Origin of the sequence: Aureimonas sp. AU4, assembly GCF_001463765.1 — a bacterium.
Lineage (GTDB): Bacteria > Pseudomonadota > Alphaproteobacteria > Rhizobiales > Rhizobiaceae > Aureimonas.
Genome location: NZ_BBWK01000049.1, coordinates 1 through 48,101 on the forward strand (window position 1 = coordinate 1; position 48,101 = coordinate 48,101).

General features: G+C 71.0%; 41 protein-coding genes. 18 read left to right on the forward strand and 23 right to left on the reverse strand.

Going from position 1 to position 48,101, the window contains the following annotated elements:
- The 10 genes from AUL35_RS14710 to AUL35_RS14755 form a co-directional block, all read right to left on the reverse strand.
- Positions 1 to 2,458, reverse strand: a 2,458-nt coding sequence (locus tag AUL35_RS14710) for a molybdopterin-dependent oxidoreductase (protein ID WP_156418014.1), incomplete at its 3' end; no start/stop codon positions are given.
- Positions 2,451 to 3,299: a sulfurtransferase gene (locus AUL35_RS14715; RefSeq protein ID WP_062016059.1), complete on the reverse strand. Its 849-nt coding sequence runs from the start codon at positions 3,297 to 3,299 to the stop codon at positions 2,451 to 2,453. The genes AUL35_RS14710 and AUL35_RS14715, both read right to left, overlap by 8 nt.
- A 219-nt stretch (positions 3,300 to 3,518) precedes the next feature.
- On the reverse strand, positions 3,519 to 5,669 hold the full coding sequence (locus AUL35_RS14720) for a beta-galactosidase (RefSeq protein WP_082666349.1): 2,151 nt from the start codon (positions 5,667 to 5,669) through the stop codon (positions 3,519 to 3,521).
- A gap of 90 nt (positions 5,670 to 5,759) precedes the next feature.
- On the reverse strand, positions 5,760 to 6,629 hold the full coding sequence (locus tag AUL35_RS14725; protein WP_062016061.1) for a 2-hydroxy-3-oxopropionate reductase: 870 nt from the start codon (positions 6,627 to 6,629) through the stop codon (positions 5,760 to 5,762).
- On the reverse strand, positions 6,626 to 7,417 hold the full coding sequence (gene hyi / locus AUL35_RS14730) for a hydroxypyruvate isomerase (RefSeq protein WP_062016063.1): 792 nt from the start codon (positions 7,415 to 7,417) through the stop codon (positions 6,626 to 6,628). Before hyi ends, AUL35_RS14725 begins: the two co-directional genes overlap by 4 nt.
- Before the next feature lie 14 nt (positions 7,418 to 7,431).
- Positions 7,432 to 9,174, reverse strand: coding sequence for an ABC transporter ATP-binding protein (locus AUL35_RS14735; RefSeq protein WP_062016065.1), 1,743 nt, complete (start codon positions 9,172 to 9,174; stop codon positions 7,432 to 7,434).
- 5 nt (positions 9,175 to 9,179) lie between these two features.
- Complete coding sequence (locus tag AUL35_RS14740; protein WP_244493787.1) at positions 9,180 to 10,271, reverse strand: ABC transporter permease; 1,092 nt, start codon at positions 10,269 to 10,271, stop codon at positions 9,180 to 9,182.
- Positions 10,272 to 10,354: 83 nt separating this feature from the next.
- Positions 10,355 to 11,341, reverse strand: a complete 987-nt coding sequence (locus tag AUL35_RS14745) for an ABC transporter permease (protein WP_062016068.1) — start codon at positions 11,339 to 11,341, stop codon at positions 10,355 to 10,357.
- Between the two features lie 12 nt (positions 11,342 to 11,353).
- On the reverse strand, positions 11,354 to 13,465 hold the full coding sequence (locus AUL35_RS14750; protein WP_062016070.1) for an alpha-amylase family protein: 2,112 nt from the start codon (positions 13,463 to 13,465) through the stop codon (positions 11,354 to 11,356).
- 95 nt (positions 13,466 to 13,560) lie between these two features.
- Entirely contained in the window at positions 13,561 to 15,486 is a 1,926-nt protein-coding gene (locus AUL35_RS14755) for an ABC transporter substrate-binding protein (RefSeq protein ID WP_062016071.1), read from the reverse strand.
- A gap of 136 nt (positions 15,487 to 15,622) precedes the next feature.
- Between AUL35_RS14755 and AUL35_RS14760 the strand changes: the two genes are divergently transcribed.
- The 4 genes from AUL35_RS14760 (at position 15,623) to AUL35_RS14775 (ending at position 20,283) form a co-directional block, all read left to right on the forward strand.
- Positions 15,623 to 16,633 (forward strand): LacI family DNA-binding transcriptional regulator, encoded by a 1,011-nt coding sequence (locus tag AUL35_RS14760; protein WP_062016073.1) that lies wholly within the window; start codon positions 15,623 to 15,625, stop codon positions 16,631 to 16,633.
- Between the two features lie 257 nt (positions 16,634 to 16,890).
- Positions 16,891 to 17,649 carry an ABC transporter substrate-binding protein gene (locus tag AUL35_RS14765; protein WP_062016075.1) on the forward strand — a complete coding sequence of 253 codons (759 nt, stop codon included), beginning with the start codon at positions 16,891 to 16,893 and terminating at the stop codon, positions 17,647 to 17,649.
- Between the two features lie 58 nt (positions 17,650 to 17,707).
- Positions 17,708 to 18,964, forward strand: coding sequence for an FAD-binding oxidoreductase (locus AUL35_RS14770; RefSeq protein ID WP_062016076.1), 1,257 nt, complete (start codon positions 17,708 to 17,710; stop codon positions 18,962 to 18,964).
- A gap of 74 nt (positions 18,965 to 19,038) precedes the next feature.
- On the forward strand, positions 19,039 to 20,283 hold the full coding sequence (locus tag AUL35_RS14775) for a serine hydrolase (RefSeq protein WP_082666351.1): 1,245 nt from the start codon (positions 19,039 to 19,041) through the stop codon (positions 20,281 to 20,283).
- Between the two features lie 17 nt (positions 20,284 to 20,300).
- Here AUL35_RS14775 and AUL35_RS14780 read toward each other — a convergent pair whose 3' ends face one another.
- Positions 20,301 to 21,143, reverse strand: coding sequence for a helix-turn-helix transcriptional regulator (locus AUL35_RS14780; protein ID WP_062016078.1), 843 nt, complete (start codon positions 21,141 to 21,143; stop codon positions 20,301 to 20,303).
- A gap of 97 nt (positions 21,144 to 21,240) precedes the next feature.
- On the opposite strand from AUL35_RS14780, the gene AUL35_RS14785 reads away from it, so the two are divergent.
- The gene (locus AUL35_RS14785) at positions 21,241 to 22,146 is read left to right on the forward strand and encodes an SDR family oxidoreductase (protein ID WP_062016080.1); all 906 of its coding nucleotides are present in this window, start codon (positions 21,241 to 21,243) and stop codon (positions 22,144 to 22,146) included.
- Positions 22,147 to 22,161: 15 nt separating this feature from the next.
- On the opposite strand, the gene AUL35_RS14790 is transcribed toward AUL35_RS14785, so the two are convergent.
- Both AUL35_RS14790 and AUL35_RS14795 read right to left on the reverse strand, forming a co-directional pair.
- Positions 22,162 to 24,477, reverse strand: coding sequence for a Tex family protein (locus AUL35_RS14790; RefSeq protein WP_062016082.1), 2,316 nt, complete (start codon positions 24,475 to 24,477; stop codon positions 22,162 to 22,164).
- A gap of 82 nt (positions 24,478 to 24,559) precedes the next feature.
- A complete protein-coding gene (locus AUL35_RS14795) occupies positions 24,560 to 25,510 on the reverse strand; it encodes an NAD-dependent epimerase/dehydratase family protein (RefSeq protein WP_062016084.1) in 951 nt (316 codons plus the stop codon).
- 92 nt (positions 25,511 to 25,602) lie between these two features.
- Here AUL35_RS14795 and AUL35_RS14800 point away from each other — a divergent pair, with 92 nt between their 5' ends.
- A complete protein-coding gene (locus tag AUL35_RS14800; protein ID WP_062016086.1) occupies positions 25,603 to 26,487 on the forward strand; it encodes a LysR family transcriptional regulator in 885 nt (294 codons plus the stop codon).
- On the opposite strand, the gene AUL35_RS14805 is transcribed toward AUL35_RS14800, so the two are convergent.
- The 3 genes from AUL35_RS14805 to AUL35_RS14815 form a co-directional block, all read right to left on the reverse strand.
- Positions 26,471 to 26,884: a curlin gene (locus tag AUL35_RS14805; RefSeq protein ID WP_062016088.1), complete on the reverse strand. Its 414-nt coding sequence runs from the start codon at positions 26,882 to 26,884 to the stop codon at positions 26,471 to 26,473. The two genes, AUL35_RS14800 and AUL35_RS14805, sit on opposite strands and share 17 nt — an antisense overlap.
- Before the next feature lie 84 nt (positions 26,885 to 26,968).
- Positions 26,969 to 27,349 (reverse strand): curli-like amyloid fiber formation chaperone CsgH, encoded by a 381-nt coding sequence (csgH, locus tag AUL35_RS14810; RefSeq protein WP_062016090.1) that lies wholly within the window; start codon positions 27,347 to 27,349, stop codon positions 26,969 to 26,971.
- 34 nt (positions 27,350 to 27,383) lie between these two features.
- Positions 27,384 to 27,818 carry a curlin gene (locus AUL35_RS14815; protein WP_062016092.1) on the reverse strand — a complete coding sequence of 145 codons (435 nt, stop codon included), beginning with the start codon at positions 27,816 to 27,818 and terminating at the stop codon, positions 27,384 to 27,386.
- 174 nt (positions 27,819 to 27,992) lie between these two features.
- On the opposite strand from AUL35_RS14815, the gene AUL35_RS14820 reads away from it, so the two are divergent.
- On the forward strand, positions 27,993 to 28,184 hold the full coding sequence (locus AUL35_RS14820; RefSeq protein WP_062016094.1) for a hypothetical protein: 192 nt from the start codon (positions 27,993 to 27,995) through the stop codon (positions 28,182 to 28,184).
- 50 nt (positions 28,185 to 28,234) lie between these two features.
- On the opposite strand, the gene AUL35_RS14825 is transcribed toward AUL35_RS14820, so the two are convergent.
- The 3 genes from AUL35_RS14825 to AUL35_RS14835 are packed head-to-tail and all read right to left on the reverse strand — an operon-like array spanning position 28,235 to position 31,329.
- Positions 28,235 to 28,963, reverse strand: a complete 729-nt coding sequence (locus tag AUL35_RS14825) for an SDR family oxidoreductase (RefSeq protein WP_062016096.1) — start codon at positions 28,961 to 28,963, stop codon at positions 28,235 to 28,237.
- The gene (locus tag AUL35_RS14830; protein WP_062016098.1) at positions 28,960 to 30,408 is read right to left on the reverse strand and encodes an ROK family protein; all 1,449 of its coding nucleotides are present in this window, start codon (positions 30,406 to 30,408) and stop codon (positions 28,960 to 28,962) included. The genes AUL35_RS14825 and AUL35_RS14830 overlap by 4 nt, the downstream gene beginning before the upstream one ends.
- Before the next feature lie 6 nt (positions 30,409 to 30,414).
- Positions 30,415 to 31,329 (reverse strand): tagatose-bisphosphate aldolase, encoded by a 915-nt coding sequence (locus AUL35_RS14835; protein ID WP_062016100.1) that lies wholly within the window; start codon positions 31,327 to 31,329, stop codon positions 30,415 to 30,417.
- A gap of 150 nt (positions 31,330 to 31,479) precedes the next feature.
- On the opposite strand from AUL35_RS14835, the gene AUL35_RS14840 reads away from it, so the two are divergent.
- The 6 genes from AUL35_RS14840 to uxuA all read left to right on the forward strand — a co-directional run bounded on the left by AUL35_RS14840 (position 31,480) and on the right by uxuA (position 37,534).
- Positions 31,480 to 32,376 carry a sugar-binding transcriptional regulator gene (locus AUL35_RS14840; RefSeq protein ID WP_062016102.1) on the forward strand — a complete coding sequence of 299 codons (897 nt, stop codon included), beginning with the start codon at positions 31,480 to 31,482 and terminating at the stop codon, positions 32,374 to 32,376.
- A gap of 184 nt (positions 32,377 to 32,560) precedes the next feature.
- Positions 32,561 to 33,565 (forward strand): ABC transporter substrate-binding protein, encoded by a 1,005-nt coding sequence (locus tag AUL35_RS14845; protein WP_062016103.1) that lies wholly within the window; start codon positions 32,561 to 32,563, stop codon positions 33,563 to 33,565.
- A gap of 102 nt (positions 33,566 to 33,667) precedes the next feature.
- Positions 33,668 to 34,741, forward strand: a complete 1,074-nt coding sequence (locus AUL35_RS14850; protein ID WP_062016105.1) for a ribose ABC transporter — start codon at positions 33,668 to 33,670, stop codon at positions 34,739 to 34,741.
- Positions 34,734 to 35,522 (forward strand): ATP-binding cassette domain-containing protein, encoded by a 789-nt coding sequence (locus AUL35_RS14855; RefSeq protein ID WP_062016107.1) that lies wholly within the window; start codon positions 34,734 to 34,736, stop codon positions 35,520 to 35,522. Before AUL35_RS14850 ends, AUL35_RS14855 begins: the two co-directional genes overlap by 8 nt.
- A gap of 26 nt (positions 35,523 to 35,548) precedes the next feature.
- On the forward strand, positions 35,549 to 36,322 hold the full coding sequence (locus AUL35_RS14860) for an SDR family NAD(P)-dependent oxidoreductase (RefSeq protein WP_062016109.1): 774 nt from the start codon (positions 35,549 to 35,551) through the stop codon (positions 36,320 to 36,322).
- A 27-nt stretch (positions 36,323 to 36,349) separates the two neighbouring features.
- Positions 36,350 to 37,534 (forward strand): mannonate dehydratase, encoded by a 1,185-nt coding sequence (gene uxuA, locus AUL35_RS14865; RefSeq protein WP_062016110.1) that lies wholly within the window; start codon positions 36,350 to 36,352, stop codon positions 37,532 to 37,534.
- Between the two features lie 7 nt (positions 37,535 to 37,541).
- On the opposite strand, the gene AUL35_RS14870 is transcribed toward uxuA, so the two are convergent.
- Positions 37,542 to 38,756, reverse strand: a complete 1,215-nt coding sequence (locus AUL35_RS14870; protein WP_062016112.1) for a multidrug effflux MFS transporter — start codon at positions 38,754 to 38,756, stop codon at positions 37,542 to 37,544.
- Positions 38,757 to 39,101: 345 nt separating this feature from the next.
- Between AUL35_RS14870 and AUL35_RS14875 the strand changes: the two genes are divergently transcribed.
- Positions 39,102 to 41,510 carry an EAL domain-containing protein gene (locus AUL35_RS14875; RefSeq protein WP_062016114.1) on the forward strand — a complete coding sequence of 803 codons (2,409 nt, stop codon included), beginning with the start codon at positions 39,102 to 39,104 and terminating at the stop codon, positions 41,508 to 41,510.
- Positions 41,511 to 41,592: 82 nt separating this feature from the next.
- Positions 41,593 to 41,871, forward strand: a complete 279-nt coding sequence (locus tag AUL35_RS14880; protein ID WP_062016116.1) for a hypothetical protein — start codon at positions 41,593 to 41,595, stop codon at positions 41,869 to 41,871.
- Between the two features lie 18 nt (positions 41,872 to 41,889).
- Here AUL35_RS14880 and AUL35_RS14885 read toward each other — a convergent pair whose 3' ends face one another.
- The gene (locus AUL35_RS14885) at positions 41,890 to 42,381 is read right to left on the reverse strand and encodes a hypothetical protein (RefSeq protein ID WP_156418012.1); all 492 of its coding nucleotides are present in this window, start codon (positions 42,379 to 42,381) and stop codon (positions 41,890 to 41,892) included.
- 389 nt (positions 42,382 to 42,770) lie between these two features.
- On the opposite strand from AUL35_RS14885, the gene paoA reads away from it, so the two are divergent.
- From paoA to paoC, 3 genes are read left to right on the forward strand one after another with little or no spacing between them, the layout of a single operon-like run.
- Positions 42,771 to 43,418, forward strand: coding sequence for an aldehyde dehydrogenase iron-sulfur subunit PaoA (paoA, locus tag AUL35_RS14890; RefSeq protein ID WP_082666350.1), 648 nt, complete (start codon positions 42,771 to 42,773; stop codon positions 43,416 to 43,418).
- A complete protein-coding gene (locus AUL35_RS14895) occupies positions 43,415 to 44,365 on the forward strand; it encodes a xanthine dehydrogenase family protein subunit M (protein WP_062016120.1) in 951 nt (316 codons plus the stop codon). Before paoA ends, AUL35_RS14895 begins: the two co-directional genes overlap by 4 nt.
- A 4-nt stretch (positions 44,366 to 44,369) precedes the next feature.
- Positions 44,370 to 46,589: an aldehyde oxidoreductase molybdenum-binding subunit PaoC gene (gene paoC, locus AUL35_RS14900; protein WP_062016122.1), complete on the forward strand. Its 2,220-nt coding sequence runs from the start codon at positions 44,370 to 44,372 to the stop codon at positions 46,587 to 46,589.
- 42 nt (positions 46,590 to 46,631) lie between these two features.
- Here paoC and AUL35_RS14905 read toward each other — a convergent pair whose 3' ends face one another.
- Positions 46,632 to 47,021 carry a four-helix bundle copper-binding protein gene (locus AUL35_RS14905; protein WP_062016123.1) on the reverse strand — a complete coding sequence of 130 codons (390 nt, stop codon included), beginning with the start codon at positions 47,019 to 47,021 and terminating at the stop codon, positions 46,632 to 46,634.
- Positions 47,022 to 47,130: 109 nt separating this feature from the next.
- Positions 47,131 to 48,101, reverse strand: a 971-nt coding sequence (locus AUL35_RS21680; RefSeq protein WP_156418013.1) for a DUF2778 domain-containing protein, incomplete at its 5' end; no start/stop codon positions are given.

Consider the following 48,101-nt stretch of genomic DNA (forward strand, 5'->3'; position numbering starts at 1 on the left):
CCCTAGCGCCCTCCACCGCGTCCTGCCGCTCCGTCACGGTGAACCCGAGGTCCTGGAAGTCGCGCGCGGCCGCGTCGAGATCGTGGACGAGAAGGATCAGGTGGTCGAAGGCGATGCTCATGTGCCTGCGCTCCGTTTTCGTCTCGCCAAGACCCACGATCGACGGAGGCTCGTGAATGCGGAGCGGCGGGGCCGGGCCGCGCAGGGGTTCGATCTCGACGAGGCAGGACTGGGCCGAGCACCCCTGGCCGAGCTCGGACGTGCCGATGTCGCGCGTCAGGACGTTGGGGTTCGAGTTGCGATCGCCGCGCCCGTCCGGATCGAAGGTCGCCCCCGTCGGAAGAAGGGCGACGCCGGGCCGCACATCCTCGCTCAGCGCGGCGACGGCCAGGCAGGCGCCGCGATCGTTGAACAAGCGCACGAGGTCGCCCTCGCCGATGCCCCGCGCCCGGGCGTCGGCCGGATGCATCGCGACGCGCTCGCGCCCGTCGGTCTTCTGCTGCGCGCTGACCGCGCTCCAGTCCATCTGCCCATGGAGGCGGCGGGCGGGCTGGGGCGTCAGGAGATGGATCGGGTAGGTTCGGGCGAGCGGACTTCCCAGCCATTCCTCGGGATCGAGCCAGGCGGGGTGGCTCGGCAACCCCGCCGACGCGAAGTCGGCGACGGCGGGGCTGCCGATCTCGATCCGGCCGGTGCGCGTCGCCAGCCTGTTGGCCACCGGGTCGGCGCGGAACGCGGCAAAGGGAACGCGGTCGCCCTCCCGGGGGCGATCCACCTCGAGGAAGCCTGTCTCCCAGAAGGTCTCGAAGCTCGGCGGCGTCATCCCGCGTGCCTTCAGACGCGACGCGATCTGAGCCCACGCGTGATGCAGCCACTCGCGCTCCGTGCGCCCGCCCGTGAAGGCGTCCCGGCTGCCGAGACGCTCGGCGAGACCGGCGAAGATGGCGAAGTCGTTGCGTGCCTCGCCTGCCGGCTCCACAAGCTTGTGCATCGCCAGGATGAAAGGGTCGCGGGACGAGCCGCCGATATCCTCGCGCTCGGCCGCGACGGTGGCGGGAAACACGATGTCGGCATGCCGAGCGGTCGCGGTCCAGAACCCCTCGTTGACGATCACGGTCTCGGGCCGGCGGAAGGCCTTGCGCAGCCGGTTAAGGTCCTGGTGATGGTGAAACGGGTTGCCGCCGGCCCAGTAGACGAGGCGGATGTCGGGATAGGTGATCTCGCGGCCGTCGAAGCGCACCGTGTCGCCCGGGTTCAGGAGAAGGTCGGCGACGCGCGCCACCGGAATGGCGATCCCGACCGGATTCGGCCCGACCGGCAGGCCGAAAAGAGGCGTCTCGAAGCGCGGGTTGCCCATGCTGTTGGACGAGCCGTAGCCGAACACGAAGCCGCCGCCGGGCAACCCGATCTGGCCGAGCATCGCCGCGAGCGCCACGATCGCCCAGTAGGGCTGCTCGCCGTGGCGCGCGCGCTGGAGGCTCCAGCTGGCGGTAAGGAGCACCCGCCGGCCCGGCAGCGACAAGGCCAGCTGCCGGATGTCAGCGGCCTCGAGGCCGGTGATCGCCGCGGCCCATTCCGCGGTCTTGGGAACCCCGTCGCTTTCGCCGAGCAGATAGGCCCGGTACGTCCCGAAGCCGTGGCAATGCGAGGCGAGGAAGGCTTCGTCGTGGAGGCCCGCCGCAAGGATCGTCTGCGACAGGGCCAGGATCAGCGCGGTATCCGTGTTCGGACGCGGCGCGAGCCATTCGCAAGGATGCTCCGAGGGAACGTCGCCCCGGAACGGCGTCACGGCGACGAGCCGCACGCGCTGCGCCAGGGCCGCCATGAAGGCGGGATAGGCGTGGCGACCGAAGCCGCCGGACACGACCTCCCAATTTCGCTGCGGCAGGCCGCCGAAGGCCAGCATGACGTCGCAGTGGTCGCGGATTGTCTCCGCCGTCATCGCTCCGTCGCCGATGGGATCGGGAACGCCGAGGATCCGGGGAAGGAACGCCATGGCGGCGCCGTAGCTGTAGTTCGTGACCTGATCGGTGAAGCCGCCGATCGCGCCGAAGAACCGCCGCACGAGGGTCCGGGCATGGTGAAGCCGTCCAGCGCTCGACCACCCGTAGGAGCCGGCAAAGAGGGCGGCGTTTCCATGCCTCTCGCGCACGCGCCCGATCTCGCCGGCAGCCAGGTCCAGCGCCTCGTCCCACGGCACCTCCCGGTACTCGTCGCTCCCGCGTCCCGCGCCGCCGTCGCCGGCGAGCCACCCCCGGCGGACGGCGGGCCGCGCGATGCGCAAGGGGGAGCGCAGCATCTCCGGCCAGACCGAAATCAGCTCGCTCGGCGCGGGATCGTGCTCGAAGGGCAGGACGCCGACCAGCCGGCCGTTCTCGACCTGCGCGCGAAAGGCGCCCCAATGCGACAGCGAGCGCAGCACCCGCTCCCCGCCGCCGGCCTTGGCGGGATCAGTCATGACCGAGCGTCCGGCGCGGCAGGTCCTCTCGGCGACCCCACTCGTTCCAGGAGCCGTCGTAGATCCGCCATTCCCGCCTGCCTGCGCGCGCGAGCTGAAAGGCCAGAACGGCCGCCGTGACGCCGGAGCCGCATGTGGCGATGATCGGCCGGTCGGGATCGATCCCGGCGGCTCGAAAGAGCCGCTCCGTCTCGGCCGGCGCCTTGAACCGGAAGCCGGGAGCGTTTTCCAGCATGGCGGTCCACGGCAGGTTCACCGCCCCCGGCATGTGGCCGCTGCGCAGTCCGGGATAACCCGAAGGGAGCACGCCGCTGAAGCGGTCGGTGGTGCGCGCATCGACGACCTGCGCCTTGCCGTTCGCCAGGGCGTCGCGAACATCCTGCCACGTCGCGATGTCGTCCGGGGGCGCGGCGGCCTCGAAGGTCCGGCTCTCGAAGGAGCGCGCACCGCCCGTCTCGAGAGGCCGCCCTTCCGCGATCCAGCGACGAAGGCCACCGTCGAGGATCGAGACGGACTCATGACCGAAGCGCCTGAACATCCACCAGACGCGCGCCGACACGTAGCTGCGATCGTAGATCACGACATGGGTGTCCCGGCCGATCCCGAGCGCGCCTGCCACTGTCGCGAAATGCTCCGGCGTCGGCATCATGTTGGGGATGAGGACATCGCGATCGGACGCCGCCTCGAGATCGAAGGGACGAGCGCCGGGTATATGGGCATCGCGATAGGCCGCGATGCCGGACTGCCCCGTCTCCGGGGCGAACCACGAGCAGTCGAGGCAGACGGTGGCACGGTCTGCGAGACGGTCGGCGAGCCAGTCCGGATCAACCAGGAACGACATGGGCACCTCAAAGATATATCATATATCCAAGCGCGTTCGGGCGTTCCTGTCAAAGGTTTCGTTTCGAATCCCTTCCCGGCTCCTTCCGGCGGCGGATATCCCGCAACCTCGTTTTCAACCCGGCCTGAGCCGGGGAAGCGGATCGTCCAGCCGGTTCGGCGATCCGCTCCCTAAACTGTGATGCCGCCCGGACCGACGCGCCTCGCCGGGCGATCCGCGTCAGCGCTGGAGTTGCAGGACGAGCGCGTCCCTCGCGCCGACGCGCACCCGCAGCTGCGCGTCCTCCTCCCCACCCGGCCCGAATGTCGCCGGGGAAGCCACCTCGTCTCCGGGGGGCCATGCAACCGTGACCCGGTGTGCGTCCACTCCCGCCACGCGTAGGTCGGCCGACTGCTCCGCGCGCGTCGAGTTCACGATCCACAGGAAGTGGCGACCGTCCGCTCCCTGATGCAGCCGGACCTGCAGGGCCGCATTCGAGGAGGCGACCTGAGGCCGTCGGCCGGCCTCGCCGAGGATCGAGGCGAAGTAGGCGCGATGGCTCTCGCCACCCTGCCGGAAGTAGCCGATGCCCGGATGGGTGCCGACCAGAAGCGTGCGGCCCCGGCCGAAGCGGTTCTCGACGGCGGCGATCCGGCCGTCGTCGAAATGCCCCCGCACCGTGCCGGTGGTCGGCCGGTAGCTCTGGAGGAAGCCGCCGCCCTGGAGCGCGCGCCCGTCGATCTCGAGACGGATGCGGTCGCCGATGTCGGGCATGAACTCGACCTCGTCCTCCACCGCGCCGAAGACCGCGTCGAGGCCGTTATGCGGCTGGCGGGTTCCCACCTTGCCGCGATCGCCGAAATAGCCGGGCGTGGCCTCCGAGACGAGCGTGCCGCCCCGCTCCACCCAGCGCGCGAGGCACCCGGCATGCTCGGCCGTCAGCATGATCGGATAAGGGGCATAAACGACGTCGTGGTCGTCCAGATGGTCGATATGCAGCCAGTCGGCCTGGATGTTGTTGTCGAAGAAGCCGCGATAGGCGCCCCACATCGCCTCCCGGTAGGTGTCGGGGCAGTGGTCGTGGTTGAGGAGATAGTCCCAGGCCTGCGCCTCGGGGACCACGAGAAGGCCGACGTCGCCCCGCACCGGCTTTGCCTCGAACAGCGCCTTGCGTTCCGGCGCGTTGGCCCACTTCGCCAGGCTCGAGGCCATGTCGGAGCGCGGCGTGCGCGAGCCGTCCATGCCGTAGGAGCCGAAGGCGCCGAAGAGCGGTCCGTCGAGCAGCGGGCGGTAGCGCAGGTTGAGGACGCCCGTGGCGCCGGCCGCGAACGAGGTCATCGTGAGGAGGCGGATGTCCTCGGGCTCCATCACCCGGCCGTCCTCCTTGTCGCGCCCCATCACCTGCGGCTGCATCCAGAGCGGGCCGCCGGGACGCTCGGCGTGCCACCAGGGCTTGCCGCGACTGGCGGCGCGCGTGAGGTCGGGGCCGAAGAAGTTCTGCCACGGCTTGAAGCCGCGGCGGCTCGGCACCCAGGTCAGGCCGTAGAGCTCGACCTTGGAGGCCGCGAGCCAGTCGTCGGACCCGTTGGCCGCCATGTTGGGGATGGCGCCGCCCACGCCGTGCGCCGCGATCAGGCAGTCCGCGTCGACGGCCCGGATCGTGTCGATCTTGAACTGCATCTGCCCGTAGTAGGTCTCGCGCTTGAAGGCGAGCCAGTCGAGGTTCTGCGGATAGGCCGCCACCTCCACGGGCGGCTCGACATCCTCCCATTCCGCGTAGGAGTAGCGGTACCAGGCCTCGGCCAGCGTATCGAGCGAGCCGTATTTGGCTTCCAGCCAGAGGCGGAAGTCGGCCTTCATGGCGGGCGAATGGTCGACGTCCGAGGCGTAGTTGACCTCGTTCCAGACGTCGTACCCCAGAAGCCCAGGATGACCCTTGTAGCGGGTGGCGAGCGCATGGAGGAAGGCGCCCACCCGTTCGCGCACCTCCGGGTCGTTCATCGACAGGGCGCCCGCCCCGCCGCCGTTGTTGGCGAACCCCCCGGTCGCGGCGCTGACGCCCATGTTGGACGAGAGCGGACGCCCGTCGGCGCGGATCTGGCGGGCATGGGCGAAGCGCCGGTAGGCCCAGTCGGGCACCGCGTGGCTGATCTCGGCAATGATCGTGCGGATGCCGTGCCGGGCGGCCAAATCCATCTGCCGGTCGTAGTCGTCCCAGTCGTAGACGCCCGGCCGGCGCTCGATCGCGCTCCACATGAACCAGTGCCGGAAGACGTTCAGCCCGTCGGCGGCGGCCGTCGCGTAATCGCGCTCCCAGTCCTCGCGTGGCGGGTTGGACTTGCGGAAGTAGACGGCACCGAAGGGCACCTGGGGCAGCGTGTCGAGGGGCATGGAACGGGTCCTTCGGGACAGTCGGAAGCGTTCGGGCGGCGCGTGGCGGCGCCCGTCGTGGGGAGATCGGAGGGGAAGGCGCCGGTGGCGCTAGCTGGCGGCCAGCGCCTGGAGCGTGCGGATCAGGGCGGAATGGTCCTTGTCGCCGTCGCCGCGCTCGACCGCCTCGGTCATGAGCTGCGCGGTGGAGGCGGTGTTGGGCAGGACGATATCGAGCGCGCGGGCGCCGTCCATGGCGAGCCCCATGTCCTTGCGATGGAGCCGGATACGGAAGCCGGGGTCGAAGGTCTCGCGGATCATGCGCTCGCCGTGCAGTTCGAGAACGCGCGAGGCGGCGAAGCCCCCCATCAGCGCCTCGCGCACCTTGGCGGGATCGGCCCCGGCCGCGCGCGCGAAGGTCAGTGCCTCGGCGACGGCTGCGATGTTGAGCCCGACGATGATCTGGTTGGCGACCTTGGCGGTCTGGCCGTCGCCCACGCCGCCGACATGGGTGATGGTCTTGCCCATCTGCTCGAACAGGGGACGGGCCCGCGCGAAACCCGCCTCGCTACCGCCCGCCATGATCGTGAGCGCGGCGTTCCGAGCGCCCACCTCGCCGCCCGACACGGGCGCGTCGACATAGACGCCGCCTCCCGCCTCGATCCGCTCGGCGAAGCCCTTGGTCGCGATCGGCGAGATCGAGCTCATGTCGACGACGAGCGCGCCCGGCCGCAGCGCGGAGGCGACGCCGTTCCCGCCGAACAGCACCGTCTCGACGTCGGGCGTGTCGGGCAGCATCAGGATCACCGCCTCGGCGTCCCTGGCCGCATCGGCGGCGCTGTCGGCGGCCCTCCCCCCGGCCTCCACAAGGAAGCGCGAGGCCTCCTTGACGCGGTGGAGCGAAAGCTCGTGTCCGGCCGCCAGGAGATGGCCCGCCATCGGGCGTCCCATGACGCCGAGGCCGATAAAGGCGATCCTCATGCCGCAACTCCCTCGCGCCATGCGTCCATCCAGGAGAGGCCCGCCGTCGTGGTGGTCGCGGGCTTGTATTCACAGCCCACCCAGCCCCGGTATCCCAGCCGGTCCAGCGCGGCGAGGACGAAGGCGTAGTTGATCTCGCCCGTGCCGGGCTCGTGCCGGCCCGGATTGTCGGCGACCTGCACGTGGCCGATCCGGTCGAACAGGCTCTCGAGGGTGGCCACGATGTCACCCTGCATGACCTGCGTGTGGTAGACGTCGTACTGGAGGCGCAGGTTGGGCAAGCCCACCCGGTCCATGATGCGCTCGGCATGGTCGGTCGTGGACACGAAGAAGCCGGGAATGTCGCGCAGGTTGATCGGCTCCATCACCAGGGCGATGCCGGCATCGCGAAGGCGCGGCGCGGCATAGCCAAGGTTCTCGACCAGCGTGTCTTCCAGGCGGTCGCGGTCCACTCCCGCCGGCGCGATACCGGCAAGGCAGTTGACGGTCGGGCAATGCAGCTCGCGGGCGTAGCGGATCGCCGTGTCGACGCCTCGCCGGAACTCCTCGACCCGATCCGGCAGGCAGCCGATGCCGCGCTCGCCGCCCGCCCAGTTGCCGGCCGGCAGGTTGAAGAGGGCTTGCGTCAGCCCGTGGCGCTGCAGGCGGTCGCGGATCTCGGCGGCGGGCACCTCGTAGGGCGAGACGTATTCTACGGCGCGGAAGCCGTCGCGCGCGGCCGCCTCGAAGCGGTCCAGAAACGGCAGCTCGGCGTAGAGAAAGGACAGGTTGGCGGCAAATCGGGGCATGGCTCTCGCGGTCTTCAAGCGGTGAAGCGCGTGCGGTGCAGCATGCGCTTGCGGCGGGGATCGGGGCTCGGCACGGCCGAGATGAGGCTTTGCGTGTAGGGCTGGCGGGGACGGGTGCAGATCTCCTCGGCGGGCCCGATCTCGACGAGCTTTCCCCGGTGCATGACGCCGACGCGGTCGCAGAAGTACCGGACCACCGAGATGTCGTGCGAGATGAAGAGGAAGGAGAGGTCGAGCCGGCGCTGGATGTCGAGAAGGAGGTCGAGGATCTGCGCGCGGATCGACACGTCGAGCGCGGCGGTCGCCTCGTCGGCGATCACGACCTTGGGCTCCAGCGCCAGCGCGCGGGCGATGCCGATGCGCTGGCGCTGCCCGCCGGAAAAGGCGTGCGGATAGCGCTCGGCGGCCGCCGGGTCGAGGCCGACGAGCTCCAGAAGCTCGGCGACGCGCCGCTCGATGCGCTGGCGGTCCCAGCCGCCCGCGACCCGCAACGGGTCGCCGACGATCTGGCGCACGTTCATGCGCGGGTTGAGCGAGGCGAAGGGGTCCTGGAACACGAGGCGCACGTCGCGGTGGAAGAGGCGAAGCCCCCGCTTGTCGAGTGCCGTCACGTCGGTCTCGCCGCCCGCGCCGCGATAGACGACCTGCCCCGCGGTCGGCTCGGTGATGCGCAGGATCAGACGCCCGAGCGTCGTCTTGCCCGACCCGCTCTCGCCGACGATGCCCAAGTTCTCGCCCGGCATCAGGTCGAAGCTGACGTCGTCCACCGCCCTGACGGGGTTGGCCGCGGCGCTTCCCCACCAGCTTGCCGCGGCGCCATAGGACTTGCCGAGGCCACGCACCGAGAGAACCGGCTCGCGCTCCTTCGCCGGCACGCGCCTCTCGTCCGCCTCGCGACGCGTCTCGAGCCGCACCGTCGCGTCGAGAAGCCGGCGCGTATAGCTGTGCCCGGCGTCGTGGAAGATGTCGTCGACGTCGCCCGTCTCGACGATCCGGCCGAAGCGCATAACCGCCACCTCGTCGGCGACCTCGGCGACGACGCCCATGTCGTGGGTGATCAGCAGCATCGCCATGCCGCGCGCGACCTGGATGCGCTTCACGAGATCGAGGATCTCGGCCTGCGTGGTGACATCGAGGGCGGTGGTGGGCTCGTCCGCGATCAGGACGTCGGGATCGGCAGCCAAGGCCATGGCGATCATGGCGCGCTGGCGCATGCCGCCGGAGAACTCGAACGTGTAGCGGTCGATCATGCGGCCGGGATCGGGGATCTCGACCTGGCGCAGGAGCTCGACCGCGCGCTCGCGGCCCTCGCGCTTCGACACGCGCCGATGGAGCCGCACGGCCTCCACGATCTGCGAGCCGATCGTGTGGACCGGCGAGAGCGAGCTCATCGGCTCCTGGAAGATGAGGCCGATACGTCCGCCCCGGATGGCCAGAAGCTCGGGGCTGCGCTCGGTGAGCTGCGCGATGTCGATCTCGCCCCCGCCCTGCCGGGGCAGGAGGATGCGCCCGGAGGTGATCGCGGCGTTGCGGTCGAGGATGCGCAGGAGGCTGCGCGCGGTGACCGACTTGCCCGACCCGCTCTCGCCGACCAGCGCCAGCGTCTGGCCGGCGACGAGACGGAAGCTCACGTCGCGCACGGCGTGGAGGATCTGGTTGCGCAAGCGAAAGTCGAGGCTGAGCTTCTCGACGCGCAGCACCGAGCCGTCGTCCAGAACGGGGTGACCGGTTTGCGAGGCGGCGCCTGTGATCATCATGGCCTTCACGTCTCGTAGGGATCGGCTGCGTCGCGCAGGCCGTCGCCCAGGAAGTTGTAGGACAGGACCGTCACCACGACGGCGAGAGCCGGCCACACGAGGAGCCAGGGCGCACCGGCGATGGTGCGCACGTTCTGCGCATCCTGCAGAAGGACGCCCCAGGAGACCACCGGCGCCTTGAGGCCGATGCCGAGGAAGCTGAGCGCCGTCTCGGCGACGATCATGGTGGGCAGCGCGAGGGTGACGACGGCAAGGATGTGGCTCGTCAGCGAGGGCAGGATGTGGCGGAAGATCAGCCGGCGCTCGTTCGACCCGTCGAGCCGTGCAGCGACCACGAAGTCCTCGCCGCGCAGGGCGAAGAAGCGACCGCGCACCTCGCGCGCCAGGCCCGTCCAGCCGAACAGGGAGACGATCAGCGTGATCACGAAGTAGACGGTCAGCGGCGACCAGGTGAGCGGGATCGCGGCGGCCAGCCCGAGCCAGAGCGGGATCGTGGGCATGGACGAGATGACCTCGATCATCCGGCCGATCAGGAGATCCACCGTGCCGCCGTAGAAGCCGGCCAGCGCGCCCAGCGTGACGCCGAGAACGAGGCTGATGCACACGCCCACCACGCCGATCGACATGGACACGCGCGTTCCGTAGATCAGCCGGCTCAGGAGGTCGCGGCCGAGCTTGTCGGTGCCGAGCAGGTACATCGTGTCGGTGGAGCGCAGCGGCCCGACGAGGTGCCGGTCGAGCGGGACGAGGTTCCACAGGCGGTAGGCCGGGCCCTTCACGAAGAAGCCGATCGGCACGATCTTGGCGGGGTCCGCTACGTAGGAGCGGCGCAGCGAGGCGCGATCGACGCTCATCGTGTAGCCCGCCACGTGCGGCTGGAAGCGGCGGCCGCCGTCGGGCTCGTCGACGAACCAGCCGAGCGACTGGGGCGGGGCGTTGGTGTATTGCGGCCGCGCCGTCTGGGGGAGCCCAGGCGCCAGGAACTCGGCGAAGATCGCGACCAAAAGCAGGAACACGATGACGAAGCCGGCACCGACCGCGAGGCGGTTGCGCGCGAAGCGCTGCCGGATGAGCGTCCACTGGCCGGCGACGGCCATCTCATTTGCGCCGCCGCGCGGCTTGATGGTGGTGACGGCGGGCGCGGTCTCGGCCGGCCCCTGAAGGAAGACGTGCTCGGCCATCAGTTGAACCGGATCCGGGGATCGAGAAGGGCGAGGAGGATGTCGGACACGAGCATGCCGACCAGCGTCAGGACGCCCATCAGGAGGATGAAGCTGCCGGCGAGGTACATGTCCTGGCTGATCAGGGCCCGCAGGAGCAGCGGTCCGGCGGTCGGCAGGTTCAGGACGATCGCGGTGATCGTGACGCCCGACACGAGCTCCGGCAGGACCCATCCGATCGCCGACACGAACGGGTTGAGCGCGACGCGCACGGGGTATTTCAGCACGGCCCGGCGCTCGGGCAGGCCCTTGGCGCGCGCGGTCACGACATAGGGCTTGTTCAGCTCGTCGGTGAGGTTGGCGCGCAGGATGCGGATCAGCGCCGCCGTGCCGCTGGTGCCGATCACGACGATCGGGATCCACAGGTGCAGCGCGAGGTCGCCCGCCTTGGCCCAGCTCCAGGGCGCGTCGACGTATTCGGGCGAATAGAGGCCCCCGACGCTCTGCCCGAAGTAGCGGTAGCTCATGTACATCAGCGTCAGCGCGAGGATGAAGTTGGGCACCGCCAGGCCGATGAAGCCGAGAAAGGTGAAGGCGTAGTCCCCCGCCGAATGGCGACGCATGGCCGAATAGATGCCGATCGGCAGCGACACCGCCCAGACGAACAGGAGCGAGGCGAGCGAGATCGCGAGCGTCGAGCCCATGCGCTCCCAGATCAGGTCCGCCACCGGGCGGTTCCACTCGAACGAGAAGCCGAAGTCGCCGCGAAGCAGGATCCCCGAGATCCACTTCCAGTACTGGACGAGCACGGGATCGTTGAAGCCGTAGATCTCGCGCAAGCGGTCGACCTGCGCGGGATCGACGTTGGCGCCCGACTCCTGCATCGAGGCGATCATCGAGGTGACGTAGTCGCCCGGCGGCAGCTGGATGATCAGGAAGGCGATCACCGACATGCCGATCAGCGTCGGGATCATGTAGAGGATGCGCTTGACGACGTAGGCGCCCATGCCCGCCTCCCCTCAGGCCAAGGTCAGATGGACGGCTTCGAGTTCGCGGAAGCCCGGCACCTCGATCCGGACGCGTCCGCCCTCCGGCACGGCCTCGAGCGCCTGGCCGCCGACGAGCGCGCGGATCTGCGCCACGCGGCGACCCTCGGGCACCGCGACAGACAGCGTCTGCGGCCCGACCAGATAGGCGTGGCGGATCGGTCCCTTCATCATCATCGGGTTGGTGAGGTTGTGAAGGAGGACGAGGAGCCCGTCCGCCTCCTCGCGCACGGCGATGTCGAGCATCGCCTCGCCCTCGACCTCGACGTCGCAGCGCTTGCCCAGCGCCCAGCGCACGGCATTGGCGATCAGGCGCCCATGGTCGGCGGCCAGCACCTCCCAGAAGATCGCGCCGATGTTCCAGGGGATGAAGACCGTGCGCCCGCCGCCCGGGTGGGTGCGTGCCACCACCGCCGCGCCGCGCGGCGCCTCGCGCGGATAGACCTCCTCCATCGGCAGGTCGGGAAAGTCGGGCACGTAGAGGAACGGCGTCTCCACCCCCTCGCCCACCGGCTCGACCGCCAGGAGATGCGTGCCGCCGATGATGCGCGCGGCGCCCTCGAAGCCCGCCGAGATCGGATGGGCCCCGTTGATCGCGACATAGGTGTTCTTGACGGGGCCGCGCGTCGCCTGCGTCCGGCGCACGCCCAGGAGCGGCCCCAGCGCCGGCTCGGCGCGCGGCTGGTTGTCGGGCGTGCGGGTTCCGCTCTCGAAGGCCGCGACGACGCTGCCGCCGCGCGCCACGTAGTCCTCCAGGAGGCGCACCTGATCGTCGCCGAGACAGGCGGCGTTGGCGAGGATCACGACGCGGAAGCGGTCGAGCTCGGCCGCCGTCATGCGCTGGTCGGAGATCATCTCGAACGGAAGCTTGGCCTCGAACAAGGCCATGTAGACGCCGAAGTCGTCGGCCTCGGCGTCCTTGCGCGTGTCGAGGCCATGGTGGCGCAGCGTGGTGGCGGGGTCGAGGATGGCGATCTCGGCCGTCGGGCGCATCCGCGAGGCGACCGGCTCCAGCGCGGCGTGGAGCGCGAAGCTTTCCGACACCGGCTCGATCCAGCGCGTGTCCGGCACGACGCCGTTGAACTTGGTGAACCAGGGCAGGAGCCCCTGCGTCGTCCCGTTGTCGATCCAGGCGCGCATCTCGGGCCCGGTTGTCACCGAGTCCTTCCAGCGATGCTCCTCCTCGGGACCGATCGAGGTGATCAGGACGGTGGGGCGCTCGGGAAAGGCGCCGCGGATGCGCTTGCCGTTGCGCCCCGCCATCCAGACCGGCTCGGTGCCCCGCCGCCCCTGGTCGTCGATGCACAGGAACGGGCAGTAGCGCTCGATCATGCCGAGGTCGAACTCGGTGAGCGAAACCGAGCCCATGTTGGGAATGAAGCTCGTATGGGGCTTGATCGCCTTCATGATCTCGTCCCACTCGACGACGAGGCGGCTGAGGACGCCGCGCCGCCAGCCGGTCCAGGCGAGCCAAGCCGGATCGTCGACGCTGCTTGTCAGCGGCAACTCGTGGCCGGTCTCCTCCCGAAAGCTCGCCCGGCAGCTGTCGCAGTAGCAGACGCCGTGCCCCTGCCACCGGTTGGCGAAGATCGCGTCGATGTCGTAGCGCGCCGTGATCTCCTGGACGATCTTCGGCATGAAGACGTGGTTGTAGCCGGAATAGGCGCAGGTCACCCAGACGTCGGGATAGGCCCAGTGGCGGCGCGGGCGCCCCTCGCGGTCGACGGCGATCCATTCGGGATGCGCGTCGGCGGCGTCCTGGTGGATGGCATGCGGATCGACGCGCGCCATGACGTGCATGTCGAGGCCGCGCGCGCCCTCCACCAGCGCGCCGAACGGATCGCCGTCGCCGATGAAACGGCTGACGTAGTGAAGCGGGATCTCGGACGGATAATAGGCGATGTAACCGCCGGCCGAGAGGCAGACCGCATTGGACTGCGTGCGCTTGAACGTCTCGATCCAGAAGGCGGGATCGAAACGCACGGGATCGTCCTCTGCCAGCGTCAGCTGCGTCCAGCGCGTGGCGGACCGGTACCAGTCCTTCGTGCGCAGGGTCGAGGAGGCTTGGATCCGGCTGTGCAGCATGGGTGGGTCTCGCGAAGTTTCAGGCAAGGGCGGGGCGTTCGCCGGAAGCGGTGAGGCTTGCGGCGTTCGCGAAGGAGTCGGGACGAACCCGGGGATCAGGCCTTGAAGAACTGCTCCGGTCGCGCCGGGCCGGGCGTCGGCCAGCCGAAGGAGTTGGGCATCTCGGGCGGCAGGTTGCGCACGTCCTTGCGCACGATGCCGTAGCCGTCGGCCGGAAGGCTGACGCCGAAGGTGAAGAAGAGATCGGCGGCGTTCTCGAGGATCTTCGCCATGATCTCGCTCTGGCGCGCGGGATCGCCCGTCGCGGTCAGGTCGCGGTAGAGCTGCTGCTGCGCCTTCACGGCCTCGGGCGGCTCGACCGCGCCGTCGCTGGTGGGCTGCGTGAAGTAGACCGACCAGCCCGGCGCGTAGAAGCAGTTGTTGTTGACCGGCACGTAGAAGCGCGCGTCGAGCATGGCCGCGATGCCGGAATTGGCGCCGAACTGGTGGGCCGTGGCGTCGTAGCTGCGGCCGCGCCGAACGCGCGTTTCCCAGAGCGAGCGATCCATCGTGCGCATCTGTGCGTCGATGCCCACCGCCTGGAACATCGGGATCGCGAGCTCGAACATGTCGATGAAGGTCGTGCGCGTCTGGTCGATCTCGAAGATGATCGACAGGCGCTGTCCCGCCTCGTCGAGCCGGTAGTTGTCGCCGTCGCGGTTCGGGACGATCGCGTCCAGCATCGCGTTGGCCTTGTCCGGGTCGTACTGCGTCCACTGCGTGGCGAGGCGCTCGTTGTAGAGCGGGTCGCCGGGCCGGATCGAGGGCTGGGCGGGGGCGCCCTCGCCGATGAACACGGCGTCGATCATGGCCTGGCGGTCGATCGCGATCGACAGCGCCTGCCGGAATTCCAGCTTGTTGAACAGGGCGTTCCGCACCGGGTCCTGGTGGTTCAGGTTGAGCTGGAAGGCCATGACGTTGGCGGCGGTCTCCTTCAGCGTATAGAGGCCGTAGCCCCCGCTCTCCTGCCCGTCGAAGATGACCGGCTTGTTGGCGGGCGTCGCGATGTACTGGTCCATGATGTCGATCTCGCCCTGCAGGGCCTTCAGGAGAAGGACCTCGGGGTCGGCGACCATCTGGTAGACGATGCGGTCGAAGTAGGGCAGCTGCGTGCCCGCGGTGTCGACCTTGAAGTAGAAGGGGTTGCGAACCGCGACGGCCTGCTCGGTGTTGGTGCCCGGCGCCTCCAGAAAGACCCAGGCGTTCAGCGTCGGCCGGTTGCCGTTCTGGTAGAAGGTGTTGTCGTCGGCCATGCCGATCTCGCGCTGGAACAGGGCGATCCAGCTTTCCAGGCCCTGCTCCTTTGCGAGCTTGTCGGCGTCCGGATTGTAGCGGATGTGGAAGCGCTCGAGATAATGCTTCGGGGTCCGCGTCAGCTGGTCCTGCTGCGCCCAGGCGAGCTGCTGGACGAAGAGGCCGTTGGGCGAGGCGAAGCGCACCTTGAACGTCGCCTCGTCGACGATCTCCAGCGTCGCCGGCTTGCCGTCGGCATACCACCAGGAATTGCTGCCGAGATTGGCCTGCGAATCGGTGAAGTAGGCGTCGTACCAGAAGCGCACGTCCTCGGTGGTGAAGGGCTGGCCATCCGACCACTTGTGGCCGCGACGCAGGTTGAACGTGTACTCGGTCGCGTCCGGGTTCACGGACCAGGACTGGGCGACGTTCTCGGTGAGGCCGGACCAGTCGGGATTGAAGCGCACGAGGGGCTCGTAGCCCTGGTAGCGCACGAGCATCGAGTAGGAGCCCCCGCCCACCAGCGCATGGCGCCAGTCGCCGCCCTGCCGACCGACCTCGCTGAGCGGGGTGATCACGAGCGGCACCTGCGGCAGGCGCTGCGCAAGCGCGGGCAACTCTCCCGACGCGATGCGCGCCTGAAGGAAGGCGGAGTCGTTGGAGCCTTGCGCCCATACGCCGCGCGGCAGGGCAATAGTCCCCGCAAGGGCCAGTCCGGACGCGATGAAGCCTCTGCGGTCGATCCCCACGGCGGCATTCCCTCCCTAACAGCCTTATGGCTTCGTTATTAATGGCGAGGTTGCAACCTGCATTTTGTTAGGTAAAGCGTTATGTTCACGGTGGCGGTCCACCGCTTGTCACGGTGGCGCGAGGAGAGCCGACGGAATGCCGAAGGTCACGCTGGCCACGATCGCCGAGGCGACCGGCCTTTCGAAGTTCGCGGTTTCGCGGGCCCTGTCGGGCAAGGATGGCGTCAGCGCCGCCACGCGCGAGCGCGTGCGCCGCGTGGCGCTCGATATGGGATACAACCAATCGGCCGAGCCGGACGAGATCTCGGTGCTCGGCGTCGTCTTCAACAATGCGGAGATCATCAACTCCGAACTCCACCTTCGCATCCAGGGCGGCGTGCAGGTCGAGGCCCAGCGGCGGGGATACGAGGTGCGCAACTGCTGGTCGTCGGACCGGCGCGAGATCCTCGCCTTTGCCCGCAGCTGCCGGGGCATCGCCCTTGTCGGGCGCCACGAGCGCGACACGATCCTGGCGGTCGGCGCGCTTGGCCTTCCGGTCGCGCGCAGCGGCTGGGTCGAGCCGCTGGATCCCTTCGACGTCGTGTCGGGCACCGATCACGAGGCGGGCTCGGCGGTGGCCCGCTATCTCCTCGGCCTCGGGCACCGGACCATCGCCTATGTCCACGGCACGCCCGGCTACCGCGGGCGCGTGGAGCGCTTCTACGGCCTGCGCGAGGTGCTGGAGCCCCATTCCGATGTCGCCTTCCGGGAGATGCGGTTCCAGTCCGAAACGCGGTTTCTGGAGCATCTGGAGCTGGCGCACTCGGACGGTTTCTTTCCGACCGCCTTCTTCTGCGCCCATGACGGCATGGCGCTCACCGTGATGTCGGAACTCCTGCGGCTCGGCCTGCGCATTCCCGAGGATGCCTCGGTGGTCGGCTTCGGCGACTATTCCGCCGCCACCCAGATCTGGCCGCCCATGACGACCGTCAGGGTCCAGGGCCACGAGATCGGAGCCGGCCTCGTGCGCATGCTGGACGACCGACTGAGGGGGAAACTGCCGGCCGATATCCCGTTTCGCCTGCAGGTCGCCTCGACGCTGGTGATCCGGGGCTCGGCCGGCCCCGCCGGCCCCGCCGGCGCTTCGGGCGCGAACCTCGGCCGGTGATGCGAAACTCTCCGGGATCGGCGCTCCGCCCGCCCCGTGCGGCACTCGCTGCACCGACCGGCGGCCACCAGGAGCCCCGGTCACGAGGCGCGAGGCGCGAGTGGGGCAGGCAAGGCGTATGTCACTTGCGTGACCTTGTGGAATGTCCGAGCCTCGAGGACCTGCGACCGATTCGCCCGCCGCGTGCTCGCCCGAGACGGCACGACGGAGCCGGTCATCGTCCTCCCCTTCCCGCCTCGTCCCCCGGAGACCGAACGATGAAGCCAGTCCTGATCGCCGCGACCGCCCTGCTTCTCGGCCTCACGCGCCTCGCCTTCGCCGAGAACGCGCCGATCCGCATCGCCACCGAGGGCGCCTATCCCCCCTTCAACTTCATGCAGCCCGACGGCTCGGTCGCCGGCCTCGACGTCGACATGGCCAACGCCCTGTGCGCGCAGATGAAGGCCCGCTGCACGATCGTCACGCAGGACTGGGACGGCATGATCCCTGCCCTGATGGCCGGCAAGTTCGACGCCGTCGTCGCCTCGATGAGCATCACCGAGGAGCGCCGCAAGCAGGTCGACTTCACGGACAAGTATTACACGACGCCGCTCGCCGTCACCGTTCCCAAGGACAGCGCGATCGCCGGTGTCGCCGCCACCGACATGGCCGGCAAGGCGGTCGGGGCGCAGGCCGGCACCACCCAGGCCAGCTACGCCGAGGACGTCTATACGAAGGGCGGCGCTGACGTGCGGATCTACCCGACGCAGGACGAGGCGGCCGCCGATCTGCAGAACGGGCGCGTCGACGCGCTGATCTCCGACAAGTTCGTGGTGGTCGACTGGCTGGGCAAGGCCGGCGCGGACTGCTGCCGGCTTCTGGGCGACGTGCCGGGAACCGAGACCGAGGCGGGCATCGCGCTGCGCAAGGGCGACGACGCGCTGCGCGAGCGCTTCAACGCCGCGATCAAGGCCATCGTGGCGGACGGCACGCACCGCCGGATCGTCGCCAAGTACTTCCCGTTCGACATCTACTGATGCCCCATCCCTCCGCCAGCAAGGCCCCGTCCCGGCATACGGGGCGGGGAAACGGTCCATGAAGGCCGACGTCGTCGTCCTGGGGGCGGGAATCGTCGGCGTCTGCGCGGCCCTTCACCTCCAGACGCGCGGCCGGAGCGTCGCGCTGGTGGACAGGGCGGGACCCGGCGAGGGAACGAGCTACGGCAATGCCGGCCTGATCGAGCGCTCCAGCGTCGTGCCCTACGCCTTTCCGCGCAGCGTGCCGACGATCCTGCGCTATGCCCTCAACCGTTCGTCGGACGTGCGCTACGACCCGCGCGACATCCTGCGCGCCGTGCCTTTCCTGTTTCGCTACTGGCGGCATTCCTCGCCGGGCAACCTCGCGGTCGCGGCCCGCGCGATGCTGCCGCTGATCGAGGCGAGCGTCGACGAGCACGACGCGCTGATCGAGGCGGCGGAGGCGGGCGATCTCGTGCGCGCCGAGGGCTGGATCGCGGCGTATCGCGATCCGCGACGGTTCGAGCAGGAGGTGGCCGACGCGGCCGCACTCGCCCCTCACGGCCTGCGCCTGTCGGTCCTCGACAGCCCGGCCTTCGCCGCCCTCGAGCCGTCCGTGCGCACCGGCGATGGCGGCATCAGCGGCGCCCTCCACTGGCTCGATCCCAAGACCGTGCGCGATCCCGGCGAGCTGACCAGGCGCTATGCCCGGCTTTTCGAGCGGCGCGGGGGCCGCATCCTGGTCGGCGATGCCGGGAGCCTGCATGCGTCGGGCCAGGGGTGGGCGGTCCGGACCGGAGGGGGAGAGGTCGCCGCGCCGGACGCGGTGGTCGCGCTCGGGCCTCAGTCCGACACGATCTTCCGGACGCTCGGCTACGCGATCCCGCTCGGCATCAAGCGCGGCTATCACCGCCACTTCACGCTGCCCGAGGGCGTGGCTCTGCGCCACGCGGTGGTGGACGAGGAAGCCGGCTACGTCCTGGCCCCCATGCGCCAGGGCGTCCGGTTGACGACGGGCGTGGAATTCGCCCGCTCCGACCGCCCGGCCGACGGCAGGCAGATCGCGCTGGCCGAGCGCAAGGCGCGGGAGATCCTCGATCTCGGCACGCCGGTCGAGGCGCACCCCTGGCTCGGACGCCGCCCCTGTCTGCCGGACATGCGCCCGGTGATCGGGCCGGCGCCCCGGCACCCCGGCCTGTGGTTCAGCTTTGGCCATGCCCATCACGGCCTGACGGTCGGGCCGGCCAGCGGTCGCCTCCTCGCCGAACTCATGACCGGCGCCGAGCCTTTCGCCGATCCCGCGCCCTACCGCGCCGACCGCTTCGGTCCGCGCTGAGACCATCGATTGCGCCGGCGCGCCGAACGCGGGATGACCGGCTGGATTCACGGGAGGACGAAGCGATGAACCCCATGCGACATGGCCGAACGGGTGGCCGGATCAAGGCGAGCGGCGCGGCGCTGGGCCTTGCCCTGCTTCTTCTCGTCCCCTCCCCCGCCCCGGCGCAGGACAAGGCGCCTGCCACAGGTTCCGAACGCATCGGCACGGTCGAGGAGATGTACGACGGCAAGCTGCTGCCGGACCAAGCCGTCTCGACCTATCGCAACATCGACAGGCTCTTTCCCACGCGCACGATCCGGGCGGGCGGGACGGTGCGCGAGCTGCCCCTCTCGGACCGGTTGCTCGGCGAGGTGAGCGTCGCGGTCGGCGACGAGCGCTACGATCTCTACGACGTGATGGCGCTCGACAGCTTCACCGCTCTCCTGGTCCTGAAGGACGGGAAGATCGCCTTCGAGACTTACCAGCGCGGCAACACGCCGGAAACGCGCTGGATGTCGATGTCGGTGGCCAAATCCATCACATCGACGCTGGCCGCCATCGCGATCCGCGAGGGCAAGCTGCGGGGGCTGGACGCGCTCGTGACCGATCACGTGCCGGCATTGAAGGGCAGCGCCTACGAGGGCGTCACCTTGCGCGACGTCCTGATGATGAGTTCGGGCGTCCGCTGGAACGAGACCTATACCGACCCGGCCTCCGACCGGCGGGCGCTGCTGCGCGCGCAGATCGGGCAGGAGCCGGGGTCGGCGATGCGCCTGATGGCCGGCCTGCCGCGCGCCGCCGAGCCCGGCACCGTGAACACCTACTCCACCGGCGAGACGCAGGTCCTGGGCGAGATGGTGCGCGGGGCGGTCGGCAAGCCGCTCGCCGAGTACCTGTCGGAGAAGGTCTGGGTTCCCTACGGCATGGAAAGCGATGCCACGTGGTGGCTGGACTCGCCCGGCGGCTCCGAGATCGGCGGCAGTGGGATCAGCGCGACGCTGCGCGACTACGCCCGCTTCGGCCAGTTCTTCCTGGACGAGGGGCGGATCGGCGAAACCTCGATCCTGCCGGAGAACTGGACGCGCGAGGCCACGCAGCCGACCGCGCTGAAGGACGGCAAGCCGCTCGACTACGGCTACATGTGGTGGACCGGCTGGACGGAAGGGGCGATGCGCGACAAGGCCTATGCGGCGGTCGGCATCCACGGGCAGAACATCTACATCAACCCGGCGCGGCGCGTGGTGATCGTCACCTTCGGCGCCCAGCCCAAGCCCACCGGCAAGGAGCCGGTCGACCCCATGCTCTTCTTCGACGCGGTGGCCGAGGCGCTGGACTGAAGACCCGTCGTCGGGCGTCAGGCCGCCGTGGAATCCCCGGCGGCCTTCAGCAGCGCCTCGATTCGCCGGGCCGTCTCGGGCGAGGCGGCGTTGTAGACGATCATGCCCAGATCCGGCCGGCCATCCACCGAGAAGGCGGAGAATTCCAGCTCGAGCAGTCCGTGCTCGGGATGGCGCAGGCATTTCACCCCGTCCGAGTGACCGGACACGTCGTTGTCGCGCCAGAGCGAGGCGAACTCGGGGCTGAGCTGCGACAACTCCTCCACCAACCGCTCGATCTCGGTCCGCGCGCCCGCGCGCGCCGCCTCGGCCCGGAAGGCGCCCACCACGTAGCGCGCGACGGCGAGCCAGTCCGACTGCGCGGCCTTGACGCGCGAGTTGGTGAACATGAGGCGCAGGATGTTGCGCTGCTCGCGCGGCAGCTTGCCGTAGTCGGTGAGAAGCGCGGCGGCCGCCCGGTTCCAGGCCACCACGTCCCAGGTCGCCGTCTTGACGATGGCGGGACTCGACGGGAAGGCGTCGAGGACCCTTTGAAGCCGTGGGGTGACGGTGTCACAGGCGCTGTAGGAGGCGGCCGCTGGCGGGCGGCCGAGCCCGAGAACGAAGAGATGCTCGCGTTCGGGCTCGGTCAGCATCAGCCCCCTGGCGATGCGATCGAGGACGTCCGCCGAGGGCGCGCCGCCCCTTCCCTGCTCGAGCCACGTGTACCAGGTCGGCGAGATGTTGGCGCGAAGCGCCACCTCCTCGCGGCGCAACCCTTGCGTACGGCGGCGCCCGCCGAAGCCGAACGAGGCGGGGTCCATGCGCGTGCGCCGGTTCTTCAGGAAGGTGCCGAGGGCGTTGTCGGACGTCTTGGACATGGCGAGCCTGTTAGCACCTATACCAGGATAAGGTCACTACTTTAACAGGATCGAGAACGGGAGGAAGACGGGCCTCGAATTCATCTCGGAGGCTTTCATGCGTATCTTCCTCACGGGCGCGACCGGCTTCATCGGCTCGCGCGTCGTTCCCGAGCTTCTGGTCGCCGGCCACGAGGTGCTGGGACTCACCCGCTCCGAGGCCGGCGAGCGGGCGCTGGTCGCGGCCGGCGTCGAGCCCTATCGCGGCACGCTCGAGGATCCCGACGGCCTGCGCGCGGGCGCGCAAAAGGCCGACGCCGTGATCCACACGGCGTTCGACCACGATTTCAGCCACTTCGTCGCCAACTGCGAGAAGGACCGCCGCGTCGTCACGGCGATCGGCTCGGCGCTGCGCGGCTCGGACCGCCCGTTCCTCGTCACCTCGGGCGTCAACATCGGCAGTGCGGGACCCGGCCAGCCGGCGCTGGAAAGCATCTTCAGCACGAGCCATCCGATCCCCCGGATCGCGACCGAGGAGGCGGCCAACGCGCTCCTGGAGGCCGGCGTCGACGTGCGTATCGTGCGCCTCCCCCAAGTGCATGACCCGGTGAAGCAGGGTCTCGTCACGCCGTTCATCGACACCGCACGCGAGAAGGGGTTCGTCGGCTATGTCGGCGAAGGCCACAATCGCTGGGCGGCCGCGCCCGTCGGCGATGTCGCCCGGCTCTACGTGCTGGCGCTGGAGCGCGGCCGACGCGGCGCACGTTACCACGCGGTCGCCGAGGAGGGCGTGGCGATGCGCGAGATCGCCGAGACCGTCGGCGCCGGCCTCGATCTGCCGGTGCGCTCGATCCCGGCCGAGGAGGCGCCGGCCTATTTCGGCTGGATGACGGCCTTCGCCGGCCTCGACATGACCGCCTCGAGCGCCTGGACGCGCGGGGAACTCGGCTGGCAGCCGACGGGACCCGGCCTGATCGAGGACCTGCGGGCGATGAACTACGCCGCGCCCGCGGCGGCGGCCTGACCGGGCTCTGCGCCGCTACCGGCGCTTGCGGGCGGCGGCGGCGAGCGCCGCGGCCATGGCGCCCTCGCCGCGCGGCGGCTCGCTCCGGCCGGGTGCGGCGGCAGCGCGCGGCGTGTCCTGCGGCCTGCCGCGGCCCTCGCCCCGGGACGCGGCATCGGGCATCTCGCTGCGCATGGTGAGCGAGATGCGCTTGCGCTTCACGTCGACCTCCACCACCCGCACGCGCACGACCTGCCCCGCGCGCACGACCTCGGCGGGGTCGCGCACGAAGCGGTCGGCGAGCTGCGAGACGTGGACGAGCCCGTCCTGGTGGACGCCGATGTCGACAAAGGCGCCGAAGGCCGCGACGTTGGTGACCGTGCCTTCCAAGCTCATGCCGGGCCTGAGGTCGGTGATCTCGTTGACCCCGTCGGCGAAGGCCGCCGTGCGGAAGGCGGGACGCGGGTCGCGGCCGGGCTTCTCCAGCTCCGCGATGATGTCGCGCACGGTCGGCACGCCGAAGCCCTCGCCGGTGAAGCGCTCCGGCTCCAGCGTGCGCAGCGCGGCCGGGTCGCGCATGACCGTCGCGACGTCCTTGCCCAGCGCCGCGACGATGCGCCGGGCCACGGGATAGGCTTCCGGGTGAACCGCCGAGGCGTCGAGCGGCTCCGTGCCGTTCGCGATGCGCAGGAAGCCGGCGCACTGCTCGAAGGCCTTGGGGCCGAGGCGCGGCACGTCGAGAAGCTTGCGGCGCGAGGGGAACGGCCCCTTGCTGTCGCGATGGGCGACGATCGCCTCGGCGAGCGAGGGACCGAGCCCCGCAACGCGCGAGAGCAGCGCGGCGGAGGCCGTGTTGAGATCGACGCCGACCGCGTTCACCGCGTCCTCGACCACGGCATCGAGCGCCCGGGACAGGCGGCCCTGGTCGACGTCGTGCTGGTACTGGCCGACGCCGATCGCCTTGGGGTCGACCTTGATGAGTTCCGAAAGCGGGTCCTGCAGGCGGCGCGCGATCGAGACGGCCCCCCGGATCGTCACGTCGACGTCCGGCATCTCGCGGGACGCGAGCTCGGAGGCCGAGTAGACCGAGGCGCCGGCTTCCGACACCACGACCTTGGCCGGCTTTTGGCCCGGCAGCGCCTTGATGACGCCCTCCGCCAGCTGCTCGGTCTCGCGGCTCGCCGTGCCGTTGCCGATGGCGACGAGCTCCACCGCGTGGCGCGCGATCAGCTCGGCGAGCCGGGCGGAGGCCCCGGCCACGTCGTTGCGCGGCTGGAACGGATAGACCGTCGCGCTGTCGACGAGGCGGCCCGTCGCATCCACCACGGCAACCTTCACCCCGGTGCGGATGCCGGGGTCGAGGCCCATCGTCGCCTTGGCGCCGGCGGGCGCGGCGAGCAGGAGGTCCTTGAGGTTGCGCGAGAAGACGCGGATCGCCTCGCCGTCGGCGCCCTCCTTCAGCGTCGCCATCATCTCCGTGGTGAGGCCGGGGCGCAGCTTCTGCCGCCAGGCCCAGCGCGCGACGGACAGGAGCCACGCGTCGGCGGCTCCGCCGCCATGGGTGCGCACGTTCGCATGGCGCGCGATCATCGCCTCGACCGGCTTCACGGGGCTCGCGTCCTCGGCATCGACCTCGACGTCCACCGTGACGACGCCCTCGCGCTCGGCCCGCAGGAGAGCCAGCACGCGGTGGCTCGGCGCCCCGGCCCATTTCTCGGCATGGTCGAAATAGTCCGAGAACTTGGCGCCCGCCTCCTCCTTGCCGGGCACGACACGGGCGCGGACCTGCGCCTTGGCGACGAGATGGCGGCGGATCTCGCCGACCAGCGCCGGGTTCTCCGCCAGCCCCTCGGCCACGATGTCGCGCGCGCCCTCGAGCGCGGCCTTGGCGTCCGGCACCTCCGGCGACAGGAAGCTCGCGGCCAGCGCGGTGGGATCGACGCCGCGGTCGGCCAGGATACGCTCGGCGAGCGGTCCCAGCCCCCGCTCGCGCGCCGCCATCGCCCGGTTGCGGCGCTTCGGGCGATAGGGAAGATAGACGTCCTCGAGCTCGACCCGCGTCGCAGCGCGCCGGATCGCGGCCTCGAGATCGGGCGTCAGCTTGTCCTGCTCGCGCACGGAGCGCAGCACCGCCAGGCGCCGCGCCTCGAGGTCGCGCAGGGCGCCGAGCCGCGCCTCCAGCGTGCGCAGCTGCGCGTCGTCGAGGCCGCCCGTCGCCTCCTTGCGGTAGCGCGCCACGAAGGGAACCCTCGCGCCGCCGTCGAGGAGCTCCACGGCGGCCGCGACCTGACGGGGCGTCGCCCCGATCTCGCGGGCGATCGTCGTCTCGATGGTGGGGCTGGCCGTGCTCATGGGGATCCTCGCGATGGGAAGACGGGCTGTCGCCCTTCCGATCACCAGATGCAAGCGGCAAGTTGAGGGCACGGGCCCCGCGTCAGGCGAGACAGCGGTTGGCGGCCAGCGTCGCGCGCACCGCCTCCGCCAGCGGCGTGCGAGGCTCCTCGCCGAGCCGCGCCACGAGGCGCGCGTTGGTCATGCGCACCGGCCGGCGCCAGAGGTAGCGCATCTCCAGGAGCTCGCGCACGGTTTCGTTGAAGGGCGCGGCGAGGCGCAAGGCCCACCAGGGCAGCGGGCGGACCGGAACGGCCGGGGACCCGAGCGCCTCGACGATCGCCCCCGTCATCCGCGTGCCGTCCGCGTCCCAGTGCCCCTCCATGTGGAAGCGCTCGAAGCCGCCGAGTTCCCCCCTCTCGACAAGGCGCACCATGGTTTCTGCGACGTCGGGCAGATAAGCCCACTGGTGGCCGACGCCGCGCGCGGCGGGGTTGCGGATCGCGCGCGGGCGCCGGCCCGGCGGCACGAGCCCCTGCGCGAACCAGCTGTTGCCGGCCTGGGGCCCGAAGAAGTCGCCCGCGCGCACGACGAGGACCTGCGTCTCGCCGGTCTGCGCCGCCTCGCGCAGCCGCCGCTCCATCTCGGCGCGGATGCGGCCCTTGCGCGTGGCGGGGTTCTGCGGCGCGTCCTCGCCGATCAGCGGAAAGGCGTCGGGGCCGTAGTTGTAGACCGTGCCAGGCAGAAGGATGCGCGCCCCGTTCGCGCGCGCCGCCGCGACCGTGTTGTCCAGCATCGGCAGGACGAGGCGGTCCCAGTCGCGGTAGCCCGGCGGGTTCACCGCATGGACGACGAGCGCCGCCCCGCGCGCCGCCTGCAGGACGGCGCGGGCATCCATCGCGTCGCCCGCGACCGGCGCGACGCCGGCCGGCAGGCGCGCCATGCTGCCCTCGCGCGCCAGCGCCCGCACCGTCCATCCCGAGGCGAGAAGCCGCCGCGCGACCGCGCCGCCGATCCCGCCGCTCGCGCCCAGCACCAGAGCCGTCCGTTCCATCGCTGCCTCCTCCTGATCGTGAGGCTGCAACATGGGCGGGATCGCCGCTCACCGAAATTGACGATATCCGGCGATCAGCTATAGAAAAATCGATGAACTCCGAACCGAGCTGGGACCTTTACCGCAGCTTCGCCGCCGTTCTCGACGAGGGGTCGCTTTCGGGCGCCGCTCGGCGGCTCGGCCTCACGCAGCCGAGCGTCTCGCGCCATGTCGAGATGCTGGAGCGGGCGGTCGGCGGGGCGCTCTTCGTGCGCTCGCAGCGCGGCCTGTCGCCGACCGACCGGGCGCTCGCGCTCGCGCCCTATGCGCGCGAGATGCTGACCACCGCCGCCGCGCTTCGGCGCACCGCCTCGGCGGAGCCCGGCGCGGTCGCGGGCACGGTGCGCGTCACCGCCAGCGAGGTCATGGCGCTGGAGCGGCTGCCGCCGGTTCTGGCGGAACTCCGGCGGCGCCATCCCGATCTCGGCATCGAGCTCGTGCCCACCAACGCGCTCGACGACCTCCTCCAGCGCCGGGCCGACATCGCGCTGCGCATGGTGGATCCGGAGCAGAAATCGCTGCTGGCTCGCCGGCTCGGCAGCGTGGAGCTGGGTCTTCATGCCCGGCGCGACTATCTCGAGCGGCGCGGGACGCCCGCGACCCTTGCCGATCTCGCCGGCCACGACCTGATCGGGCCGGACAACGAGGCGCCGGGCGTGCAGGCGATGCTGGACCTCCTGCCGGGCCTGCGGCGCGAGAGCTTCGCGCTCCGCACCGACAGCCACGTCGCGCAGCTCGCCGCGATCCGCGCCGGCTTCGGCATCGGCGTCTGCCAGGTCGCGCTCGCGATGCGGGATCCCGGCCTCGTCCGGGTCCTGCCCGACGCCTTCGCACCCGCCCTGCCCCTGTGGATCGCGATGCACGAGAACCTGCGCGAGGTGGCCCGCTGCCGCGCCGTCTTCGATGCGTTGGCCGCCGCCTTCACCAGCCGTAGCTGACCGTCGCGCCGCTTTCGCCGCCGGTCTGGACGACGTGGTCCTCGGCACCGCGCCCGAACTGGAAGAGCCCGTAGGCGTTGCGGTCGCCGCGCTGATCGAGCGTGGCCGCGTGCCCGTCGCCGCGCTGCTCGACAAGGCCGAGATTGCCGCGTCCGCGCTGCGAGAGACCCGCGCTGTTGCCGCGCCCGCGCTGGCGGATCGAGCCGTCGCGAAGGTCGTTGGAGAGGGCGTAGATGCGCAGTCCCGCATCCAGGAGGCCCGCCGCCTCGCGGTTCGAGGGCGCAAAGGTCCAGGAGACCTGCCCGCCGGCCCGGGCGGGACCGGGCAGCGCCGACCCGGCGACAAGAAGCGCGAGAAGCGCGGCGCCCGGGGCGCGGAGCGATAGCTGCGAGATCATGGAAGCGGACCTTTAATGCCCTGACGGGCTTTGGCGTCGTGCCGATGGGCCGGGCCCGTTCGGGCCCGGCGTTGGAAGCGCCGATCAGATCCCGCCCGGGATCCGCTTCGTGCAGGACTGGGTGCGGCCGCCGAGATCGACGTCGAGCCGGGCGTCGAAGCCCTCGCCACCCGCGTTCAGGCCGACGGTCCCGAGCGTCGCCGTCCCGTCGGGCCCGATCCGGAAGGGTCCGCCCTGCCGGATCGAGGTGCCGGGACCCGTGACGCGCAGCTCGTAGCGGCCCGCCGTGTCCTCGCCGGCCCGGGCGAGCGCCGTCAGCGTCAGGGCGCCGCCGCGGGTGACGAGGCGCAGCTCGCAGCTCGCCGGAGCGGCGTCCCCGGTCTTGGCGCCGGCCGCGAGCACGGCGGGCGAGGCGACCCCGAGAGCCAGCGCGGCGAAGGCGAGGGACGGCAGGATCCTGGGCATGGCATCGCTCCTTCAAACCGGATCGGGTCGGGGATCAGTCGCAGGCCTGGACGAAGGCCGCGACGTTGCCGCTGCCCCCTTGCGCGACGTCGGCCGTGCAGCCGCGCCCGACCTGGACGCCGGCCGCGATGTTGCCGTTGCCGTCCTGGGTGAGGATCGTCGTGTGGTTGGAGCCGAACTGGCCGATGCCCGCCACGTTGCGGTTGCCGGTCTGGTAGGTCGCGCCGTAGTTGTCGGCGCCCTGCTGGCCGACCGCCGAGAGGTTTCGGTCGCCGCGCTGCTGGCCGACCATGCGGTTGCCCCGGCCCTCCTGCTGGACGCGGATGCGGTTGCGGTAGCCGTTCTGCGCGCCGCCGGCCGAGTTGCCCCAGCCGTACTGGTCGATGCGCACGTCGTTGGCGGAAGCCGGCGCGATCGAGGCCAAACCGGCCAGGGCGATCAGGGCGGCGGCGAGAGGCATGCGGACCATGGGAGCGTCTCCGGCGGGAGCCATGCGGCTCGGGGTTGAACGCACCCTTTCTCCACCCCGCCGCCGGAACCGGCCCTGAAGGCGGCGTTCAGTCGGCGTTCACGCGCCTTGATCCGCTTCGCCGGCACCCAAACGCCGTTCCGTGCGTTGCCCTCTGATGCAACGGAGGCGGACATGAGCGAGAAGATCACCGACGGACTGAACGACCGGCCCCGCAACGCCTCGATCGGCCAGACGGCGGGCGGACTGCCCGACGACTCGAGCCGGCCGATCGAGGTGGACGAGGCCGAGGTCGCGCGCGTGCGCGACAAGCTGATCGGCGAGACCAAGGAAGCCGAAGCCGAGGTCGAGGCCCATCCGTCCTGAGCGGACGGAACCGGCACGGGCGTTCGAAGGACGCCCGCGCCGGTTCGAGTTCAGACGGCGGTGAAGCCGCCGTCGATCGGAAGCGACACGCCCGAGATCATCGAGGCGCCGTCCGACAGAAGGAAGACGATCGGCGCGGCGATCTCGTCCTCCGACGCCCAGCGCCCGAGCGGCATGGTCCTGAGGAAGGGCTCCTCGATCTCCGGGCGGCCCCAGTAGAAGGCCGACATCTCGGTCATCACCACGGTCGGGTTGACGCTGTTGACGCGGATGCCGTGGCGGCCGAGCTCCAGCGCCGAGACGCGCGTGATGTTGTCGAGCGCGGCCTTGGACGAGCCGTAGGAGATGTGGCCCGACAGCGCGACCAGCGCGGCCTGGCTCGACACGTTGACGATGGCGCCACCCTTGCCCAGCCGGATCATCGACTGCGAGGCGTACTTGGTGACGAGCAGCGCGCCGCGCGCGTTGATCGAGATCACCTTGTCGAAGACCGCGATGTCGGTGTCCATCGGGGTCGCGATCTCGCCGCCGAAGCCGCCGCAGTTCACCACGCCCCAGAGGTCGAAGCTCTCCAGCGCGCCGCGCACCTCGTCCTCGGACGTGAGGTCGAAGGGCAGCGTCCGGCAGCCGGTCTCGGCACTGAGCTTGTCCAGCGCCTCGCGATTGCGACCGCTGGCGACGACGTCGGCCTTGGCCGCCACCAGCTGGCGCACGGTCGCCCCGCCGATACCCCCGCTCGCCCCGGTCACCAGGATCGTGCGTCCGTTGAAATCCGTCATGGGCCTAGCGCCTCCTCCCTGTGATTGACGTTCCGCCAGCCGCCCGCGATCCGGCGCAGAAGCGCGTCGGCATCGACCGGCACGCGCGTGTCCACCTCCGCGACCGGGCCGAAGCGGAGCGGTCCGGCCCTTCGGGCGAGCGCGACGAGCTCGGGCACGTAGTCCACGCCGGGATGGGCCGCCGAGCGGTGGCCGACGCGCGCGAGATAGCGCTCGCCGATCACTTCGGGCGGGGCCGCGCACCAGACCTCAGCGAACTCGCCCGCGCCGGACAGCGCGAGAAGCTCGGCGGTGAACTCCGGCGGCTGGAAGCCGAACCAGGCGTCCATCACGACGCCCGTGCCCGCCGGCGCCTCGCGCACGAGCTCGAACAGGGCGCGCAGGGTGGCGCGGCCGAGCCGGCGGTTGAAGGGGCGGTCGACGCCCTCGATCTCGTCCAGGAAGGGCGTCTTCACCGTGTCGAGCGACAGGAGCGGCCAGCCGGTGGCGCGCGAGATCGCGCCGGCCACCGTGCTCTTGCCGCTGGCCGGCACGCCGTTCACGAGCACGACGCGCTTGGGACCCGCCTCGTGGGGGGTACCCGGCGGGGCGATCAGCGCCGCGCCGATCACGCCCGCGTCGTCGCCGAGCTGCGCCGCGACGACGGGGCTCCGGTACCAGGAGGCGGGCGCCTCGATCCCCTCCAACGCCGCCACGGCCGCCCCGCCGAGCCCGCCGCCGAGCACGACCACCTCGGGGTCGTGCACCGCGACGAGGCTGTCGATCGCAAGGCGCAACGGGCCCGCCCAGCGCGCCAGCACCTCGCGCGCCACCACGTCGCCCTCGGCGCGCCGCGCCAGAAGCTCGGCCGCGGTGGTCTCGGGCGGCAGGCCCGCCTCGCGGATATGGACGCCGAGCGCCGTGCCGGAGGACACCGTCTCGACGCAGCCGCGTCGTCCGCACAGGCACAGCCGCCCGGCGGGATCGACGCCGATGTGGCCGAGCTGGCCCGCCGCGCCCCGGCCGCGCACGATGCGGCCCTCGTCCATCACCGCGCCGCCGATGCCGGTGCCGATCGTCAGCATCACGGCCGAGCGTCGGCCGCGCGCCGCGCCCACCGCGCTTTCGGCAACAAGCGCCATGGAGCAGTCGTTGTCGACCACGACCGGGCGATGGAAGCGCGCCTCGAGCAGCCCGCGAAGGTCCGTGCCGGATAGATCCACGTAGCCGCCGGACAGGACGCGGCCGTGCTCGAAGTCGACGCGCCCCGGCACGCCGATGCCGATGCGCGCGACGCCGGTCTGGTCGACCGCCTCGATCAGGTACGCGATGCGCTGGATCACCACGGCGGGGTCGCGGTCGCTCATGCCCCGCGCCCGCGCCTCGATCGCGCCATCGGGCGAGACGCGCGCGGCGCGCAGATGCGTGCCGCCGATGTCGATGCCGATCGCGCGCTCCCGCGCCATGGGACGTCAGGCGACCTTGGCGGTGTCGGCGCGGTGGCGGCGGATCACGGCCTGGATCTCGCGCAGGCGCGGCACCGCCACCGTCTCGAGCCGACGCCGCGTCTCGGCGCGGTCGAGCGAGATGCAGTCCTTCCAGAGCGAGCGCCCCGCGATCACGCCCGACGCGCCGTTGCGCATCGCGCTCTCCACCTGGCCGAGGAAGGTCGCGTGGTCGACGCCCGCCGAGAGCACCGCCCAGGGCACGTCGCCGCAAAGCCGCGTGACCGCCGCGCAGCTCTCGTCGGAGCCGGGATAGGGGATCTTGAGGACCTTGGAGCCGAGCTCCAGGCAAATGCGCGAGCCGCCCTGGATCAGCTCGGGGATCTTCGCTTTGTAGGTGTCGGGCGCCTCGCCCTCGAGCGCATAGGTCAGGAACTCGACCACGAGCAGGAGGTCCTCGCTGGCGAAGTCGGCGATGACGTCGCGCAGGATGGCGAGGTTGTGCTCGTTGGCGGCCGGCGTGTCGGAGCGCAGGTAGACCATGATCTTGCCGCCCGTGCCGCCGAGCTCGCGCACGCGCCGCGCGTCGACGCCCTCGACGAGCTTGGACAGGCGGTAGCCCTCGGGCGAGGTGTCCCAGCCGGATGCGTCGAGCCCGATCAGGAGCGCGGTGTCGCGCGGCAGGACGGCATCGTCGACGAGCTGCGGCACGGCGCAGATCGGGTCCACCAGGACGCAGCCGGCTTGCGAGGCGAGATAGCGCGTGATGTCGGCCTTGGTTCGCCCGAGCGTGTCGTTGCCGATCGCGGTCTGCTCGGTCGGGTCGCTGGCGAGCAGCGTGCGCATGCCGCCGCGCTGGTCGCAGGCGATCACCATCATCGCCCCCTCGGGTCCGCAGATCTGGTGGTAGCCCCGCCGCTCGGCCGTGGTCATTCGCGTCATGGATGGTCCTCCCGCCGGCCAGGAAGCGCCCATGACGCTCCATCTGCCTTAACAGTCGCGCTCTGGGCGATTACCTGCTAGACGTATGTGTAACGTGTTTCAGAAAGGAATTGCAAGCTGCCTCCCGTCGAACCCAAAGCCTCCCGAACGCTGCTCCACACGGTCGCCAAGCTGCACTACGAGAGCGAGTTGGCACAGGTGGACATCGCCAAGCGGCTCGGCCTGTCGGCGGCGACGATCTCGCGCCTCCTGCAGCGGGCGCGGGCGGAGGGCATCGTGCGCATCGAGGTGCGCGACCTCGCCGCCCCGGAGGATCTGGCGCGCGACCTGTGCGAGCGGCTCGGGCTGAAGGCGGCGGCGGTCACCGAGACGCCGCCGGCGGGCGGCGCCGAGGCGCTGGCCGCGCCGGTCGGCGAGCTCCTGCGCGGGGCGAACCTGCGGGCGGGCTCGGTGCTCGCGGTCGGCTGGGGCCGCGCCGTGCAGGCGGTGGTCGAGGCGGGCCTGCCGGAGATGGCGGGCATCCTCACCGTGCCGGCGACCGGCGGCATGCAACAGCACGCCCCGCATTTCCAGGTGAACGAGTTCGTGCGCCTCGCCGCCCGCTCCACCGGCGGCAACCCGCATTTCGTCCACGCGCCCTACCTGCCCTCGGCGGAGTCGCGCGACGCCTTTCTGGCCGATCCCGCGATCGCGGAAGGGGTAGCGCTTTGGGAGAGGGCCGACGCCGCCTTGGTCGGCATCGGCCTGCCGCGCCTGCCGGGCTCGCCCTATGCCGGCGCCTCGACGCCCGACGAGCGGGCGCTCGCGGAGGCTGCGGGCGATGTCATCCGCCACTATTTCGACGCCGGAGGCGCGCCGGTCGCCTGGGAGGGCGAGCGGCGCATGATCGCGATGTCGCGCGAGCAGCTCGCCCGAACGCCCTTGGTGATCGGGGTGGCGAGCGGCGAGGCCAAGGCCGCCGCCATCCGCGCGGCCGCGCGCGCCGGGCTGATCTCGGCGCTCGCGACCGACACGCACACCGCCGAGGCGCTTCTCGACCTCGCCTGAGGAGCCACCACGCGGAGAAATCGTTCCTGGAAGGAATTCCAGCAACATTTTTCTCTTGACGCGCACGTTGCGGCCGGACGAGCATGCAAGCGTTGGGCGAGAACGAATCCCGGTGGGGATCCGCTTCGGGCAGACACGTGTGGGAGCGCGTGCCGGGGCCGCCCGTCTCTGGGAGGAGAAGCTGATGCTGCGCCGTTCGATTCTGAAGACCGTGGCCATGCTCGCGCTGGGAAGCGCGATCGGCCTGACCACCGCCGTGGCCCCCGGCCACGCGCAGGACAAGAAGCGCTACACGGTGGCGCTGATCCCGGGCCTGACCACGGATGCCTTCTACATCACCATGCGCAAGGGCGCGCAGGCCGCCGCCGACGCGCTGGGCGTCGACCTCGTCTTCCAGGGCGCGCCGGAGTTCAACCCGGTCGTGCAGGTGCCCGTCCTCGACGCCACGATCGCCCGCAAGCCCGACGCGATCCTGATCGCCCCCACCGACAAGACCCAGCTCGTCGAGCCGCTGCGCAAAGCCAAGGACGCCGGCATCGCGGTGATCACGGTGGACACGTTCATCGGCACCGGCCAGTACCAGACGGGCGCGGGCGACGCCGACTTCCCGCTCGCCTACATCGCCTCCGACAACGTGCTCGGCGGTCGCATGGCCGCGCGGGCGCTTGCCAAGGCCATCGGCGAGGGCGGCGGCAAGGTCTACGTCTCCAACGTCAAGCCCGGCATCTCGACCACCGACCAGCGCGAGCAGGGCTTCAAGGACGAGATGCGCGAGAACTTCCCCGCCATCACCGTCCTCGACACGCAGTTCAACGAGAACGACGCCAACCGCGCGGCGAGCCAGCTCCAGGCGGTCTACGCCCGCAACTCCGACCTCAAGGGCGTGTTCGGCGCCAATCTCTTCTCGGCGATCGGCGCGGGCAACGGCGTCCAGCAGGCGGGCCAGACCGGCAAGGTCAAGGTCATCGCCTTCGACGCGCCCGGCTCGATCGTCGACAACATCCAGTCCGGCCTCGTGGACGCCGCGATCGCCCAGCACCCGGCCGAGATCGGCTACTACGGCGTCGTGTCGGCCTACGCCCACCTTACGGGCCAGTCGATCCCGGTCTCGATCGGCACCGGCTTCACTGTGATCGACAAGGGCAACGTCACAAACCCCGACGTCGCCAAGTACGTCTACTCGGACTAGCGCGCGGTCGCCCGGCTTCCCGCCTGAGCGCCGGAAGCCGGCTCACCCACGTTCCTCCCCTCGATCCACGGGACGCGGCCGTCGGGCTGCGCGGGTATTCTCATGACCATCAGCCCGAGCGGGACGCAGGCCGCGGCCGCCGTCCCGACCAACGGACGGCCCGAGGCCGACCACGCCGACCGCACCAAGACCTGGCTCCAGCGGATCGCGGACCTTCGCGCCTGGCTGTTCCTTGCCGCGCTCGTCCTCGGCTTCGAGGTCTGGGCGCGCTCCGAGTTCGGCGGGACGTTCATCCTGAACTCGTTCAACATCCAGTCCATCCTGATCTTCGCGGTGGCCCCGCTCCTGCTCGCGACCGGCCAGACCTTCGTGATCATCTCGGGCGGCATCGACCTGTCGATGGGCTTCATCATGGGCCTGGCGGCGGTGGTGGCCGCGCACGCCATCAACTGGGCGACGCCCGCGCTCGGCCTGCCGCTCGGCGTTCTGTTCGGCGCACTGGTCGCGGTGCTGGTCGCCACCATTCCCGGCACGATCAACGGGCTTCTCGTGTCGCGCCTGCGCGTTCCCCCCTTCATCGGCACGCTCGGCATGTTCGGCGTGGCGCGGGGCGTCGCCTTCCTGCTGGCCGGCGGCACCACGGTTCCGGTGAGCAACAGCTTCTTTGCCCAGATCGGCAACGGGCGCCTCCTGAACGTTCCGATCCTCGTGATCGTCACGGCGTTCTTCGTCGTCGTGATGCACTACCTCCTCAGCCAGACGCGCTTCGGGCAGCACAACTACGCGATCGGCGCCAACGTCCAGGCGGCGCGCCGCTCGGGCATCGACATCAAGTGGCACTTGCTGCGCCTCTACATCCTGTCGGCGGCCTGCGCGGGTCTGGCGGGCGTGCTCTACTCCGCTCGCTTCAACGCGGGCGCAGCCCAGGCCGGCGAGCCGCTGCTCCTCGACTCGGTCGCGGCGGTGGTGATCGGCGGCGCCAGCCTCTTCGGCGGCTCGGGCACGATTCTCGGCACGGTGGCTGGCGCGCTGGTCATCGCGGTGATCCAGTACGGCCTCGTCTTCGTCAACGTCGAGCCCTTCTGGCAGTTCATCTCGGTGGGCGTCGTCATCATCATCTCGGTTCTGATCGACCAGGCGCAGCGCCGGTTCAGCGGAGGACGCGTCGATGAGTAACGCAGCGACAGTGGCGGCGCCGAGCCGTCCCCAGACCGCAGCCGGCGTGCCGATCCTCGAGGTCACCAACCTGTCCAAGCATTTCGGCGCGATCCGCGCGCTGAACGACTTCTCGCTCAAGATCCATCCGGGCGAGGTCGTGGCGCTGGCGGGCGACAACGGGGCCGGCAAGACCACCTTCATCAAGTCGATCTCCGGCGTCTTCCGCCCGACCTCGGGCGAAATCCGCCTGGAAGGCAAGCCCGTCTCCTTCGCGACGCCCCAGGAGGCGCGCGCCAGCGGCATCGAGACGATCTACCAGGACCTGGCGCTCGCCGATAACCTGTCGATCGGCGCCAACATCTTCCTCGGCCGCGAGCCGATGCGCCGCCGCTTCGGCTTCCTGCCGGTGCTGGACCGCCGCAAGATGGCGGAGGCCGCGCGCGAGACCATGGCGCTTCTCGACTTCCACGTCTCGCGCATGGACGCGCCGGTCTCGAACTTCTCGGGCGGCCAGCGCCAGGCGGTGGCGATCGGGCGCGCGGTCTACTGGAACGCGCGGCTCCTGATCATGGACGAGCCGACCGCCGCGCTCGGCGTTCCCGAGCAGCGCAAGGTCATCTCGCTGATCCACCAGCTGAAGGCCCAGGGGCGCGGCGTGATCTTCATCTCGCACAACCTGCAGGACATCTTCGCCGTGTCGGACCGCATCGTCGTCATGCGGCGCGGCGTCATGGCCGGCGAGCGCCGCATCAGCGACACCACCCATGACGAGGTGGTCAAGCTGATGGTAGGAGGCTGACGGGCGCACGAGGGGGACGCAGGAGCATGGGCGAGTTCACGGGCAAGGTCGCCCTCGTCACCGGCACGACCGGCATCGCCCGCGCGAGCGCGCTCCACCTGTCGCGCGAGGGCGCCGAGGTCACATGCCTCGGCATCGACGAGGCCGGCAACGCCGCGCTGGCCGAGGCCGATCCGACGCTGCACGTGCGCCACGCGGACGTCTCATCGCCGGCCGAGGTGGAAGCCGCCTTTGCGGAACTCGAGGCGCGCTCCGGCGGGCTCGACGTGATCGTCAACTCGGCCGCCGTCCATCCCTACGGTGATGCCGTCTCGACCGACCACGAGACCTTCATGCGGTGCCTGGCGGTCAATGTCGGTTCGATCCACCTGACCGCGCAGGCCGGCGTGCCGCTGATGCGCCGGCGCGGCGGCGGCGCGATCGTCAACCTGTCCAGCGTGCAAGGAGCGGCCTGCCAGCCGAATGTCGCGGCCTATGTCGCCTCCAAGGGCGCGATCCATGCGCTGACGCGCGCCATGGCGCTCGATTTTGCTCCCGACCGCATCCGCGTCGTGTCGGTCAGCCCCGGCTCGGTGCGCACGCCCATCCTGGAGCTCGCCGCCCGCACCTTCGACGGGCCGGACACCGACGTCGAGGCCGTGTTCCGCCGCTTCGGCGAGGCCCATCCGATCGGGCGCATCGGCGAGCCCGAGGAGATCGCGGCGCTGGTCGCCTTTCTCGCCTCCGAGCGCGCCGGCTTCATCACCGGCTCCGACCACCGCATCGACGGCGGGCTTCTGGCCGGCATCGGCGTGCGCTGAACACCATCAACCCAAGGAACACGTGAGATGCTGCAGAGCTGGCGCTGGTTCGGCCCCGAGGATCCCGTGACGCTCGACCATGTCCGGCAGGCCGGGGCGTCCGGCATCGTCACGGCGCTGCACCACATCTACGACGGCCGCGCCTGGACCGCGGACGACGTCGCCGAGCGGCGCGCCTTGATCGAGCGCGCCGGGCTGACCTGGTCGGTCTGCGAGTCGATCCCCGTCCACACCTCGATCAAGCTGCGCTCGGGGCCCTGGCGGCGGTATCTCGACAACTGGATCGAGAGCCTTCGCCAGCTCGGGCGCGGGGGCGTTCCCACCGTCTGCTACAACTTCATGCCCGTGGTGGACTGGACGCGCACCGACCTCCTGCACAAGCTGCCGACCACCGGCTACGCCCTGCGCTTCGACATGGCCGAGTTCGCGGCCTACGACGCGTTCGTGCTGCGGCGCCCGAACGCGGAGGAGAGCTACGACGAGGCGACGCTCCAGCGGGCGCGCGAGCGGCTCTGGGGCATGAGCGAGAGCGAGATCGCGACGCTCGAGCGCAACATCATCGCCGGCCTGCCGGGCGGCGAGGACAGCTACGACCGCGCCGGAATACAGCGCCGCATCGCCGAGTTCGACGACGTCGGCACCGGGGGCATGCGCGAGAACCTGGCCGCGTTCCTGCGCGAGGTGGCGCCGGTCGCGGAAGAGGTGGGCGTGCGGCTCGGCATCCATCCCGACGACCCGCCCTTCTCGCTGTTCGGCCTGCCGCGCGTCGTCTCCACCGCCGACGACCTTCGCGCCGTGCTCGCCGCCACCCCGTCGAGCAGTAACGGCCTCACCTTCTGCACGGGATCGCTCGGCTCGCGCCGCGACAACGACGTCGTCGCCATGGCCGCCGAGTTCGCCCCGCGCATCCACTTCACGCACCTGCGCAACGTCGCGGTGGAGGACGACCGGTCCTTCGACGAGAGCGAACACCTCGGCGGCGACGTCGACATGGTGTCGGTGATCGCGACGCTGCGCGCGGAGGAGCGGCGGCGCGAGCGCGAAGGATTGGCGGGCGCCGAGATCCCGATGCGGCCCGACCACGGGCACCTACTGGCCGACGACATCGAGAAGCAGACCAATCCCGGCTACTCGCTGATCGGCCGCCTCAAGGGCCTGGCCGAGCTGCGCGGCGTGATCGCGGCGGTGGACCGCTTCCAGCCCGCCGCCTGACCTCGGGTCAGGCCGGCTCCTCGCGCGGGGCGCCGGCGGCCGCGGGAACGCGGCGGAAGGCGAGAAGCCCGATCGCGGCGGCCAGCGTGCCGCACAGCGCGATCGCCGCCACCATGGGCAGCGGCGTGTTGTCGAAGAAGGGCGCCATCAGCGTGACCACGAGGCTGCCCGTCACCATCTGGATCGTGCCGGCGAGCGAGGAGGCGAGGCCCGCGACCTCGCCATGCTCCTCGATCGCCATCACGAAGGCGACCGGCATCACGAGGCCAAGCGCGGCATTGGCGCAAAACAGAAGCCCCATGATCACCGGCAGCGTGCCGAAGCCAGCCGCGACCAGCGCGAGAAGCAGGATCGACACGCCCGCGAAGGCGACGAGCGGCCAGCGCACCATGGCCATGACGCCGAAGCGCTGCGTGGCGGCGGCCGAGAGCTGGCTGGCCGCGAAGAAGCCGAGCGCGTTCACCGCGAAGGCCAGCGAGAAGCCCGTCTGCGAAAGGCCGAAATAGCCGGTGTAGACGAAGGCCGCCGCCGCGATGAAGACGAAGAAGCTGGCAAAGCCGAAGGCGCTCACGAAGCTGAGGCTCATGAAGACCGGGTCGGCGACGAGCACGCGGCAGCCCGACGCCATGGAGCGCAGGTTCACCGGCACGCGGTCGCGCCGGTCCAGCGTCTCGGGCAGCGCGAGAAGCGTGACGAGAAGGCTCATGATGCCGACCGCGACCAGCAGCGCGAAGATCACCCGCCAGCTGCCCGACAGGAGCGCGACGGAGCCCGCGAGCGGCGCCAGCATCGGCGAGACCGCGATCACCAGCATCATCATGGCCAGAAGCTTCGTCGCCTCGACGCCCGTGAAGCGGTCGCGCGCCACCGCGCGTGGCACGACGCCCACCGAGGCCGCGCCGATGCCCTGGACGAAGCGGCCTGCCAGCAGCCAGTCGAGGTCGGGCGCAAAGGCGCAGCCGATGCTGCCGGCGATGAAGAGGAGGATGCCCGCCACCAGCGGCGGCTTGCGCCCGAAGGCGTCGGCAAGCGGACCCCACAGGAACTGGCTGACGCCGAAGGCCAGGAGATAGAGCGTGATCGTCAGCTGCACGGCGGTCTCGGAAGCCCCCAGCGAGGCGCCGATCTGCGGCATGGCCGGCAGGTACATGTCGATCGAGAAGGGTCCGATCGCCGACAGGAGGCCGAGAACCAGAGCCGAGCGGAACAAGGTGGCGTGCATGGTCTGGTGTCCCCCTGGATCCCGTCGGCGCCGGCCGCGCCGGGTCCCTTTTAAGCCGGGGCGGCGCATGGAAGGCAAGGGGCGAGGCGGGAGGCCCGACGCCCGGTCCGGCCGGAGGCGACCCGCCGGCTCCTTCCCGGCGTCGACGTTAACCGGCGCGTCTCGGCGCCCTTCGGCGCAGGCGCAGTAACGCCAGGCATCCTTGGTCGGCTGATTGTCAGCCGGCCCAATATTTCGCCTTGCCGTTGAAGTCGCGATTTCAGCCGATACAGCGATTTGCCGCAGTCCCGTATCTCAAGGCGTTAACGCACCCCCTTCTATCAAGCGAGGCGGAAGGGACCCCCGATGAACGTGATTCTCAACTGCCTCGGTGTTCTCAACGACCCGGCGCTGCTGGCCCTGGCGGCCGCCGTGTGCACGCTCGGGGTCTACGGCTCCTTCTCGGTCGCACGCCATGCCGGGCGCTGCGAGGGGCAGGCGAGGCGCAAATGGGCGGTGCTCTCGCTGGTGACCGCCGGCAGCACGGCCTGGGCGACCCACATGGTGGCGCTGCTGGCCTTCCGGCCGGGCATGCAGTCCGGCTTCGAGCCCTTCACCACGGTTCTCTCCCTCGTCCTCGCGATCGCCGGCATCGGTCTCGGCCTCGTCCTGACGCTCGGGCGGCGCGAGCGCTGGCGGCGCTTTGCGGGCGGGGTGGTGATCGGCCTCGGCGTCACGGTTCTGCACTATGTCGGCCAGGCGGCCTACGTGGTGCGCGGGCATGTGGTCTGGGATCATGGGCTCGTCGCGACCACGATCCTTCTCAGCCTGCCCCTGTTCGGCCTGGCGACCCTTGCCTCGGTGGAGCGGCGGCGCGCGATCAACCTCACCGGCGCGCCGCTGCTCGTTCTGGCGATCGGGGTGCTGCATCTCGGCGGCATGGCGGCGCTGCGCCTCGAGTTCGACCCGCGCGTCGCCCTGCCCGCCTGGGCGGTCGCGCCCGAGCATCTCGCGCCGGTGGTCGCGGCGGTTTCCTTCGGCCTCGTCCTCGTGGCGATGACGGGGCTGCGCCTGACGCTCAGCGCGCGGCGCAAGCTGCGCACGGAGCGCCAGCGCCTGGGCGAGCTCGCCAACCTCGCGCTGGAGGGTCTGGCGATCTGCGAGGGCGAGCGGATCGTGGGGGCCAACGACAGCCTTTCGCGCCTTTCGGGCTACCCGCGCGAAAAGCTGGCGGCCATGACGCTCCAGGATCTGCTGCCCGGGGTCGACCTTGCGTCCCTGCCGGAGCGCGAGGAGGCCGACGCGGCCCTCGCCAGCGCCTCGGGCGCGCCGGTCCCGGTCCGCGTGCTTCGCAGCGACGTGCGGCTGGCGGGTCGGCCGCAGACCGTGGTCGCCTTCCGCGACCAGAGCGAGCGGCTGCGCAGCGAGGCGCGCATCCGGGCCCTCGCCTTCTGCGATCCGCTCACGGGCCTTGCCAACCGCACCCGCTTCCACGACGCGCTGGGCGAGCTCGCCGCCGCCAGCCGCGCGGGCGGCGCCTCCTTCTCGCTTCTCGTCCTCGACCTCGACGGCTTCAAGGGCGTCAACGACGCGGTCGGCCATGCGGGCGGCGACGAGGTCCTGCGCATCGTCGCCGCCCGGATGCGCGAGCTCGTGGGGCCGGACCGTCTTCTCGCCCGGCTGGGCGGCGACGAGTTCGCGCTCCTGATCGAGGGCGACGCCGACCCGCTGCGGGCCTGCGCCGTCGGGCGCGCGATCATCGAGGCGATCGAGGCGCCGATCACGGTCGGGCATCACGCCGCCCACATCTCGGCCAGCGTCGGCGTTATGGCCTCGCCGGCCCATCCCGCCGGCGTGGCCGACCTTCTCACCTGCGCCGATCTCGCGCTCTACGACGCCAAGGCGAACGGGCGCGCGCGGGTGCGCCTCTTCACGCCCGAGCTGCGGCGGGCCTCGGCGGAACGGCGCGGGGTCGCCGACGATCTCGAGACCGCCTGGGACGAACGGCATTTCGAGCTCTACTACCAGCCGCAGGTCCGCCTCGCCGACGGCCGGATCGTGGGCGCCGAGGCGCTGATCCGCTGGAACTTCCCGTATATGGGCGTTCTCGCGCCGGCCGCCTTCCTGTCGGTCCTGGAAGCGGGCCATCTGGCGGTGCCGGTGGGCGACTGGATCCTGCGGACCGCCTGCGCGGCCGCCGTGCGACTGCGCGGGGAGGGCGACCGCGATTTCCGCATCGGCGTGAACCTCTTCGCCGCGCAGCTGCGCCTGCCGGACTTCGTGGAGCGGGTCGAGGCGGCGCTCGAGGCCACCGGCCTGCCGGCCGGGGCGCTGGAGCTGGAGATCACCGAGAACATCGTCCTGCGCAACGAGCGCACGGTCGCCAGCCACCTGTCGCGCCTGCGCGCCATGGGCGTCGGCATCGCCTTCGACGACTTCGGAACCGGCTTCGCCTCCCTGACCATGCTCAAGCAGCTCGACATCACGCGCCTCAAGATCGACCGCTCCTTCGTGCGCGACATCGAGACCGACCGGAAGGATCAGGGCATCGTCGACGCCGTGGTGCGCATGGCCGAGGGCTGCGGACTGGAGGTCATCGCCGAGGGCATCGAGACCGCCGAGCAGGCCCGCTATCTCGCCGGGCGCCTCGCGGAGGGCCAGGGCTACCTCTTCGGCAAGCCGATGCCCTTCGAGGCGTTCCGCGCGCTCCACGCCAGCCAGCGGTCAGCGGAGGATACCGCGCCGGGCCGGGGCGGGCTCGCGATAGCGTGTTGAGCGGACACGGCCCGGCGGGCCTCGCCGAAGGGGTGCCCGGCCCCCATCTTGGCGCAAGACATCCCGCGACACGGAGCTTCCCATGGCCAGCGACGACCTCTTCTTCCTGCGCACCGGCGAGGAAACCAAGCCCTTCGTCCTCGTCACGCTCCAGGGCGAAGGATCCAGCGTGCGAGGCCGGGCGTCGCTGGTCGGCACGATGGAGGGCGAGGCGACCGGCGAACTCCCGGCGGCCGAGAGCGACCTTGCCGCAGCGCTGCGCGAGGCCAACGAATACGCGCTCCTGAACGGCCTCGACCTGCGCATCGACCTGAACGGCCGGGAGTGGCCCGAAGGCCTCGGCATCCTCGGCAACCGCTAGAGGCTCGCCGCAGCCTCTTCAGCGCAGCGCCTCGGCGTTGAACCAGATGCCCGCCATGTTGGACACCGTGAGCGAGTAGCGCGTGTTCCCCCGCGTCTCGGTCTGGGTGGTCTCGTTCTCGACGGCGGGGATGAGCTTGGCGAAGATGTCGCCCCGGTCGTCCTTGGACAGGCTCGGGTCGGCCGCCGCCATCACGAAGCCCCAGGTCGTGATCGCCGAGAAGATGCCGGAATTGTCGCCCGAGAAGACGAACACGACGCGGATGGCGCGGGCCGGCTCGCCGGGCGCGTCGGCCACCGCGACGAGGGTGACGCCCTTCCCTTCGTACCAGCACGAGTACTGGATAGCGGTCTCGCAGCGCTGGCGCTCGAAGCGGTTGGCAAGGCGCAGCTCGGCGGCGATGCGGTTCAGCTGCCCGTCGAGTTCGTCGGCGCGGAAGCCGAACGCCGCCGAGGCCGGCTGCGTGCCGAGCGCCATGGCTGCGAGCGCTCCCAAGCCCCATGCCCGCATCGCTTCCTCCAACGCCTCGCCGGTCAAGACCGCAGCTTAGGGCGTCCTCGCCCGCCCCGCCTCCCCCATGCTGTGCCCGGCGGGCGGATGCAAGCGCTGCGTGTCCATCGAGGCCGCGGTTCTTCCCGCCCTCCCCGCCCCGGCATTTTGCCGCATCACCCGGCCGCGCCTCCCGGCCGGCCGGGCTTTCGCGCCTTCCTCACGGGAAGGTGCTGCGGCCGGCGCCGGAAAGTTCGGCCCTTGGAATTGTTCTGATTCCAACCGCTTCCATTTGGCTGGCCTGAAGGGCTCGGTCCCGGCGGCGACGACGGATCGCCTCCCGAGGCGCCCTCCGGCCGTCCGCGACGGGCTGCCCGATCCGACACCCGCTCGAAAGGACCTCGGCGCCCATGGCCCATCCTCCCTTTCTCGACCTGAACCGGCGCGACTTCCTGGTCACCGCCTCGGCCTCGGCGACGCTTGCCGCCGTGCCCGCGACCGCCGCCCTCGCGCAGAATGCGGCCGAGGGCGCGCCGGCCGACGCCGTGCGCCTGCCCGTCAGCTTCACCGTGAACGGCGAGCGGCGCGAGCTGGAGCTCGACGCCCGCACCACGCTGCTCGACGCGCTGCGCGAGCACCTCAAGCTCACCGGCACCAAGAAGGGCTGCGACCACGGTCAGTGCGGCGCCTGCACGGTGATCGTGGGCGGCCGCCGCATGAACTCCTGCCTCAGCCTCGCGGTGATGCATCAGAACGACGAGATCACGACCATCGAGGGCCTCGGCAAGCCGGACGCGCTGCATCCGATGCAGGCCGCCTTCGTGCGTCACGACGGCTACCAGTGCGGCTACTGCACGCCGGGCCAGATCGTCTCGGCGGTGGCGGTGCTGGACGAGATCGGGGCCGGCATCCCAAGCCATGTCCAGGCCGACGTGGCGGCGCCGCCCGAGGCGAGCGAGACCGAGATGCGCGAGCGCATGAGCGGCAACATCTGCCGCTGCGGCGCCTATTCCAACATCGTCGAGGCGATGCGCGATGTCGCCGGGAGGCCGGCATGAAGTCCTTCACCTATGAGCGGGCCGAGACGCCGGCGGCAGCGGCCGCCGCGGTCGCCAACCGTCCGGGCGCCAAGTTCATCGCGGGCGGCACCAACCTCCTCGACCTCATGAAGCTCGAGATCGAGACGCCGACCCATCTCGTCGACGTCAACGGGCTCAAGCTCGACACGATCGAGGACACGGCGGACGGCGGCCTTCGGATCGGGGCGCTCGTGCGCAACACGGATCTTGCCGCCCATCCGCGCGTGCGCAGCGACTATGCCGTCCTGACGCGCGCGATCGTGGCGGGCGCGTCGGGCCAGCTGCGCAACCGCGCGACCACGGGCGGTAACCTCCTGCAGCGCACGCGCTGCCCCTATTTCTACGACACCAACATGCCCTGCAACAAGCGGGCGGCGGGCTCCGGCTGCTCGGCGATCGGCGGCTACTCGCGCCAGCTCGGGATCGTGGGCGTCAGCGATGCGTGCATCGCGACCTATCCCGGCGACATGGCGGTGGCGATGCGCGCGCTGCGGGCGACCGTCGAGACGGTGAAGGCGGACGGCGCGACGAGGACGATCCCGCTCGCCGACTTCCACCGACTGCCGGGCGACGACCCGACGCGCGACAACGTCCTGGAGCGGGGCGAGCTCATCACCGCCGTCACCCTGCCCCCGCCCGTCGGCGGCCGGCACTTCTACCAGAAGGTCCGCGACCGCGCGTCCTACGCCTATGCGCTGGTCTCGGTCGCCGCCATGATCCAGCCGGACGGTTCGGGTCAGATCGCGGTGGGCGGCGTCGCGCCGCGTCCCTGGGCGATGCCGGAGGCCGACGCGGCGCTGCGCGAGGGCTCGCAGGCCGCCGCCGCGATCCTCTTCGCGGACGCCCGTCCCACCGAGGAAAACCGCTTCAAGATCGCGCTGGCCGAGCGCGCGCTGGCCAGCGTCCTGTCCCAGGCGAGGAGCTGATCCGATGAAGTTCGACACCCCCGCCGGCACGAACCCGATCGACGCCGAGCGCGTCGTCGGCCAGCCGCTCGACCGCATCGACGGACGCTTCAAGGTGACGGGCACCGCCCCTTACGCCTACGAGCACCACGAGGTCGCGCCCGACACCGCCTACGGCTACGTGGTGGGCGCCGCGATCGCCAAGGGACGCATCAGGCGCATCGACGACGGCGAGACCCGCCGCGCCCCCGGCGTTCTGGCCATCGTCACGCACCGGAACGCGGGCGAGCTCGGGCAGGGCAAGCGCAACTACGCCAGGCTCCTCGGCGGCCCGGAGATCCAGCACTATCATCAGGCCGTGGCGCTGGTGGTGGCGCGCACCTTCGAGGAGGCGCGTGCCGCCGCCAATCTCCTGCGCATTGACTATGAAAAGGCCGACGGGAAGTTCGACCTAGAGGCGCTGGCCGCCGACGCCCCGCCGGTCGAGGGCTCCAGCGGCGAGGGCTCGGAGGCGCCGCCGGTCGGCGAGTACGGCAACTTCGAGGCCGGCTACGCTTCGGCCGAGGTCAAGCTCGACCAGCGCTACACGACGCCCGACGAGTCCCATTCCATGATGGAGCCGCACGCCTCGCTGGCGCGCTGGGACGGCGAAAAGCTCACGCTCTGGACCTCGAACCAGATGATCGACTGGGGCGTCACGGACCTCGCCGAGACGCTGAAGATCCCGAAGGAGAACGTTCGTCTCGTTTCGCCCTATATCGGCGGCGGCTTCGGCGGAAAGCTCTTCCTGCGCGCCGACGCCCTGCTGGCGGCCCTCGGCGCGCGCGAGGCGGGGCGTCCCGTGAAGGTGGCCCTCCAGCGCCCGCTCATCCCCAACAACACCGTGCACCGGCCCGCCACGATCCAGCGCATCCGCATCGGCGCCGACAGGGACGGCCGCATCCAGGCGATCGCCCACGACAGCACGTCCGGCAACCTGCCCGGCGGCAAGCCCGAGACGGCGGTCGCCCAGACCAAGGCCCTCTATGCCGGGGCCAACCGGATGACCGCGATGCGGCTCGCCGAGCTGGACCTGCCGGAGGGCAACGCCATGCGCGCGCCCGGCGAGGCGCCCGGCCTCATGGCGCTCGAGATCGCCATGGACGAGATGGCCGAGACGCTCGGGCTCGACCCGGTCGAGTTCCGCATCCTCAACGACACGCAGGAGGACCCCGAGAAGCCGGGCCGCCGCTTCTCGCAGCGCCAGCTCGTGGAATGCCTGCGGCAGGGCGCCGAGCGCTTCGGCTGGGCGGACCGCAACCGGACGCCAGGCGCCATGAGCGACGGGCGCTGGCTGGTCGGCCACGGCATGAGCGTCGGCTACCGCGACAGCCCGGTGATGACGTCGGGCGCGCGTGTGAGGCTGGGGACCGACGGCGTCGTGACGGTGGAGACCGACATGACCGACATCGGCACCGGCTCCTTCACGATCATCGCCCAGACCGCCGCCGAGATGATGGGCGTTCCGATCGAGCGCGTGGCCGTCTCGCTCGGCGACTCCGCGCATCCCGTCTCGTCGGGCTCGGGCGGGCAATGGGGCGCCAACTCCTCCACGGCCGGCGTCTATGCGGCCTGCGTGAAGCTGCGCGAGGCGGTGGCGGCCAAGCTCGGGCTGAACCCCTCCGACATCCGCTTCGAGGACGGGCAGGTCGTCTCGGGCGACCGGCGCGTGCCGCTCGCCGACGCCGCGCGCGAGGGCGAAATCGTGGCCGAGGACAAGATCGAGTTCGGCGATCTCGACAAGCAATATGCCCAGTCGACCTTCGCCGGCCACTTCGTGGAGCTCGGCGTCGACCGCTTCACGGGCGAGGTGCGGGTGCGCCGGATGCTGGCGGTCTGCGACGCGGGGCGCATCCTCAACCCCAAGACCGCGCGCTCCCAGGTGATCGGCGCCATGGTGATGGGCGTCGGCGGCGCGCTCTTCGAGGAGCTGGCCGTCGACACGCGGCACGGCTTCTTCGTCAACCACGACCTCGCGACCTACGAGGTGGCGGTCCATGCCGACATCCCGCACCAGGAGGTCGTGTTCCTGGACGACCCCGACCCGACCTCCTCGCCGATGAAGGCCAAGGGCTGCGGCGAGCTCGGCCTGTGCGGCGTCGGCGCGGCCATCGCCAACGCGGTCTACAACGCGACCGGCGTGCGCGTGCGCTCCTACCCGATCACGCCCGAGAAGCTGATCGACGGGCTGCCGCAGGTCGCCTGACATGGACCTGGCCGGGCGGAGACGATCCGCCCGGCTGGAACTTCAATGGATCGTGGCCAGCGCCTGGCGGCAGTCCTCGGCGCATTCGCGGCACATGGTGGCACAGAGCCGGCAATGCTCGTGGTCGTGCTTCCCGCACTCCTGCGCGCAGGTCTCGCAGGCCTGGATGCAGAGTCCGAGCTGGGCGCGCAGGATCGCGACGTTCTGCCCGGTGCGCCGCACCGCCAGATGCGAGGCCGACGCGCAGATGTCGGCGCAGTCGAGGCAGGTGCGCACGCACTGGCGCATGTCCATCGCCTCGGCAAGGCACGCATCGGCGCAGGAGGTGCAGAACAGCGAGCAGAGCATGGCGTGGCGCGCGGCCTTGGCCAGCGCCTCGTCGCGGTCGCCTCGGACGTCGGGGTGGAGGCTGATCATCTTTTCGATCGACATGGGACGGGTCTCGCGGGGCCAGGCGCGGCCGGCGGCGGATCGCCGACCTTCATGCGCCCAACGCCGCCCGCACCGATTGGCTCCCCGCCTCGACGAACGCGCGGCCTCGTCAGCCCGCCGAGCGGAACAGGCGGGCGAGCAGCGAGGGCTTGGGCCGCGAGGCGGCGTCCAGCTTCTCCACCACCACGAGGCGGCGGATCTCGCCCCGCTGGTAGGCGGCGAGGAAGCGCTTGTAGTCCTTGAACGAGACGCAGCCGTTGGAGTCGCCGCGAGGCCCGAGCATGTAGGTGTGGGCGAGAAGCCCGACGCGGTTGTAGACGTTGCGCTGGCCGCCCACGGGGTTCAGCCGCAGGGCCTGAACGCCGTGGAACAGGCTCTCGCGCATCGTCAGGTCGTAGGTGTGCGGCGGGGTCGGCCCGCGCATCTTCTCCCGCACGAAACGCACGTTGTCGCGCATGGTGCCGAGGCCCGAATGCGCCTCGAGACGCTCGCCGCTCGGCAGGTAAACGGTCGCCGCCGAGATGTCGTAGATCGCGGTGCCGCGCTCGGCGCGGGGCGCGGGACGGACCGGCGCGGCGGGCGCCGCCTCGACGTCGGGCGCGCTCAACGCACCGGCGTCGGGCCGCGCATAGGCGAGAACCGGCACGGCGTCGCGCTCGGGCGGCGCGGCGCGGCGCGCGACGAGCGGGTTGGCGGGCACGGACGCCTCGCCGGCCTCGTCGATCGCGGGCCGCGCGCTCGGCAGCGGCACCACGAGCGCCGCGACGTCGCCGTCCGACAGGGCCTCCTCGCGCGCCGCCTCGGCCGCGCGCGGCAGGGGAACGGCGGCCAGATCGCCGGGCGCGGCGTCCTCGGTCACCGGGTTGTCGTCCGCGGCCTCGGCGGCGGCGGCCTCGGCGATCTCGTCCTCCAGAACCGAGGGAATGGGAGCGAAGCGCGCGGCAAGGGCCGCGTCCGGCGCGTCCATGCGATGGGTCGCGGCCGGAGCGCGCACGCGCAGCCGGACGGGTTCGGCCGTGGCGTCGGCCGCAGTCTTGGCATGATGGAAGCGCGGGAAGCGGCGGTTGATCGCCTCGCGCG

Bases quoted from the DNA above. Each gene is read 5' to 3' on its own strand.
- AUL35_RS14725 (WP_062016061.1), bottom strand. From the start codon at position 6,629: ATGAGGATCGCCTTTATCGGCCTCGGCGTCATGGGACGCCCGATGGCG.
- hyi (WP_062016063.1), bottom strand. From the start codon at position 7,417: ATGCCCCGATTTGCCGCCAACCTGTCCTTTCTCTACGCCGAGCTGCCG.
- uxuA (WP_062016110.1), top strand. From the start codon at position 36,350: ATGCTGCAGAGCTGGCGCTGGTTCGGCCCCGAGGATCCCGTGACGCTC.
- AUL35_RS14860 (WP_062016109.1), top strand. From the start codon at position 35,549: ATGGGCGAGTTCACGGGCAAGGTCGCCCTCGTCACCGGCACGACCGGC.
- AUL35_RS14770 (WP_062016076.1), top strand. From the start codon at position 17,708: ATGAAGGCCGACGTCGTCGTCCTGGGGGCGGGAATCGTCGGCGTCTGC.
- paoC (WP_062016122.1), top strand. From the start codon at position 44,370: ATGAAGTTCGACACCCCCGCCGGCACGAACCCGATCGACGCCGAGCGC.
- AUL35_RS14750 (WP_062016070.1), bottom strand. From the start codon at position 13,465: ATGCTGCACAGCCGGATCCAAGCCTCCTCGACCCTGCGCACGAAGGAC.
- AUL35_RS14765 (WP_062016075.1), top strand. From the start codon at position 16,891: ATGAAGCCAGTCCTGATCGCCGCGACCGCCCTGCTTCTCGGCCTCACG.
- AUL35_RS14780 (WP_062016078.1), bottom strand. From the start codon at position 21,143: ATGTCCAAGACGTCCGACAACGCCCTCGGCACCTTCCTGAAGAACCGG.
- AUL35_RS14815 (WP_062016092.1), bottom strand. From the start codon at position 27,818: ATGGTCCGCATGCCTCTCGCCGCCGCCCTGATCGCCCTGGCCGGTTTG.
- AUL35_RS14720 (WP_082666349.1), bottom strand. From the start codon at position 5,669: ATGCCCCTCGACACGCTGCCCCAGGTGCCCTTCGGTGCCGTCTACTTC.
- AUL35_RS14745 (WP_062016068.1), bottom strand. From the start codon at position 11,341: ATGGGCGCCTACGTCGTCAAGCGCATCCTCTACATGATCCCGACGCTG.
- AUL35_RS14715 (WP_062016059.1), bottom strand. From the start codon at position 3,299: ATGTCGTTCCTGGTTGATCCGGACTGGCTCGCCGACCGTCTCGCAGAC.
- AUL35_RS14830 (WP_062016098.1), bottom strand. From the start codon at position 30,408: ATGGCGCGGGAGCGCGCGATCGGCATCGACATCGGCGGCACGCATCTG.
- AUL35_RS14760 (WP_062016073.1), top strand. From the start codon at position 15,623: ATGCCGAAGGTCACGCTGGCCACGATCGCCGAGGCGACCGGCCTTTCG.
- AUL35_RS14880 (WP_062016116.1), top strand. From the start codon at position 41,593: ATGGCCAGCGACGACCTCTTCTTCCTGCGCACCGGCGAGGAAACCAAG.
- AUL35_RS14825 (WP_062016096.1), bottom strand. From the start codon at position 28,963: ATGACGGATTTCAACGGACGCACGATCCTGGTGACCGGGGCGAGCGGG.
- AUL35_RS14895 (WP_062016120.1), top strand. From the start codon at position 43,415: ATGAAGTCCTTCACCTATGAGCGGGCCGAGACGCCGGCGGCAGCGGCC.
- AUL35_RS14905 (WP_062016123.1), bottom strand. From the start codon at position 47,021: ATGTCGATCGAAAAGATGATCAGCCTCCACCCCGACGTCCGAGGCGAC.
- AUL35_RS14870 (WP_062016112.1), bottom strand. From the start codon at position 38,756: ATGCACGCCACCTTGTTCCGCTCGGCTCTGGTTCTCGGCCTCCTGTCG.
- AUL35_RS14740 (WP_244493787.1), bottom strand. From the start codon at position 10,271: ATGGCCGTCGCCGGCCAGTGGACGCTCATCCGGCAGCGCTTCGCGCGC.
- AUL35_RS14835 (WP_062016100.1), bottom strand. From the start codon at position 31,329: ATGACGCGAATGACCACGGCCGAGCGGCGGGGCTACCACCAGATCTGC.
- AUL35_RS14775 (WP_082666351.1), top strand. From the start codon at position 19,039: ATGCGACATGGCCGAACGGGTGGCCGGATCAAGGCGAGCGGCGCGGCG.
- AUL35_RS14850 (WP_062016105.1), top strand. From the start codon at position 33,668: ATGACCATCAGCCCGAGCGGGACGCAGGCCGCGGCCGCCGTCCCGACC.
- AUL35_RS14855 (WP_062016107.1), top strand. From the start codon at position 34,734: ATGAGTAACGCAGCGACAGTGGCGGCGCCGAGCCGTCCCCAGACCGCA.
- AUL35_RS14790 (WP_062016082.1), bottom strand. From the start codon at position 24,477: ATGAGCACGGCCAGCCCCACCATCGAGACGACGATCGCCCGCGAGATC.
- AUL35_RS14735 (WP_062016065.1), bottom strand. From the start codon at position 9,174: ATGATGATCACAGGCGCCGCCTCGCAAACCGGTCACCCCGTTCTGGAC.
- AUL35_RS14885 (WP_156418012.1), bottom strand. From the start codon at position 42,381: ATGCGGGCATGGGGCTTGGGAGCGCTCGCAGCCATGGCGCTCGGCACG.
- AUL35_RS14875 (WP_062016114.1), top strand. From the start codon at position 39,102: ATGAACGTGATTCTCAACTGCCTCGGTGTTCTCAACGACCCGGCGCTG.
- paoA (WP_082666350.1), top strand. From the start codon at position 42,771: ATGGCCCATCCTCCCTTTCTCGACCTGAACCGGCGCGACTTCCTGGTC.
- AUL35_RS14785 (WP_062016080.1), top strand. From the start codon at position 21,241: ATGCGTATCTTCCTCACGGGCGCGACCGGCTTCATCGGCTCGCGCGTC.
- AUL35_RS14805 (WP_062016088.1), bottom strand. From the start codon at position 26,884: ATGATCTCGCAGCTATCGCTCCGCGCCCCGGGCGCCGCGCTTCTCGCG.
- AUL35_RS14845 (WP_062016103.1), top strand. From the start codon at position 32,561: ATGCTGCGCCGTTCGATTCTGAAGACCGTGGCCATGCTCGCGCTGGGA.
- AUL35_RS14795 (WP_062016084.1), bottom strand. From the start codon at position 25,510: ATGGAACGGACGGCTCTGGTGCTGGGCGCGAGCGGCGGGATCGGCGGC.
- AUL35_RS14820 (WP_062016094.1), top strand. From the start codon at position 27,993: ATGAGCGAGAAGATCACCGACGGACTGAACGACCGGCCCCGCAACGCC.
- AUL35_RS14800 (WP_062016086.1), top strand. From the start codon at position 25,603: ATGAACTCCGAACCGAGCTGGGACCTTTACCGCAGCTTCGCCGCCGTT.
- csgH (WP_062016090.1), bottom strand. From the start codon at position 27,349: ATGCCCAGGATCCTGCCGTCCCTCGCCTTCGCCGCGCTGGCTCTCGGG.